We start from the raw sequence: 57,671 nt of genomic DNA, 5'->3' as shown, positions 1-57,671 counted from the left end.
CATGTTCGGAAGCCGCGCGAGCGGTTAGCTGGCGCGCCTATGATAGCGCATCGCTTTGCCCTCTCTGAATATCTGGCACGCGAGTTGCTGAGCCAGATATGGCTTGGTCGCTTATCGAATGACCCTCGTGAGCGCTAAGCCGGTTGACGGCGTGCGGGCGGCTAGCCACAGGCGCTCGCACGCTTTTCTGATGGCGCGATTGATGAGCAACACGCGCGCTTCATTGACCCGTCTGGCACGTGAGTTGCTGAGAGGATTACCGGTTTGGCTGTTTATCCTCACGCAAACGCAGACAGTCAAGCTTGCGTAGCAAACTTCGCGCGGGTGGTTCCTCCAGACGCCCGCGCGTCTTTTCCGTAGCCGCGGGCACCGCCGCGCCTCGGTAACGGTGATACGCTGTGGAGATTGGTTCTATGACCCGTGAAGAGGCGTTGAAGAACGCGATAGAGGCGCTCACACAATGGTCTCAGGGGAAGATCGCAACGAGCGTAGTACTTGCCGCTATTGCGAAGCTCGAAGTAACCAGGCCGCCACCTAGACGGCGTCCAAAACGCAAACCCTCTACATAGGTTAGACTTGAGATGCCAGCAGGGTGGATGGTTTCGGTCGGCGTCGTCAAAGACGGCAAGGTTAGATATATGACTTATGCCGTCGCAATGGCTGATCAGGCGGAAGCTGTGAAGGCTTCATTGGCGGCCAGTGCGGGTGAAGCAACGATCGTGAATTCCGAGCTCCGCGAAGCCGATTTGAAGGGTCTCGGCTTAAAGGCCGGCGAGCTTACGGCCGTACCCGATGATCGGAAAGAATCGCTTATGTCGCGCGCGTGGCGTCCTCTCTAACCGCGTGGCGCTGCGGTGACTTAGTCAGGGTGGCTGCGAGCAATGATAGATAGCGCGGATAACATCACCACGGACGTTGGACCGCCTTTGAGCGACCTTACTGGGATTTACATGACAGCGGTTCAATTGGCCGCGCACTTCAAGAATACGCCAGCGACGATCGCCCGTTGGGCGGAACAGCCCAACTTTCCAAGCTCGCGCACTTCCACCGGTGAGGCAATGTGGCTGGCGACAGACGTGCAGGAATGGAACCGCCAGCGCCAGCGCGCATACCGCGCCGCGTTGCGCACTAAGGAGAAGATCCGGGAGGAGGCGGTCAAAAAGGCTCTGCGGCGCCAGCGTCTAGCCGCCGCGTTCTCTCGACGATACCCGGCGCGGGACCAGCGATCGACTATTCCGCCGCTCGAAGTGCCTCTCTCGCGCAAGATGATCGTCCAAGCGGATGGCTCGCTTGCCCCTGCGCCAACTGAAGAGCGTGACCGGCGGACGAAGTCAAAAAATGACCGCTGATCATGGCAGACAGGGGCCCATAGTGCTGATTCCGCTCGATGTCGCCCACGATTCCGGAATGATCTCGCCCACCGTTCCGATTTGATGTCGCCCGCCATTCCGAGATGATCTCGCCCACCATTCCGGGATGATGTCGCCCGGGGTATCGCAAGGGCGAACCCGGGGTGACGAGGCCTCTTCTGGCTCCGATACGGTCCCGCCTTTCGGCTTTGCGAAGGGGGACCTGGATGCCGACGGAGAGGTTTGCGATGCGCCATGTGCGCGATGTGATCAGATTGAAGTCGGCCGGGATGCCGACCCGCGAGATTGCGCGGCGGGTGGGGACAGCCCCTTCGACGGTGCGGTTGACGATCCACCGGTTCGAGGCAGCGGGGCTGACCTGGCCATTGCCCGACGACATCACCGACGCTGCGCTGGAAGCCCGGCTGTTCGCCAGCGCGGGAGCCGGTCCCGGCACCCGGCGGGGCCATCGCCGGCAGGCCGAGCCGGACTGGGCGGCGGTACACCGCGAACTCCGGCGCAAGCATGTGACGCTGTCGATCCTGTGGGACGAGTACATCGCAGGCGAACCCGGCGGATATCGTTATTCGCGTTATGTTGCGGCCAGATTTATGTTGTGCAAGGAGCTATAATTGCGGGGAGCATGAACACTGCGGGCATTGTTCACGCAACATAATTCGACGTCTGGGTAGCGAACCATTTGTCCAATGGAGGCTCGCTATGGATCAGACGATTTATTCCATCCCCTTGACCGTGCCCCACCGTGATGACGCGCCATTCACCGACGAGCGGTACCGGTACCTTCGCCACTGTGCAGAAGCCGGCGCGACCGCAGGTTCTCTCAGAATCAAGCGGAACGAGCTGTTGCGGATTGCCGCATATCTCGGTCCAGATGCTTCGCAGGGCATCGATATCGAGGCGCTCCAACGGATCGCGACCGAGCGTCTGCGCCTGACGGGCGCTGTCACCGCAGCACGAAGAGTGGTCGACATCGGACGACCTTGGCTTCGATTTCTAGGTTGGTGGCGTGAACCAACCGTCGTGTTTCAGTGCCAGAGCCAACTCGACCAGTATGTGACATGGATGCGCAATGAGCGCGGGTTCACGCCATCGACGGTGGAGCAATGGGGCCGGATGGTCGGCAGATTCCTGCGCTGGTGCGACAAAACCAATCGGCAACTCAGGGCTCTTCAGCCTGAAGACGTCGACGCCTATTTCGTCGACCAGGCGACGGGACGATGGTCCCGCGTTTCGGTGGCCAACACGGCCTCGGCCTTGCGGGGATTTCTGCGCTACGCGGCAAAGCGGGGAATGTGTATGGACCGCTTAGCGGCCTCGATTTGCCGGCCTCGGCTCTATCGTCAGGAGTCGTTGCCGTATGCCCCAGATTGGTACGACGTGCAGCGCATGTTGGCCGACGCCGAGACTGCCCCCCCCCCCGGGACATCCGTGATCGTGCGATCCTGCTGTTGCTCGCGGTCTATGGGATGCGCAGCGGCGAAGTGGCGGCATTGCGCCTCGATCAGATCGACTGGCCCGGTGGGACGTACGGCTTTTCCGCCTGAAGCGCCGCCAGCCGCAGATCTACCCGCTGGTCCTCTCTGCGGCTGAGGCGCTCGCCCGCTACATCGACACGGCGCGGCCGCTATCATCGTGCCCAGAAGTGTTCCTCTGCATGCACGCGCCCCGTCGACCGTTGAAGGCAGGGAGCATCTATGATGTCGCTAACCGCAGATTTGTTGCACTTGGAATCGACGCTGCCCACCGCGGTGGCCATGCGTTGCGCCACGCCTGCGCCTCCCGGCTTCTTGCCGAAGGTCTGTCGATAAAGGAGATCGGGGACCATTTGGGACATCGCAGCGCGGCGTCAACCAGCATCTACGCCAAGGTGAACATACACGCACTTCGCGAGGTCGGAGCGTTCGACCTGGGAGGCCTCCAATGATGCTGACCCATGTTGTTGATGCCTATCTGGCCAAGCAACGGTCACTGGGGGCGCGTTTCGAGTCCGCTGAGGTTCTGCTCCGCAGGTTCTGCCGAGCGATGGGCAATCGAGATATCGGCGAAGTCACCCCAGAGGCGGTAGCCGAGTTCCTCCAAGGCAAAGGATCGCTCAGTGCCACCTGGATGATGCGATATAGGATTTTGAGCGGCCTTTATAGATTCGCCATCAGTCGCGGGTACGCGGCATCCTCCCCACTGCCGACAACGTTTCCAAAGCTACCGCCGCAACAAAGGCCCTATGTTTATTCCACGGAAGAACTGCGCCGTCTGTTGGACGCGACCTCGATTCTGAAGGTTGGACATCGCCCTCACGTGCCAGCTATGTACCGTACGCTCCTCTTGTTGCTGTACGGAAGCGGCATGCGCATTGGCGAGGCGCTTCGTTTGGTCTTGCAAGACGTGGATCTGACTGATCAGGTCATCACTGTCCGTGACACGAAGTTCTTCAAAACGCGCCTCGTGCCAATCGGACCAAAGCTCAACCAGGAACTGGTCGAGTACGTCGAGCGCCGTCGCCGGCTCCCTTTGCCGAGCGGACAAGAATCTCCATTATTCACTACGCGCGGCAGTCGACCCTGGCACTATGTGCGGGTCATCTCCTGGTTTCAGCATGTCCGCCGAGCCGCCGGAATCGGTTGCCCTGTCGGCGAGCCTCGACCTCCACGGCTGCACGATATTCGCCACACAGCCGCGGTGCACCGGGTGATCGCATGATATCGCTCCGGCCAGGAGGTGCAGCGACTACTTGCGCAACTCGCAACCTACCTTGGCCACATCGATATCCGTTCAACCCAGCGCTATTTGCAGATGACGCCGGATCTCCTCCAGGCGGCCAGCGAGCGCTTTGCTCTGTACGCGATGGAGGCCGACCATGAAGGATAAGAGCCTGCTTGGTCCGTGGATCCGGCGATTCTTGCTGGAACATCTGGTCGCCGAGCGCAATCTTTCCCGCAACACCCAAGCCAGCTACCGCGACACGCTGACATTGTTGCTGCCGTTTGCCAGCAAGCAGGGAGGCTGCGCCATCGATCGCATGACCGTCGAAGAGCTGACGCCGGAAGTCGTCCGCAAGTTCCTGGACCACCTGGAGCGCGATCGCCAGTGCAGCGAGGTTACCCGCAACCAACGGCTGGCGACCGTCCATTCACTGGCGCGCTTTATCGGGACGCGTTCGCCGGTCCACCTGGCCTGGTGTTCCGAGATGCGGGCAGTGCCGTTCAAGAAGACGGCCAAGACCGCGATCGGATATCTCGAAAAGGCCGAGATGGACGCGTTGCTAAACCAACCTGACAGACGCACGAGTCTTGGGGTGCGCGACCATGTTCTGCTGCTTTTCCTATACAACAGCGGTGCTCGCGCCGATGAGGCAGCGAAATTGACGGTCGGCAATCTCCAACTGGGTGCGTCCCCGTCGGTGCGACTTCACGGCAAGGGAAACAAGGTCAGAATCTGTCCATTGTGGTCAACGACGGCAACCTCGTTGACTCGTCTTGTGGCCGACCGGAGCAAAAGTGAAGCGGTCTTTCTCGGGCGGACGAACCAGCCTTTGACGCGCTTCGGAATACACCGCCTCGTGACGCAATATGCCGCTATGGCGGGCGAAACGGTGCCAACGTTGGCGACGAAGCGCGTGAGCCCACATACGGTTCGGCACACAACGGCCGTGCACCTGCTGCGCGCCGGCGTCGACATCAACACGATCCGTGCTTGGCTGGGCCACGTGTCATTAGACACCACGCACATCTATGCTGAAGTCGACCTGGAGATGAAAGCAGAGGCGTTAGCCAGGGTCGATATCAGCAGCCTGAGGCCGCCGCCTCGGCAATCTTCTCTCCCGTCGTTGATGGCATTCCTGAAGGCCCTGTAGGGCGAAAGGGTCACACTCTTATGTTGCGGAGCGAGCCGAGGAGGTCGGCGAAATCCTTGGCTCACTCCAGCAGCGACAACATAAATCTGGCCGCAACATAACACGTGTAACCATAGCCGTCGGGATGCGCCGTCGGGTATTCCTGCCACAGCAGCGTCAGCGTCACGCCCTTGCGCTTGAGCTCCTGCGCCACCCGTGGCCACTCAGGCTCGCTCAAGTCCTGCGGGGGGCGCCCGACCCGCCGGAACAAGGCTCGCTGCAAGGCCGCCTCGCTCTCGTAAATCGGCGGCAGCGGCCAGCTCAAACCCGCTTCACGCGCTCGCAGCAGGTAGGTGGCAACCGAACTCTTGCTGATCTGCAGCCGTTCCGAGATCTCCCGAACCGACAGGTCCTGCTCGTACGTCAGCCTCAGGATCGATCGTAGGTCCTTCACAGTGGTTCGTTTCGCTTGCTTCCGTCTCGGCATTGCCCCTCTCAAACTCAGCTTGAGAGAGAACATTGCCTGAACGGCGCTCCCGAAAACCAACCTCCCGCAACTGTCCGCGATTTAGCGGAATCCCTGTCCCGGAATTACTGAAATCGCTGTCCGCGAATTACCGAAATTGCTGTCCGGAAATTGCCGAAACACGCATCCTGCCGTCTTGCCGGTAAAGCCGATCAGATCCGGCTTCTCGCGCTTAAAGCTGAATTCCGTCGTGTCATGGAGGACGAGGATCGGTCCCTCCGTCGCCGATACGCGCCCGCGCGTCGCCTCGAAATGACCGCAAAGAATATCCGACTCGTCGACCCGTTCGTGAAGAACTGGCGCCGGCGCCCGGCTCGAGCGGTGTTTCGAGCCGGGACGGTCTCGAAGAAGGCTCGGATGATGACACGCAAGAGCTCTGCGAGCCAGCGCAGCAGGGGCCGAAGTTATAGCCGGCAGCGGCGAGAACAGCGTTGATGCGGTCGCCGAGGCGTCCCTTGAGATAATTGCGGTCCATGCGGTGCTCGGCCTTGACGTGGCCGATGACGGGCTCGACAGCCGCGCGACGCTTCATCTCGCGACGGATGGAAGCTGTGACGCGGTGGACCTGACCCGAGATCCAGACCCTGAACCGATGCGGGTGGTTGTGACCGCGATATCCTTTGTCGACGTGGATACCGCGAGCCTCCACCCCGGTGAGCTTCTCCATGTCGGCGATTACGGGACCGAGCGTGTGCCCATCGAAGGGATTGTCATGCAGGGCCTTGGCATGGAGCACGAACTGGCCGCCCTTCGGAGACGTCACAGGGGTGGCGATGCTGACCTTGCAGCCGAACTCGTAGGGCGTGCGGGCTTTACCCTTGCCGATGCACTCAACCTCCGGAGCATGTAACGCATAGACCTTCGGACCGCGCTGATGCTGATCCTGGCTGCGCACCTGCTGCGCTAAACCGAGCAACGGGCCGAAGCGAGCTTCCAGCACCGTATCGCCATCAATCTTGCGGCAGATGTCGCGGATGATCCGGCCAAGCCGTGTCCGCAGGAACTTGAGCTGCCGCCGGGCGCGTTTGAACTGGTGGGCGTGGGTATAGCGGCCGGTCATGATGGCGGCGCGCTTGGCCAGGCGCAGATAGCTCTGGCGTAGCGGCACACGGTTGCGCTTGGCGAGCCCGACCAGCTTGATGATTGCTCGATGCAGCAGCCGCGCGTCGGTCGGATGCGCAACCGCCTTGGGCTGCACCGTGGTATCGACGACCACCCGTTCCAGGTCCTTCGGGCCGAGGGCGCCTGTCTTGTGCGCCACCGACAGACTTTCCTGGATTAGCGCAACGAGCTGCTCCTCGCCGAGCCGCTGCCGCCAGCGCGTCATCGACGATCGATCGAACGGCAGACGGTGGCAGAAGCTCAATTCGCCGCAGAAGTATTGGTAATAGGGATTCTCGATCCAGCGAGCGCACAGCACCTCATCTGCCAGGTTGTGCATGTGCTTCAAAATGAACAGGCCAGCGACTAGCCGCGTCGGCAAGCCCGGCTGTCCCGACCCTGCTTGGCACACCGAACTGAAGCGCTCATTCAGGATGTTCCAGTCGATCAGCGCTGCCAACCGCACCAACGGATGACCCATGTCGATGATCTGATCAAGCGCCGGAAGCAACAGGTCTTTCTGGCGATCATCCCGCGGCTTGCTCATCGCATTCCCCAATGTCGACGACGCCGTCAGGGAATCGCGAATCGCCCAAAAGCAAAACCTAAACGCAAGAAAGCGAGGTCCAATACCCCGCTTTCCTGCAAAATCGAATACTACATCAAGACCAATTCTGCTTATTTTTCAGGTCAATCCGCATTCTTCACGGACGACTCATTCACATCGAACCTAACCTGATACTGCCACTGACAAGTCATGCAATTCTCGCCATCTGGTCGCACCCGATTTGTCTTTTACGACCGCAAGACGCTGCCGCTCCCTCAGAGCAGGTCCGGTACCCATTGTGTCAACGCTGACCGCAATGTCAGGCCGATCATTGTGTTACAGCTCCTCTTTTTCGCAAGGCGCTCGTTGAACGAACGAAGACTCGATCACCATTCGCGGCCGATCTCCTCTCTGCTGTCCCGGCCGACACCGCGAACTCGTTTTACCTTGACATTGATTACCTTGCTCGTCGCTCACACCTCGTAGCCTATAGGCGTGGCGGCGAAGTGGCGACATACATCTGCTTGCCGCATAAGGCGTTGCCGAATTGATCGTCGGGCTGACGTACGAGACAGCCGACCTAGTTCATGCGCAACCGCAGATCCATGTTGAGATAGCGATGGTCCTCGAGTCAGGTCTCGTAACGCTCGATGGTCAGCGCGCGCACCAGCCTTAAAAACTGCTCTCGGCATTGGGAAAGGTTCGTACCACATAGGTGCGTCGCCGGATCTCCTCATTGAGATGTTCCAGCATGTTGGTCGATTCATGTGCTTACAGTGCGCCAGCGGCAGCCTGAAGGAGGTCAAGGTCTCCTCGCCCCCAGCCGGTGAGCTTGGGAGTATTTGCCCCCCATTTGTCGAGCCAGGCGGCCAGGTCACGCCGGACCCCAGCGAAGTCACGCCAGTCGTACATCCAGCGCAGCTCGAGCAGGCAATCGTCGTCGACCCTTGCAGCACATAGTCGAGCGCGTTGTGCAGGAAGTGCACATAACAGCGCGGCCAGAACACATCGGCCAACACTTCGGCGATCGGGTTCTTCAGTCCGCATGCTCATCGAAGACGACGAACTCGACGCCATGCAGGCCGCGGGCTTACAGGCCTTCCAAAAACTCCTTCCAGCTCAATCGGCTCTCCCGGTTGGCGAGTTCGACCGCGAGCACCTGACACCGGTCCTCCCGGTCAGCCCCGATCGCGATCAGCACCGCTTGACTCGCGATGATGCCATCGTCCCTGACTCTGCCTCGGCGATCAGCGCGATCAACAACCCCCTTTCTCCGCACCCAGAGTCTCCGTCATCTCGGCTTCGAGAATTTACTGCACCGCACCCTGGATCAGCGGCTTCAGGACCCCCTTGTCCCGACCCCAACACGGTGCCGATCGACGTCGGACCCCTGCGCCGTTTCACAATTGACCGCCAGCTCGTACTTGGTCGGCGTCTGCACAGGCAGATCAGCCGGGTTCGCTCTGGCCCTTATCAGCGCAATCATGGGCCATGCAGGAGCGGCCCCGACTTCTGCGGCCTCTTCCAAAGCTCGGACGAAGTAATCGGGCGGTCCTGGCCGTCCCCGCCCTCAGTCAAATCGGCCGCCAAATGCCCGCGCTGCTCAGCTTTACATTTTTGGATCTGAAATGCGGGTCAGCATCTTAACGTGCGGGCCCGCCCGTTCGAAGATCGGCTCCCAAAAGGCGTAGGCTTTCTCGGCGAAACTCGCGCTCACGGTGAACTTCGTGACCGCCCCCCGATATGCGGCCTGTCGCCCGCAGCCCTGCCCCTCGACAAGGTGCCAGATGAATTGAGCGACCTGGCGCGTGTACGTGCTCGGACGACCTCGGTGGTTGGGTACGATCTCAAGCCGCATGGTCCCGGTGTCGCGCGTCTCCGGTTCGGTGATGTTGGCGAGCCAGATGAAGATTGATGGATCAATGCTCGCGGCATAGCCGTCGCGCTTGAGCTGCTGATTGATCATAGAGAATGCGCTGGCGGCTTCTCTGAAGCATTCGCTCAGGATGAAGTTCGCCTCATTCTCCAGCTTGCCGTTGCGAAGATCGTCCAGCAATCTGACCGCCTCGTCCGTGAGCCGCCGCATGTATCGTGGTGCCGGCTGCCCTGCGCTGTCGGCTGGTGGTTCCTTCTGCACAATCAATTCGACTGTATCCGCGCGGCACTCCGTTGCGGCTTTTTTAAGCACGGTCAAGAAATCGTTTTCAAGAACGGGACCGACTTTTGACGCCGCTTGACCTTCCACCCGGGTCTCGGCGAGGTCCTTTGCACGGTCCAGCGTAAGATCCAGTCCGGCTTTGATGTTTTCAGAAGCTCTGTCTTGATCGTCATCGGAAATCTCCACCATCATCTCGATGGTAGTGTCGGACTCCAGGAGTCCGTCCTTGCGCGGCGCCGCAAAGGGACACGGAGCCGTCGCTTGCCTTGCAAGGATTGTTTGATCAGACGTATTCGCGCCGGTGTGCTCTGATCGCGGATTGGAAGCAGCAGCCCCGCCGGACAACACAAATATGCCATCGTCAACAGCTCGGCTCGCGGCCGCGGTAAGCTCCACGAGCGAGCGTCGCGCGCAGCGCGTCTGCCTAGTACGCCGCTTTTTCGTTTCTTGCGTGCGGCTCATGAGCTGATGCCCCCTCGACAAGCTTCTTTAAGATCCAGCACCACAGCTCACGAACTTCCTCCGAGGCTCTTCCCTCTTGGGAAAACTCGGTCACGCCTAATCCTGTCCCAAGAGCATCCTGATGGTCATTGCGCTGTCCGATACAGGGAAGCGCAAGCACCCCCAGCGAATTGAGCGACGTTGCGGCTTCACTCACGCGGCAGCCCCGCGGTGGCGTCTGATTGAGCACGAAAGCAAATCGGCGGTTGAGCCTACGAATGGCAATCAGCGTAGGTATCGCAGCTTCGATGTCTGCCAGACTCGGACGCACCGGGATTAGGCAAAGATCGGCACTCGCGATGGCACGCATAGCCAGGGCATTGTTCGTGGCCGCGGTATCGATGACCGTTAGCCAGATCCCCTCAGCTTCAAGGCTGACGAGCGCCCCTTCTATTCCGGCGGGATCGGCGACCCGAACGATCCGCGGATACGGATGGTCCCGCCGCTCTCTCCATTTTGAGATCGTCCCTTGTGGATCCGCGTCGACAATCGCGACGCGGTCCCCGTTCGCCATCGCCGCGACTGCAATTCCGACCGCCAGCGTACTCTTGCCGCTTCCTCCTTTTTGGGTAACCAGAGCAAGGACATACATCGCCTGCGCGTCCCGGACAACAACGACATGAAACACACGAGGTGCGCGTAGCATTTCCTATCGTGAATCGCATCAATGGCGAGTGCGGAACTCACAACCAAATCAAGGCGCACCCACTAATTATCGTATCGCGCTATACGTCGCCAAACGTCGGCCGTTCCAAACATTGGGGCACGCGGACACCCTACGCCAAGCCCGAAGGTTTAAGGATGCCAGCCAGTCCGCTGCAAGGCAGGACTCCGGCTTGATCCGACCTTTACTGTTCGCCGCTTTCGCGACGACGCATCGAGTCATAACCTGACCTTTCTCGCTGCATGCCGTTTGTGAGGGAATGTGTTTGGCGGGCATATCGGAATCGTGAGTCCGCTGTTGCCATTTTTGGCGAATTCAGCGGGAGATCGTGAGAGATAATGTCTCCTTCGTAAGAGCCGCACGGATGCCCGGGCGAGAAGCTCTGCGTTTGAGCCAAGTCCCCGTAATTCACGCTCCCAAACGGCTCGCACTCCTGTGCGGAACGACCGAGCTGCGAAACCACGGTCGCCATCGCAATCGATGTATGACAGTGCGACGCACGCCTCGTTCTGCAGCATTCTCTTGGCTGTGCGCGGCACCAGGCATCCACAGCAACGAAGCCAATAGGATGGCTATTGAAGTGCCGGATCGATTAAGACGGGTCCCCGTCGAGATCATATTCCCTGGCAAGGACTTTCGCGAATAAGAAAACGGTCGCCGGTGCCATCTCGCGGCCCTCGCAGACAAATCCCGGATACCAGGTTAAGAAGGTGGGCGCAGCCGCAACGGATCGGGTGATCGCCACGGTCTTAACGTTGGCTCCAGTTCCGATGTTTGGCAATCTCCGCCATGAAGATTGCGCCTAGTTCGTCGGCCGTTTTCTCTTGCTCATGGCTTTCCTCACTGCGTACGGTCGCGTGCATTCGCGCGGCTGATCTCGCTCTCAGCAAGCGCTTCAGAAGAAGCCTCTATCAAAGAGCGATGAGCTTCGCCGACGTTTTGCAGCGCAATGTCTAGCGCATCATATGAGCCTTCGTCGCTATCGAGCACTTGCCTCGCCCGTTCGGCGAGGTCGATCGCTGCGCCGATAAAGTTCTTCAACCGAGTGTCGGCCATGATACTGCTCTCCTACTTGCAGTGGGTGGTCGGTCAGCAATTCCGCCGTTTGGCGTGTGGCGCTTTTGGCGTAACGCAGACCCGGCAGGGCGGGCGCAACCTAAAAATGCACGGACGGCGGAGGTAAGGCCGCCCGTGCCAGTTGCGGTACGAAGAGCTTGGCCGTCGAGAGGACAATCACAAGCGACCAAGCCATATCTGGCTCAGCAACCCACGTGCCAGACGATGAAAGAATGCGAGGGAGTAAAACGGTACACTTTCACACCGCGCCACCTAAGTGCTCGTGTAGCTTCCGGACACGCGCGTCATCAACCAGACACGCCTGAACGAGATGAGACATGCGACTAATGATGCCGAGGACGCAAGGTGATTGGATCAATCTCGCTATCGTGTAAAATGATCAGCCCGCCTGGCCTCAAGCCGAGACTTTGCAACATTTCAGGTCCAAGCGGGAAGTTGAGCATTGCGGCGTTGGCGCCGTTGTCTTCTATAGTCAGCTGCACGGCTCCGATCTGGTCAGCGACTGCAACCGCGTAGGTTACTGGCCGGTACTCTTCATCGTCCTCGCCGTCCATCTCGATGGCGACGGTCACTATCCAACTACGCATCTTGCTGCGCCTCGGGAAGCATCCCCATGAGCTATTGAGCCTCTGCAATTCCGCAGCCGGTGGACACGCGGCTGTGAATCGGGCCGGGTGGCGGAGTGTGGCATTCTGGGAACCCTCCCCCTCCACACCGCACGTTGGGCTAGGCTCACAACCCCAAGAAGAGCAGTCAATCGACGAGCCAGAAGAGGATCAACGTTATACCGCGGCCATCGATGCTGAGGCGCCTGCGATGCATGAGGAGTGGCGGGGGCTCGGCTCCAGCGGCTGCACGGGCGAAGCGCTCGCGCGCATGAGCCATCCGTACGGGCCGCCGCCGATATCTCGAAGTCAGCACCCGCTCTGGTCTCGATGACTACGAAAAGTACAATCAGGTAGGTTGTCGCTCCTGGATGCCGGCGTTTAAAGTTGCTCCGTGTTTCTGACATTCAAACGGAGGACTGTGTGAGCGAAGATCTTTACGGCGGAGCGCTTGAAGAGATTCCACCAGATCCCGCGATGCGAAGAACTACGTAGAATTCTTCGCGCTATTGAAGGAACAGCAAGAGATCGCCGAGCGCGGCACCCGCCAATCAGCCGCTGATTTTTGGGTACGGGACCAAAAAGTTCAATCGTACTCACTGCGCGTGAGCGCTCGTTCCTCCTGGAGCCTCACCTGCTGCCCGCCGGGCCGCAGGATCCAGACATCCCGCGCGCAAACCGATTAAACCACCTGATCAAGATTCTCAGCCATCGACGGGGCCTCAAAACGACGAACGGACTTAACGGCTGAGAACCGTCGGCCTAAAGTTGCAACCTGAGCCAGGCATCTAAGTCAGCTGGTGCGGAGACCCTGTTGCCATGAAGATGACCGATGGAGAGAAGCTGATCGTCCTTATGCTCGCGGATATCTCGAAGCGCCTGCAAGGCGAACCCGAGGTCGATCCCGATTTCGTCGCGCAGACGATCTACGCCGATCAATTGTGGGGCTTCGATTGGCACTTCAGCGGCATTCCCTTTGAGCGATCGGAGGAGCCCAATCCAGTCGTCAAGGAAACGGTTAGTATCCTGGAAATGTTCAGCTCGACCATGTACCAGTTTCAGCAGCTTGAAAACTCGGAGCGGCAGCGGGTGTGTGACGATGTTGGATTCGCCGCTCATGGGCTCGACATCTTCCCCGGCTTTGATGGCAACCATGACCCTCATTATGGAGTTGCGAACTACCTCGTCAAGGATCTGCATCGCTTCAAGGACGTTCCGGGCGCCACGAACAACTCGCATACGCAGACATCCCTCCCGCAATATTGCAAGATGCTGCTGGTCTATTTGCCGATGCGAACAAAGCTCGGCACGGGACGATTTTCGAAAGAGGATATCATTGCCATCTTCAAAGGTGGCTAAAGCGCGCGTCCAGGGCTGTGCTGGAGATCGTCGTGAGCCGGACCGGCCGCTGTCGGCTTGGCGCGATTCCCGAAGAATCGAAGGCCGCTTTCGAACTCAACTTGCCCTAGGACAATGAGTATTGCTCCAGCACCAAGCGGCAAACTTGGAGCGTCATTGGACGCATGTTGCCGTCCAAGAGGATGCGCACCCTTGTCCCGGTCGGACCAGGACCAACGATTACGCCGCGCCGCCTTTTCAACTTTGAATCGGCCGAATGCGCCACGAGCACGCCTCTTCGAACCGATCGGAGATTGTCTGCAAGAGCGTCATCGACCGCTTCACGGCCTACATCTCTGTGGAGTTGGTCCCCATTGATTGAGCTCTACGATTGCTTTTGCTTCTTCGAGCAACCTGGTTCGCCGAAGCTCCTTGAGCGCCGACATGAGCATCCGCAATCAGGCCACATCTACATGCGATCGCTGTCAAGCGTTCGGCACCGACGTTCTCCATCAGATGCCAACGATCAGCAACCTGTACCGCACGTGGCTGCGCTTTCGCCGTGGCTTCGCCATTTCCGCCACCACGATCAAAGGCGACAATCGCGATCGAAGAATAAGCAGACCACGCTTGGGCAGTCTCTGGCTTGCGATCCAGTATGATGCGGCCGAGCCGGTGTCGGCTAATGATGGCCCCACAAATTTCAGAGCCATGGGACATGTATGCCCTCGACCCACCAGTTCCGATAGCTAGAGCTGCGCCCCATAGAGGCTCATGATAGCGGCGACCTAACATAGATGAGTGGCCACTGCTTTTGGATGGCATTTGCCGCACTGTGTGCAACGACACGGTGCCCACACTTTCTCCTGACCGAGGTTTCCGAGTGGCTGCCAGTCCCACCTTCCCGTCCTTCAAACGACACGACAATAGGCGTCCAAGAATGCCTACCGCCCTGGAGCGTGCATCCGGCGGCGGTGAATAATAGCGTTGAGCGTGCGACGATGATGGACAAACTGAACGTGTTTGATGGAGGTTCGCCGTGTCGGCTCCAGACATTCGCCTCCGAAATAGAATCATCATTTAACGTTCGAGATTTCACCGCAGCCGCTCATTGGGCTATCGAACGGCTTGCTGACGTGCTGTCACGTGACGACGTCGAAGGCTTGCGTCTTCAAAGACCAGCAGATCTGATGGCCAGTGCCCGCAACCTCATGACGGCGGCTGATTTGGGGCGCTTCGATGTACGCCGCTTCGCCGACATCGTCGAGCTTTACCTGGAAACCGGCATCAAGGTGAACTCCCGCGGATATATGGGACGGCAGTTCAGTTCGGTGATGCCGGTCACCGCCGTCTTCGAAATGGTTGCCGCCATGGCACCGCAGCCAGCTTCCTATTACGAGGCGGGGCAGCTCGCCAACGTTGCCGACCGGCTTATCGAAGAGGTGTTCGGGCGTTTCATTGGGTGGGCACCGGGTAGTTTCGAAATGGTGACGACGTCCGGGGCCTCGCTTGCGAACATGACCGCTGCGCTCGTCGCCCGCAATCGTTACCTTTCGGGAAGCTGGAACGGCGGACTTGCGGCAGGCCGCTCGACCCGGCCTGCCATTGCCATTGGCCAGGACGCCCATTTCTCCGTCTCTCGCATTGCCGGCATCATTGGTATCGGCCAAAATCAAGTGATACGCCTGCCTCTGAACGACCGTCGGCAGATTTGCCCGGAACGGGCGGCAACGACTTTGGACGAGGCGGCGGCCCAGGGGCTGGATGTTTTCTGCCTGATCGCCTCGGCAGGAACGACCGCGATCGGTGCCAATGATCCGTTGCCTAACCTTGCGGCATTGGCGAAGCGGCGCGGCGCTTGGCTGCATGTCGATGCGGCTCACAACGGCGCTTTTCTGGTTTCCGACCGTCTGCGGCCTCGCCTTGCGGGACTGGAGCTTGCGGATTCTTTTTGCCTGGACGCCCATAAGGCTCTGTTCGTCCCGGCCCTTTGCACATTGCTATTCTACCGCGAGAAGGGTTTGGCGGAGACCGCGTTTCCCCAGAAGGACAGCTACGTGTTTGACCCGTTCGAAGATGAAATGACGGCCGTGCAGAGCGGCGTGAAGAACTTCGAATGTACGAAGCGCCCCGCGATCCTGAACCTTTGGCTGGCTTGGTCGCTGTATGGTCCCCGCGCCTTCGCGGATAAGTTGGAGCGCCTGGTAATGATGACTGGGGCGGCCCATCAATACTTGGCCGATCAGCCGGACTTCATCGTCCCGTATCGGCCAGAATCCAATATTCTCTGCTTCGTCCATCAGCCGCTTGGCTTGTGCGGCAATCGGCTGTCGAGCCTGCAACTGGAGTTGCGCAACCGCGTGCGGGCGGCTGGGCGTTACCTCTTGTCCAAGGTCGATATGGATGGACAGACGATGCTCCGCATGGTCCTCATGAATCATCGGATCGGCCTGTCCGACATCGCAGGCATGGTGGAAGAGATCCGACGCCATGCGCGCGAGATTCTTGCAAACAACGCTACACACGGCGAGCAGAACCGGCCTTTCCGGCTTGAGCCTCAGGAATAACGATGCGCCACTTCGCCCTTTCACCCCGTGACTGCGCTCACCACGTACTGCCGGAAACGATGTTGCATCCGGGCACCGTGGATGACGTGCTGGCTTTACCTTCTTTTCTAGCCTCGCTCCTGCACGCGCAGACTGTCATCGGCAGCCGGATTGACGAATTGTCTCATGACGTCCAGGCCGCCATCGCCGAGCGTCGGCTGTCGCAACTCGTCTCCATCGCCCGCATCAATCCGCTGTGGCGTCGGCGCATCGATAGTGCCGTCGGGACCGGTCCGGTGGACAATTACGAGCAGTTCAAGGCGCTGCCGCTTACCGACAAGGAAGCCTTTCAGCAAATGTTCACGGAAACGCGGCCAGGCATGGTCGTGCCCATCGACCGCTGCGGCTTCGAAATCGTGGCCAGCGGTGGTACCAGCTCCGGCAAGCCCTCGGAAACCGTCTATTCGCTCGACGAGCTGCAGGAGACTTACCGCTGGGCGGGGGATTTCATGGGCCGACACATTATGGCACGCCACCTTACTGGCAGCGGCGCGAAATGGGTGGCCACAACGTTAGCCGATTATCAGATGTGGAGCAGCGGCACCATGGTAGGTGGCGTGCTCCAGAAGATCCCAAGTGTCAACTACATCGGCGCCGGTCCGATGAGCCGGGAAGTCTTCCAGCGGATGATGTCCTATCCGGGGCCGAAGGCGATAATGGGGATTACGCAAAGCATTGCCCTAATGGCGAGCTTTGCCGACGGGCTATCTCGCGAGGCGCGGGACAACTTCCGGATCGCTCTTTATGGCAGTGGAGTGCTGACTCCCAAGGTGCGGGCGGATCTCAGGCAGGCCTATCCAAGCCTGATCGTACTCAGTTACTTCGCCGCCACCCAGGCGGAAACCATCGGCGTGCAGCTAGATCCGGAAAGCCCCGTCCTGACTGCGGTACCTGGTCTCCACTTGGTGGAAGTGGTCAGGCCGGACGGGCAATGGACGGAAATAGGCGAGGAAGGCGAACTGGTAGTCACGCGCCTGTTCGGTAATGCGACTCCCGTGCTGCGCTACAAAATAGGCGATCGAGTCATCCGCCGCCCTGACTTGCAGTCGCCAGGCCTGAATGCCATGCAATTTGAGTATGTCGGCCGCAGCGGCGATTTCATGCATATTGGTGACACGCAGTATTCGGCGCCGCAGGCCTTGGCGGCGATCACCGCCGAATTCCGCCAGCGGCAGGTTCTGGACATCGATAGCGTCGCTACCGACACGCAGTTCCAGATTGATCGCGCGAAGCGGCAGCTGCACTTAGTAATCGGCACTCCGGAAGCCGCATCCCTTCCGACGCAGGTCGCCATGCGACTGGGACCGGAAGGCTCCTCGCCCTTGATCATCGCCGGCTTGCTCCGATCGCTGTCCGTCTTCAACGCGCTGGAGGCGAACGAGGCGAGCCTGCGGAGTTCGGGCTACAGCTTTGCCATCCGGCTTGTAGATCCAAGGAACGCGGATTTGGTCCGCACGGCATTTGGCAAGGTGCCCCTCGTTGTAGACCGCATTTGATACTCGCAAACTAGCATCCGCCGCCGGCAGGAGAGAGATAATGACGCCGCTCAATATCCGGGTTTTCGTCGACGTTATCGCCCTCCTGCTTGGCAATGCGGTCGACGGCAACGTCTTCATGTTTGACGATGGTGTCTCTGGCGGAGAAAGCCTTGGCACCGCCAAGCTGGTCAGCTCGGTCTGGCCAGGACAACTGGTCCGCTGGAGTCTAACGCCGCTTGACGTCCAGACCATGGCTTGGCTGACCGGCGTTTCGTTTGATGGCGCTGCGCTACCGGCGACCGGCTGCCTACTCCCTTGGGCACTGCAATGGCAGGGATACGTACCTCCTTGGAGCGCTCCGGGCTCGCGCCATTCCTACCGAATGACGCTCGTCACGGGTGGCCTGAGTGGGCGCACGATCAGCATCGCCGGCCCCTCTCTTGTACTCTTGCCTCCATCGCTAGGAGGGGCCTTTCGGGCTCACCCCTCGCCGCCGCCTGTCGAGCGACCGCACAATCCGCTCCAATAGGAGGACTATAAAAATGCAGATCTCGATTGTCACCGTTATCGATATCGAGACGGCCCTGGCGGAGGGCACTCTCGACGGAAATGCCTATGTAATCGACAATACGGGCCCATTCGCCCAGCTGCCCCATGCCCGCGTAACGAATGTTCCCGGCGTCTATAATGCCGATGGTTCGCAGGCCATGGAGGCTGTCCTAAACTGGATCACGGTCGGTGTCGACCAGCTGCCACCGACGCTGCCACGCAGCTATCCCCACCGCTTCAACATTGCCAACGCCGCACGACGACTGCTGAGCCCCTCCGTCCGCACTCAGGAGAACATCTCCAAGATTCAGGAGCACATCTCCAAGATGCTGACTGACCCTCCGAAGCCCCTGCAGGTTCGCGACCGCGGTGCAGTTCGCACCTATGACGCACCAGTGCTGAACGCGGCCGGCAAGGTGCTGAAGCCTGATGATGCCACTACGGCGGCCAGCGTGCCTCCAGTTGTGGTGAGGATCCGCGGGGCTGCGGTGGAGGATGGTGTTCTGTATCCGGCCCTCTACGGTTCGCCCGATCCGTTGACGGATGGCTGGTACTGGAGCGCCACCGTCGATACGGCCAAGGTCGGTCGCCACGACTATACGATGGAGGTGGCGCTCTACCGCCCCGTTCAGGAGAACGGCAAGATCCTCTGGGAGCCGCGGCTCTTCACCCTGTCGTGCGGTATTCAGGTTAGTAACGTACCGAGCGTCAACGGCTTCACTAGCGGCTTCGTGCCCGGCCTGCTGCCCATACCGCCCTCCGGACCTACATGCATTGAGGGAGACGCGATATGACAAAAACGATCAACATTCTCCTGGTGGTAGATGTCGTCGCCGCATTGGAGGCAGATACACTCGCAGGCTCTCTCTACATGATCGATGACAACCGTCTCGGCGGCTCGCGCAACCAGGCGACCGCCGGGCTCGCGACCGCCGTCACACCGGGAGACGAGATCATCTGGACGTTGTTGCCGATCGAGTGCGAAAATCATGCCGCGATACGAGCGATCAAACTGCCGGCGGAAATCTGCGAGGTTCGACTCGAAACCTATCCCGAGTCCGATGTCAGCTACTGGGTTGGTACGGTGAAGCAGCCGGTCGGCGACCTAGCGTATGGGCTGACGTTGGAGCTTGGCAGCCGGATGCGGACGCTCGATACTGGTGCCGACGCGCGCCTCATCGAGGCCGCCCTTACCGCTAACCCCGGTGCCACCCGAACCAGGAGTTCATCGCGCCTCGTCGAGGCCGCCATTAACGCTTCCCCGGGCACCCGAACCAGGAGTTCATGATGATTGTCAGTCCGGCATCGCAGCGCCCCCCCAGCAGCCCAAGCTTGGCCTCCACACAGCTGAACATCGTCACACTCATCGACGTTGCAGGAACCCTGCGGGCCGGCGGCCTCAGCGGGAAGACTGGGCTGATGGACAATGGCGGCGAGAGTACCGGTAAAGGCACGAACAGCTTGCGGACGGTGTGCCGCCAGGGCCAAGCCCTGAACTGGCTAGTTTATTGTATTGACATGGAGAAGCGTCCGGACGGGAGCTGGCCTCTGTTCGCGCGTATCGTCAACATCGTTTTTGTGCTGCCCGATGGCACGCCAGAACTCCGCAAAATATGTAATGATCTCAAGATCTATGGCGGCCCGGACAAGATCCGTAGTCCGTGGACGCCCTCCTACTATTACTGGGCGGGCGCCGTCGATCTTGAGCTCGAGCCTGGGCTCTATCCCTATCGCCTTGTACTGGAGGTCGACACAGTCGATCGAAATCGCAAATTGTATTTCAACCTGGATGGACCTGCCTTGCAGGTCATTCCTCTGAGCGCCATCCATGCAGGGAGCCAGCATGGATAAGAAGCAGCGAAGTTGTACCCGGACAGACCTGTCCAATCAATCGCGGACGTTCCAATCGCGTGCTGCTCTGTCGCGCGCTTCTGGGCAGCGATCGGTAGCACCGATCAGAGCAAGATGGAACGGCGCTTGGGCCGGCAATTGCATGATCCCTCGACGCAGCTCCGAAAGGGTCCAAGAGTCCGTTAGCCTGCCGACTCAGTCGGAAAAGTGAAGGGGATTATATGGGTAACGATATCTGGTGGTCTACACGTCGTAGATCCCGCGCCTGCGCGGGTCATTGCTGATCGACTACTTTGTCCAACAATCTAAGGGAAATCTTATGAGCCAGCGCGCCGTCATCGTTGTCGACATCCAAAACGAATACTTCCCAGATGGCAAGCTGCCCCTGGTTGGTATCGTGCATGCGGCCGCCAACGCAGCTAGGGTGATTCAGGCCGCCCGCGCGCGTGGTGATGCGGTTATCCACGTTCAGCACGAAATGCAGGAAAGTCATCCCTCTATCTTCGCGCCGAACACCAGAGGGGTGGAGATCAATCCCATTGTCCAGCCACTAGAACGTGAGGCCTTGGTCGTCAAGCACTATCCCAACGCCTTCCGCGACACCGATCTGAAGCAGCGGCTCGATGCCGGGGGCGTTAAGGAGGTCGTGATCGTCGGAGCAATGAGCCACATGTGCATCGATGCGACCACCCGAGCAGCCGCCGATTACGGCTACAAGACCACGATCTTGCACGACGCTTGCGCCACCTGCGATCTTCCATTCGGTGGCATAATCGTGCCTGCCGTGCAGGTTCATGCGGCCTTTATGGCGGCCCTTGGCTTGGCCTACGGCACGGTCACGACGACCAGTGACTATCTAGCAGCCTGATGCCGTTGCGGCCTCGGCCAACACTAGTCACGTGAATCCTAAGGTTCGCCACATAAAGTCTGGTGGCCTCCAGGCAGAAGCCTTTTACAGAAGCTAAATCTGATCTGCGGACTTAGCTCATTTGGACGGCTTGGGATCTCGGTTGTACGTTCGATGAAGGTACGGATTCGGCCTCAAGCGACCTGACGGAGGCGTGAACGGCTCGCTGGATTTGCTGCCTCCCTCCGGCGACAACTTCGCCGGAGCGATACTAGAAAGCTCGACGGCGCGATAACGGAAGCTGTTACACTGATCGTGGCACGGCGGACGAGCGATATTCCCCGCTGCGGCGATCGCGTTCGCCCACTTGAGGAGATCGTGTTGCGTACCACCCCCAAACGCAAACCCGAGCGCGCACGCCGCTCCTGTGAGACGCATCTCGCCCGCGCCAAGTGGACTGCCCGCCGTCGCGCAGCCTCGCACGACGGATGCTTCAGCTTACTGCGCCTCTTCCGTGCGGCAAGCTGCGTGGAAAATATGTCGTGACCCGTGAAGAGGCTTTGGAGAACGCCACCAAGGCACACGCAGGCAATGGTGTGAGGGGAGATCGCAACCACTCCTAATTGGGCGATCGGTGCCTATGGATAGGCCGCCGCCTCGAAAACAGAAGTTATCTTCGAAGGGCCAGCACTCACAATCGCCTGAGGAGGCGCGCTGCGATGGACAGGCTCAAATTCATACCGGCTTTCCAAGCCGCTCTTCGGTCTGCCGACCCCGACAAGCTCGCCGTACTCCGGGAAACCATCCGCGAACGCGGAGGCCATGACGAGTTCGCGATGGCAACCACAGAACTCATACGCAAACATCCGCTTACGTTCTTTAGACTGATTAAGATCATTTTCGACGCAGGCATGAGGAGCATCGCGCATGAGCATCACTTCCGCCGTCGCTCAAAACCGCAGCGCTCGCATCGCGCGTGTGGCCATATCTGCCGTCAATGTGGCTAGTGGATGGCGGTCGCGCGTGAGGACGGACAGCCCGCAAGGCCCGTCGTTCGGGGCGGAATCGGAGACGAAGCGGTCAACCACGAACGGAACGCCAGCGCAATGGCCGGTGCCGTCAATCTTCGATCGCTTGATGTGCTCGGCCGAAGTACGCGTACAACGTCCACCGCAAGGGGCGGCGGCCCGCTCGGTCGCGTTCACGATGTAGCGCCCAAACCAGACGTCGGTAGAGCGCGAGATCACTACGTATCACCAAGCGGGCTGTGCGAAACGGCTCATGCACTGGGCGCGCCGGTTTTAGTGGCGACCATCGGAGCAGACGCCGTGGGCACCACCGGAGGACATTCACCACTTGAAATTCCTCTCAAGTCGCATCTCGCCGGCGCTCCAATGAGAGCCTGGCGTGTTAAGTAAGTCGCAGCCAAGCCATTCCAAGATTTCGCAACACGAAACCAGTTCTCCTTTCGAGCTGGCAATAGTTGTAGCTTCCTTTGCGCCTTGCGCGCAGCCGCAAACCTTCCGTCGCGTTCAGCCTGTTTCAGCGTCTTGATCAGCAGCTCCTCGGTTTGTTTCCATCCGTCGTTTGCAATTCGCCCCTCGGCAAAATACTCGAAGACGACTCGGAAGGTCAGAGCACGACCTGCGGCGGCCCGCGACTCCAACTTTGGTTCGGTCAGCCATCGTTGAAGAGTTTCGAGCTGGTCCGGCGTACCAAGCGTGAGAACGGCACGTTCCCCGAAGAGCAGGAATGTCGCGAATGCAGCGACCTCCAGTTGCGTATCCAAGTCCTGGCCATCCAGCCAACGGGCGATTGCTTCTAATGGAGACATAGTTTGGCTCTCCTGCCTTCAGTCCCGGTTCGAGCGTTGCGACCGGCACAAGGTGGTTTGTGAGAGCGATTCGGCCCAGAGAACGCCACGCTGGTCAACTACAAGAACTTGCGGGTTCAAATCCCTATAATTGTCGGACACAATCAAACTACAAATAACCGCAAAAGACCTGATGATGGCGCTATGACCACCTTGGTTATCGATCGTCAGTGAAAACGCTGTACCGACTTGGCTACATCGCATGCGTCGGTCGGTTTTGGGACCTAAAGTCTATCGGCCGATGAGCACGAAACGGATATGGCTACGACACACTTGGTATGTTTCCTTTAATCAATCGAGCCGGCCAAATCGATATCCCATTCGAGAAACCAGAACTTTTCCGGGCGAGGCTGACGCAAAACGATTTGCGGGCGAACTGCTGAATAGTCTTCCTGCAAGTTTGACTACGATGTTAGCTGGAACGATAAACCCGTATTATCCAAGACGCGTAATTGGATCGAGCGACATAGTACTTTGGATTCGTGGTCGCAACTGAGCCCCACATAGCTGAGCGGGACACGCCGCTGGGAACGGTCAGCGAAAGTGCTCATAGGACGCGCCAACACAATGTCGTCGTTGTCGGCGCGTAACGGCAGGTGCGATAGTAACGGCAGGTGCGATACTGGCCATTGATGTCTCGGACGTAGCCCGCGATCGTCCCATCAGTCGCGACGATCTTTGCTTCCACGGGCAGCAGATCTGAGGGTTCCGGAGAAGCACGAACGCCAGATCGTATTCCGGAGCCTGGGCCGGCGCGAGGAGTCTGCTCTCGAACTCGCGGTAGGCATGGCTGCAGCGGAACGGCTCGAAGCCAGTGAGTGAATCCGCGACGCCGGGGCGGGGCAAATTGCGCGACCTATCGCTCCATCTCGTCGCCCCGCAGGCGGTCGCCACGCGCGGCCAGGACCTCGGCGCGCAGGCTGTCGTCCCCCTCCACAGCGCGTTGGTTATCATCTCGACGACGCTTTACGCCAGCAATTGCGCCGCCTCGACGAATTCGGGATTCGCGGGCCAACGGAGTTCACCGATCGTTGGCCTTCTGCTTATTTCGATGTGCCGCCCGGTCGCCGCGGTCGGGATTCAGGCGCGCGAATACGGCGCTCGCAGGTAGGCGGTCGGCGTCCCGTAGCGCGGTCCCGTAGCGGATTTTCCGCCGTCGGCGTCCTGCTGCACGGCGAGGAGCGTCGCGACGCACTGGAACCTGAATGGAGGACGGCTTCAGCATCGCTGCCGTCTGCACCAGGCGATTGCGGAGAGAGCCGGACGCAATCGAGCTCCGCTGGATGTTGCCGCCGCACCGACGCCGAAGCGACCGGTCAGCATAATGACCGGTAGCCTTTCGCTTCCCTCCTCCTCGAAGATCACGACCGACGCTGGTCCCCACTTGGTCGTACCGTAATCCCCTCAGGAAGGTTCGTGCGTAGGCGTCGAGGGTATCGGGAATCTCCGGCATCTTCCTCGCCAAAGCCGGAGCCGGCCGAAAGCCCAGCCTGGAAGAGCTCCGGCTCCGCCCGCCGCGAGCTCGGCATACAGCGCGCTGCGCTCCCTGGCGGTATTCTCCGGATTCTCGAGACGAGGCGGATGCGGCGGCGCTTAATGGCCTCGCGCTCGCCGAAGCCGCGACCGACGTGCGAATGGTCGTGCAGCACCGGCGGCCTGCCGTAGTTCATCCACACGATTTCGGTCGCTGCGCCAACGTACGTCGTCGCGGCGATCTCGACCCCTCTCCATCCGGGCAAAGCCGCGTCGTAGAGCTGGGACGGGTAGCCTGAGAGCATGACTGCGCAGAGCAGAGGCCTAAAGGACGGCGAGAGCTCGACATGGTCGTGCTCGCGGTAGTCGAACCGGTAGGCCTTCGCTCGCCGCCTAGTGTTGGGGAGATAGGGCGGATCGCAGCCCACCCCCTCGCCGCCGACGACGTCGTATGTCTTCAGGAATTCGAGCGCGTCGCCATGCACGATCTCCGCTCGGATATCGAAATCGATCCGCCGCTCCGCTACCACGGAGGGGTCGATCTCCACGCCGATGCTGCGCTGCGCGGGCTGTTTGGCGCGGCGGATTGCGCCGCCGCCCAAGCGCGTCTCGATGTAGACCCGGTGCGGAGGCATCATGGAAATCAGACGTTGATAGATGCGGCCCATGCCGCCGGGATAGCGCATTCGCGAAGCATCGCTGTTTTCGAAGATGGCGTCGAGTGGCACCTTGGAAGTCAAGCCTATCCCGATGTGAGTGAGGCACTTGAGTTTTCGCAAGGCGAGACTCATTCGTGAATGCGATCCAATGAATCGAGAAAGCGGTCGTGGTCGCGTTTGTGCGTGATCCACCTGCAGTAGTAGCGCCCTAAGCAACTCGGCAACCAAGGTGCCAATGGTCGTTTGAAACATCGAGAACTTGCCATGTCGACTACCAGATCTCGTCGGTGATTTCTGTTGAAATTTAACGCTTGGTGACCACCGATCGTAAGGTAGCCAAGTTCGTGCGAACGAGGATGACTGTAAGCCTCACGCTATCCGTTCTGTCTGAGTTGGGCGGAACGCTGGGGGAGATACTCCACACGGGCAGCTCACCCGTCCTTAATGAGCCGGATCATGACCCGAGCTGGCTTTATTGAAGCGGCCTAGGAGATCACTATGATGACACGCTTGTTTGCGTTGCTGCTCCTTGCCATCGTATCGCTACCGGCGCACGCGCAGCTGCCAGTCCCTTCTACGTGGGTGAATCAAAGGGGCTCCGTTCTTTCGATACAGACGCTAGACGCATCAACAGGCGACTTCACGGGGACGTATGTGAACAACGCGGCGGGATTTTCGTGCCAGGGATATCCGTACCCTGCAGCCGGAAACGTCACGGCGAACAGAATAGATTTCTACGTCAATTGGACCTCACCCACAGCTCCGACCTGCAGAACAATGACGATCTGGCATGGCCGTGTAGCGGGTGACGAGATTCCAACTCGATGGACGATGTACTACGTGGGGGCGGACTGGAACTTTCACAAAATGACTGGCTGGGATTTCTTTACGAGGAGGTAGACCAAACCTGGTGGAAGTCGCGTTGTTGATCGCTCTTAACATCCTTGCTGGATACGTGATCGTATGAGCGTCTGCTTCAGCAATGATGCAGGTGATCTTGTTGCGAGGAGCGCACGAACGATGGGTTGGGCACGCTGGAGACAGACGCGAACTGCGGTATCACTGCTCGTAGGGCCACTTTAGAGAGTCGGCTGTGAACAAGCCAGTAAGCGATTGAGCGGGAGTCTGTTTTTTAGGATTTGACGGCGTTTGAGATTGCAGGGATTTGAGGCTTGAGCGCCGCAAACCTTGCAAATTCGTTTTGTGGATTCCTCTGCGCTGTGAACCGTGCTTCTGTGGTGCACCGGAGGAGCGATGCGGCCGAAGAAGCATAAGACGACGGGATCGAACGATCTGTTCCGGGCACGGCTGGACCAGATCATCAACATGAAGCACGAGCTCGTCCTGCTTGCCGGCAAGATCGACTGGGACTGGATCGACAGCGAGATCGCCCCGCTCTACAGCGAGAGCGGCAGGCCGGGGATCGAGACCCGCTTCATGATCGGGCTGCTGTTGCTCAAGCACATTTACGGGCTGTCCGATGAGGGGGTGTGCGAGCGCTGGGTGCACGATCCGTACTTCCAGTTCTTCACCGGCGAGGAGTTTTTCCAGCACGTTTTCCCGCACGAGCGCTCGGACCTGAGCCATTGGCGCAAGCGGCTCGGCGACAAGCTGGAGCGATTGTTGGCCGAGAGCCTTCGGGTGGCGCACGAGACCGGTGCGTTACGCAGCCAGGACCTCAAGCGGGTCACGGTCGACACCACAGTGCAACCGAAGGCCATCAGCTTCCCGACCGACGCCAAGCTGCTGCATGCAGCGATCCGGGGGCTGAACCGCCTGGCGAGGAAGCACGGGGTCAGGCTGCGGCAATCCTATTGTCGCGTGGCAAAAAGCGCGGCGATGATGGCGGGCCGTTACGCTTATGCCAAGCAGTTCAACCGGCATCAGCGGCAGCTGCGTATCCTGCGCAGCCGGCTGGGGCGGATTATCCGCGACATCCGCCGCAAGATCTAGGGCGAGGCGACGCTGGAGGAGGCGTTCGCCCTCCCGCTTGGCCGGGCCTCGCAGATCCGCTCGCAGCAGCAGCGCCAGCGCGGTTTCAAGCTTTATTCTTTCCATGCCCCGGAGGTTGAGTGCATCGGCAAGGGCAAGGCCGCCGCACCTTATGAGTTCGGCGTAAAGGCCTCCATCGTTGCCAACAATCGCCGCGCCCCCGGTGCCTGTTCGTGCTGCATGCCAGGTCGCTGCCCGACACTGCCCGACCGGCACGAGCAGCGGTGCATCCTTCAGGAGATCGCGACCAAAACGGCGCCGCTCGCCAATGGCTGCGCGCGCGTCAGCAGTACGGACAGCGCGACGGTCACACGTTGCGGGACGCTATGGACCGCACCGAGACACTCACCGGCTGTGCGATCGAGCGGACCTATGTCGACAAGGGCTACCGCGGCCACGACGCGCAAAATCCCCGCCGTGTCTTTATCTCCGGCCAGAAGCGCGGTGTCTTCGGCGCCATCAAGCGCGAGCTGCGCCGCCGTTCCGCCATCGAGCCCATCATCGGACACCTCAAGGCCGAAGGACACCTCGGCCGGTGCTACCTCAAAGGCCGCGCCGGCGACGCCGCCAACGTCGTCCTCTCAGCCGTCGGCCACAACTTCCGTCGCATCCTCGCCTGGTTCAGAGAACTTTTGCGCCTGTTGTTGGTCTCGCTCTGGCTCACGCTCAACTGTCCAGCTCAGCTCAATCCGGCTTCTTAACGGTCGACTAGAGAGCGTTGCCGCGAACTAGCGTGGCAAATCACGAGGCTGGAACGTCACAAAGGCGTTCAGTTGCTAGTCCAGGAGGTTATCATGGAACGACGCGCTACTAATCTAAGGATATCAGCTCTGATATGTCTCGCTGTTGCTGTCCCGATCAGCGATGCCTTTGCCCAACAGTTACAGCGCGTATCCTACAAAGCGGGCGCGGAAAATGCCAAATACACACAACAGCAGTTTCTCGACGTCGGCGACGTCGCGGGCCATCAGGTGCGATCATCTGAAATTGATCGCACTTTTCCGACTAACCCTCCCGTCGTCAATGGTTTGAAGATCAAGGAAACGTGGACGCGGGGCGTTTCCGACTACGTCGACAATAATGGTCCCGCCAGCATATACAATGTCTATGTGTTCGAGAACGGCGACAAGTTCTTCACCCGAGGAACTGTGCTCGCTCATAGCGCGGGGCCGGGAACGCTTAGCAGCACGACTGTCTCGTACATCACGGGCGGCACCGGAACGCTCGCTAATATTCGTGGAATTGCGCGAACAACCGGCCACGCCGACCCCAAAGCAGGGGTAAATGAGTCGCAAGTCGAGATCGAATATTCGATCGGCAAGTAGCTGCGGATCTCAACACTTAACGATCTCATCGCTTAGCACTCGTCGATGCACGGGTTGGAGACTTTCCAATTCAGCGGATCGCGGAATGTCGACTCAAGAGCACGAGCACCGGTCGCACCCACGGAGCGCCTTTCCGTGGCAGACGAGAGGATGCGCATGATTGGATAGCTCAGAAACACCTTTAACAGTGTCAGGCCCTCCGAGCGGGAGCGGGTTTCTGCCCTCGGGGCGCTCGGCCGACTCCGTTCACTCGCGGTCCCGCCGATCTGCCAGCGCGAACCCCACTCACATGCCAAATTCGACGCCGATCGAGGAATGGACAGCTCAACACCGTTCGGACAAGCCCCACAGACCAGCGTGGTGTTGAGCGTTGTGCCGTGACCTACTTCTACGGGTGTCCGACGTCACGAACTAGGCTTCTCGCCCGCCATAGTCAAAATGAACTATGCCGGCCAGTCGCGCGCAGCATCTCGGTCTGGGCGGTGGCGTAAAGTGTTTGCCAGGAATCTCTCAGCTCTGGGGTGAAAGAAGCGCCGAATTTTCGCTCAAAGCTCCACATCAACGCCTCGCCCATTGCGACAAAGTGCGATGGCTGAACGCCAAGTCTGGCGTGCTTGTGACCGGAAATCGCGATCAGCGATTGGAACATCGGTCTTTCGTCGAGCGAGGCGACCAGTGCCGTGATCATATCCAGCACCTTCATCCGCTGCTTCTCAGTATCGCCGCCGAACATTTGTCTTGCATCAGGAGCCAGTTCGACGAACCTGTTGTAGCACAGGTCAGCGAGGTCGCGGCGGATCGGCCACATCGCGTCAAATGATGTCCTGACAAGGTCAACCTGCTCCGGCGTCATTGGTCACACCAGCAGGCTCGTAAAGAATGGTCTTGTGATCTCTGCGGCTGAGGGCTCCCTCTCATCTGAAGTGACGACGGAGACAAACTGGTGTTTGCAGTTCCAGCAGCGCCAAAGATCTTGAGCTTCATTCGCGTTGACGAGCTCGTGCCACTCAAGGGTCACTAATCCAGAACCACAGCGAACGCATTCTTTGTGATGCACTGTTGAGCTTGGGAGCATGTGGAACCTCTTTTCTTACACACACGCGACGCGTCGGCAGAAGGACAAGCGTTGGTGGGGCCATCACTTGTGCGGCCTTGAGCAGCTGCGCTGGATCAGATGTCCATTCCAATGCTCGCGCCGGCAGCGAGAACTCGGCGAATGAGGGTCTTTTGCGCAAACGATACAGGGACCGGCAGCATGTTGGAAGCCGGTCAAAGAGGCGCGCCTAGGCGCGTCACAGTGTCTTGAGATATTCAAGTAACGCCTTTTTGTCCTGATCGCTCAGACTTGTCCCGTCCGTTCCTTTGCTTCAGCGCCTGCATCCAAGACAACGTAATCAAACGCGAGCCCTGATCGCGCGAATAGAAGTCAGCTCTCGCTGCCGCGGTCCAATCCACACCCTGGTCAAGATAGATGGGATTGGCGTCGGTGCCTTGAGCATCCGATTTTGTCGTGACGACAAACGTTAAGGCGATCAGAAAGAGAGTGCGGAGCATCGTGTGTCCTACCGCTTCCATTGTCGCAACAGCCCGAGGCAACTTTCGCCGAAATCCGCACCTTTTCCGGCAAACCTGGGCTTGCCTTTCGGCCTGCAGGCCATCGGATCATTGGTTATCAAAGGGCGCTATCCAACAAACTTCAACCTACCAAGTCTTGGGGGAAGCAACTGCATTCGGGAAAAGATCATCGCGTCGCCCTGGATTTGTCGGAGGCATACAGGCGTGCGGCATCGCAATTGCGGAGCCTCACTGGCACATTGGTTCCCAGAGATCTTCCCGATGTCGATCTGGAATGGCGCAGGATCGACCAAAACGCTCTTCAAGGCGCCGCTCACTGATCGACAATCTTCCGGTGAGAACGACGTGCAAACTAGGCCGGTGAAGCGCGCGAGCAATGACTGACGGGCTAAAGAAACATGAGGCGCGACCGCAAAGACCTGCTCAGCGAATTGAACAGGAATCGCGGCCGCAATCTCGCTGCCGAAGAGTTTGAAGCGGTCGCGAACCTCACGCTTGCCGAGGAGTTCGGGAGCGTCAAGCTGGCCCACAGCTTCGCGGTCGGTTCAAGGTATTTGACGGTGCGTGTCGAAAGGGCTCGACGAAAGGCAACTCGGCGGCACGGAGGGCTAAAAGGCGAAACAGTGACCGATATCCACGAAGAACGCGTATTCTGGAATGATACCTTTCACGCCGAGATATTTGACTTCCGCGGCCAGATTCATTTTGCCCGCTTTGATGGCTGCACCTTCGTGAAATGCACCATCGTGCTCGATAGCAGCGCCGAACAACTCGCCTTCACCGGCTGCACGTTCAAGGACTGCAACATCGATCATATCGACACAGACGAGGCTCGCGGAATTGTTGTCCGTGACAACTTTTTCGATCGCCCCATTGCGGAGCGTAAGGCTGATTTCGAACGACGCTTGGCTGAAGCGCTGAATCGGCGCCTAAAGTCCTAAACGCCGAACGCTTAGCCATGGAGCTTCACGCCACCAACGACATGCGGGGCGATCTCCGCGCCGGCTCCATCAATTACCGCACTCGACTCGGTTACCATTGTCCGGGTCGCCCCGGCATGGGCTGAGGCCGGAGTAACTTAGTCGCCCGCGACCCTAGACCTCGCGCCACAGCTCCCCTACTCATTGGGGAGTACCGGAGTCATACGGATGGCGAAGGCGCGCCCCTCATCCATACTTTGTCCAAGTCAGGATTTTGCATACACCCTCCTGGGGGCTAGAGCCAACGCCGTCCGCATGTATTTCAAGCGGGCGGCGTTGGGCTGTGGATCGACTGTAGCGCATGCGATTAACTGCGTGCGCCCTCTCAATGGTCGCCGATCTGATACGATCAGCGGCTATTTTTGGGCATCGTGCGCCGGTCATGCTGCTCACTGGGCGCAGGCGCAAGGGAACCATCCGCTTGGACGATCATCTTGTGCGAAAGAGGCGCGCCCGACAGCGGAACAGCCGATCGCTCGACCTGCGGCGGACATGTGCGAGCAAACGCGGCGATTAAGCGCTGGCGGTGACGAGCTCTCTCCACGGCCATCTCCACCGCCTTCTCTTGGGCTCGCAGCGCGGCGCGGTATGCGCGCTTACGCTGGCGGTTCCATTCTTGCACGTCTGTCGCACGCCATGCTACCTTACCGGTTGAATTGCTCGCGCATGGAAAGTCGGGCTGTTCCGCCCAACGGACGATCGTTGCAGGTGTAATCTTGAAGTACGCCGCCAATTGAACCGCCGTCATGTAAATACCGGGCGGGTCGATCGAAGGCGGTCCAACGTCCGGGGGTCATGTTTTCAGTGTTATCTGACATCGCTCGCAGCCACCCTGACCAAGTAATCAACGAACAAAGCGCGATTGTCGAGCTCGCCTTTCATCGGCTTGCCCTCTCATGAGCGATGCTCCTCATGCGCCGCGTCGCAGATGACTTTGATCAACCTTAAGAGTGTAAGCGGATGTTTGCGTACACGCTCTGTCTTCGTCTTCGCGAACTCGTCCGGGCCTCCTCGCTGGCGGACGATCTCCCGAAGTGCGGCTCAGGGTCGGCAGAGCGAATAGCTGCCTCGAAAGCCGGTATAAATTCAAGCCTTTCCATTGCAGCACATTCCTTATGAAGAGAGCTCCGGTTTTGAAGGCGGCCTTGGTGGCGGCCTGGTCGCCATAAGCTCCGCAATCGCGGCAAGTACGACGCTCGTATCTGCCTTTCCTTCGGACCATCCCTTCAGCGCCTCTATCGCGTTCTTTAAAGCCTCATCACGGGTCACGGAACAATCTCCACAGCCCCCCTGTGGCCGGCCGCGCGGCCTGCGACTCCGAAAGAACGCGCGGGCATTTGGAGACCGCCCGCGCGGAGTTTGCTACGTCAAGCTTGGTCCGTGTTGCGTGAAGATAAACAGCCAAGCCGATAAGCCTCTCAACAACTCGCATGCCACGGCACCATGCAGAAGTAGAGCCAAACGGCGCGGTATCGACAGAGCACAGTGAGGCCGACGCGACGGAAAAGCGTGCGGGCGACTGCTGACGACCGCCCGCACGCCGTCGCACCTCAAACAGACCTGGCCCTCACGAGGGTCAATCAATAAGCGACCAAGCCATAGACTGCTCAGCAACGCGCGTGCCAGACGACCGGAGTGTAAACGGCGCAACCCCGGTGCACTTCTCGTGCGACTTTCAGACATGCACGCAGTCAACCCGACACCGTTTGAACGAGACCAGACGTGGCTAATGACGCCGAGAGGGCGCGGGGATTGGATGATTGCCATCGTGTATCGCGATCAGTTCGCCGGGCTCCAAACCAAGCTTTTGCAACTGCTTCTTTTGAAGCGGACAGTTAAGCATTCCGGCCCTTGCGCCGCAGTCCGCTATGGTCATCCTCACCGCTTCAGCCGGGTCGGCGACGGCAACCGCGTATACTACGTGTCTGAATTCTTCGTCGTCGCCGTCTTCCTTGAAGACAGCAGCTGTCACTAACCAACCATCCATCTTCCTGCGCTCCGGGAACGCGAAGTCGGCGCTATCTTCACCTCATTGCATAAGCATTGCGACTACTATGATGCCGATGGAGACCAGGTCCATGAAAATCACGCAGCCTAGGTACGGTAGGTCGCCGCGCACTACACAGCTCCAGACACGAGGACGGAGCGTGCACTCCGGCGACACGACCAACCTGCACAATTCGGCGCGTTGCGTTCGGCAGCTTGACACGGCAATCCGAGTCCCAACAACTACTGGCTTGCATAGGTGCATGGCCCGCACGACAACGCCGCCCTAGCGAACTTGGGCTTCAGCAACTTTAGCGAATTCCAAAGCGGACCCTGGATATCTGCAGCGTTTGGATGCCGGTCTGCCTCTGACTTTGAGGTAATCCTCGACTTTAGGACCAAACCGCGGCTTCATCTGCAGCACGTAGCGAATGTCGAATAGTAACTGAGCAGAGACCTCACTGGCTAGTTCGCGCAATTGCCGCACGATGACGTCCAGGTCGAAACGGGTTTCCATCGGTTTCTCGATGACAGGAGGCTGCTTGCGGCCGCCAAGCGAATGATACCTCTCCAACGCCTTCCTCCGGAACGCAGAGGCGCGCTGAGCTTGGCGGAAACTCCCGGCCCTTCCAGGATCCATCCGCCGCGAAGGTACGACTTCCAGCGCAAGCCGGCCACGATCGTCGGAACCTTGATTTGCGTTACTCGCTGCTTCGCAGGATTACTGTCCCGGTCGCACGTCTGTAGAGCGTGGCAGGTTTGTCTTGGGCCCTAACCCCTGCAAACGCATTATCGTCTGCTTGGCCAATTCCCCGTGGAGCCTATAGATCCTCTGAGAGTCCGCAATGAGGGTTTCATGAGTCCGCTTCAGGAAATCGGTTTGAATCTCAAGAGTTTCATAAAACGATCGCGTGCCCGCCAACTTCTCGAAAAATGACTTGGTGTGTTCGAAGGATTTTTTGGCATAGTCAGCATAGGTTTTTGCGATTTCTTGATAGCTGACCGGCACTGTTTCCGCTGATACGATCCGGCCGATCGAGGAGGTGTCAGTCGAAGAGGTGTCAGTTGACGCGAACTGCGCGCCGATCTCCTTCGGCGTGTGCTGCAATTGATCTGGCGGCGGGCCCTCTTGTTGACCCGATTTCCGCCTCTGCTGTGCAGTTTCGTCGCTCTGTCGATCCGCGTTCGGGTTGCCCTTGCCGGACTTTCGTGGTGTCTCACTTTGGTCTGGACTCATTGCTAAATCACTCCGTGGTTTGATATCAATCAAGTTGCAAACCTCCGCCATGCTCACGCTGGCATCATGATTCCGATCGGCTCCTTGTGCGGCGATTTGCTACATTTTAGCGGACCTCTTCTACGCTGCCGCTCGGCCGGCTCCGAAAGCGGCGCGTCATAGTACGCCTGTCCTCATTGGACATCTCGCTCCCTCGCCCGCGCATTGCCGAAATCACTCGGTCGTCCCACAGCAATTATCAACCGGGGTTTGCTCCCACTGCGATCTGCGAGAAGTTCCTATCCCTGAGAGCACTGGGAGTAAGGTTGGCATCGGCCAGTTCTCTCCAAGACCTCCCGACTTCGATCCACCTGCTTTTTCGAGAGGGCAAGGTGTCAAGCATCCTCCTCCAGCAATGCCCCAGGTTTGGGGGACCAAGTGCGCTACTTTCGAGAGCTTCGAGATAATTCGTTCGACGGTCTGTCCGTTCTGCGCTCGCCAGATCGATTTGACTTTATGGATGAGGGGATTGTCGTTGGCGCGAACACCGTTGCTTGTGAGGGCCGAGTCAGCCACACAGACCAGCAAGAGGCCGAGACAGAACCACAGCACGCGTTTTCTTGCCATTTTTCATTCTTGTTTCATTCTTGCCATTTTTCACCTGCCGCCCCGATCCATCTGTTCTCTCTGTGAGGCACCAATGCTACGCGGATTACAAACACGCTGTTCCGCAGCATGGAAAGTTAGCAGCGACGTGACAAGACGCCCGTCGGTATCGGCCGAGCAGACGCCGTCCCTGGCTTATGTCACGCGCCACTAACCTCACTGGCCAGCCACGGCCTCAACTTGCGATGGTAGCCATGCCTGAGGGAGGGTGCCCTCGGCACGTCGAGGGTCTGCATTCTTCGTGCCAGGCAATAGTCGACAGTTCGTACCGTGTTTGTGTTGGCTTTGTCTGCTTTGCGACTTACTCAGGTTTCGGTCCTTGCACTCAGGCCTGGCCGCGACGGCGTCATGTTGACCTTGTCCTCTCCGCAATCATCGACCCGTGCAAGCGAATCTTTCGCTGCAGCTCAGACATGGATGAGATCCCTTTGGCGCCGTCATCGACACTGTTTCAGTCGGCGCCATTGCCGCAAGGCCGACGCGGTCGATCTGCCTACGTTGCTTCAACTATCGGCAAATAGTCGGCCGTCTTTAATCGCGGGCACAGTGTCAACCCTGATAGACAAACGCGATTCACTGCCGGGTTCATGGTTCTTTCCGCGATCGTCTCTGCAAGAGAGCAAGAGAGCCGCATAATGGCGTTCAAGAGGCGGGCATCTCGATGTGAAGAGCGCGGTGCGTAACGCCCGCAGGGGCGACTTCGAGATTGCCAACACCTTCGTCCCGGCAGGGACGCTTGTTCCGCCGAAGCCGGATCCGGGTTGGTTTAAGGCTGCTTCATGCGGCGCGCGTCTCTGCCTGGAACTCAGCGCCATCGGTCCAGACGGCATGGAGAATGACAGCCATTTTGTGAGCGACAGCAACTTTTGCCTTTTTGGCGCCGATGCGTTTGGTCAGCTTGCTGCCCAGCGCTTGAGCGCAGAACCTCGCCTGACAACGGTTAGCAGGACGTTTGCGGACTCGAGAGGCGCTTGCTCAAACGACGAGCAGCGTGGCCACAGCGAGCAATGGTGGCAAATGAAGAGGAGGCAACAATGGCATTTCTCTTATCGAGAGTATCGCAATGAGGCACCCTGCCCGGTTTTCAATTCAGAACGCTCTCCGCTTAGGCGCTTGTGTGGGGCGAATTAAGGAAATGTGACGGCTACGCTGGCGGTGGGAGAGCCATGCACTCACCGCGTAAGAGGTGCCGATGACAGCGAAAGCGGTCGACAGCAAAAAGAAGAATGACATCGCTTGAACACCTCAGTTTGTTGAAGGTTTGGTCTGGTTGCAGGCATGAACCGACATGCGCAACGCCGAATTACTAGCCTGAGGGCAGTCCATCTGTACAACGTGACGCAACGTCAGGTTCAAGCGTCCCGATTGAACGGCGTGGCCGTCGCCGCAGAGGAAACTTCGGACCAGATTGCACCTCACTACTGGACTGTATGCTGTACAAGGCAAGCTCGCAGCACCGACCGACGCCTGCACGTTGCCGAGCGAAACAAAATGCACCATCGAGCGAAAACTACGGCGATCTTGTCGGCTTTTCACCGGACCCGGGACAGATTTCACCGCACTACTACGGCTCTCGTGGGAGGGCGAGCGAAAACTGATTCGGGACATACAGTTCGGCGAGTTGAAATCTCGCCGTTGCTTTAAGTCTAGCCCGCATCCATCGGAGAAAATCAGGATACTTCGGCCCACTCCTCTGACTGGGTGACGTCCTGACGCACAAAGATGGCGGATCCGCCAAGTTGAGCGGCAAGAGCTTCGCCTTCCGTATGCAGAATATCAGTGATGACGATCTTGGCCCCCTCAGCAACATTTCGCCTGTTCAATTGCGGGATTCCGCGCTTGGAGAGCGCATTCTATCGATCCTTGATCGCGCTCGATGATTTCGGAACAGGTTATGCTACGCTTAGCCAGCTGCTTTCGTTTCGTCTTGATAAGATCAAGATTGACCGCAGCTTCGTGTCCCATCTCGGTGACCGTTCGGACAGCCGGGTGATCGTTCGTGCTATACTGGGCCTTGCTAAAGGATTTGGTTTGACGACCACGGCCGAGGGGGTCGAAGATGAAGGCCAGTTGGTCTATCTGGTGGCCAATGGTTGCACAGAAGGACAAGGTTACCTGTTCAGTGGTGCCGTTTCAGCCGCCGGCATCCCCGCGTTGCTCGATCGTGAAGCCGGCCGCGGAGCGGTTACTGAAGATGGACAAGAAGCCTACATGCGCCAGCCGACGCACTGAGTTCTTGAGGAGCTTATGCCACATGACGGTTTGCAAGCAAGTCATGCGCAATCTCCTCCAAAGACATCTCCAGCGTGCTCGGAAAGCGCTTGACTTGTGGTTACGGGATCACCCTCGCCCGCATAGCTAGCGGCCAGCCAGCCCGAGGCTCTGGGATCGCTGGATAATGAGGTTCGGCCCGGATACAACGCCGGCTTGCTCGAGAAAACACGATGTTCCGGACGCGCAACGCCGCGCTCGGAAGCTCCAAGACAGCTCAGAATATGACTGATGATGCCGAGTTCGGGATTGATCCTTTCGTCGTAACCCACGTGTTGACCGGCAACTATGCCGGCGCAGCTCGACAATTGCTAACGTCCGGGTCGAACTTGCTCAACGACAACACTTCTACCGTTCGCGTCTCGCCGACATCCTATTGCCGCATGGCGCGGATGTAACGCCGGCTTTGCTTGATCGGATGGTCGGCGAGACGCGGGGGGCAACGGCTGCGGCGTGCCGGCGCAACACTCGCGGCTTAGCCAGGCCGCAGTGAAGCTTGAAACATACTCATCCAACCGCCGCGAATTGGGGCGGATCTACGCTCCAACTGACGAGCAGAAAAGTACTATAAAAATGAGCGGAAGACCGCGATCCTCAGGGACGCTTCTCAGAACCGATGCTCGGCCGCGAAGCCTTGGAATGCAATGCCGGATTTAGGCCGATGCCGGATCCTCGCAAGAAAATGACGGCGACGAACTGATCGTTTGCCGGGCCGCTGCGCTACGGGCGGAGGAGAGTGCCGTCTCCGAGGAAAGGTGCGCTAAATCACAGTGCGCCGGCTAACTGCTCGCTCGACTACCGGAAATGCAATTGTCAACGACGCGGTTGAACGGAGATCAGCCCCACCGTTACTGGTAGCTAGAGCTGAGCCCCTTCGACGCTCATGCTGACGGACCATAAGGCGTCGATCGGGTAGCTTGCTATGGCGGAAAAAAAGGTCGTTTCTATAGATGAGCTTGACCAGTTCACCACCGACGATAACGGCCGGCTTTACTGGAAAGGCGAGAGGGTTCTGACCTCTACCGCCGACCTTGTTCCAAAGCTCGTGGTGGTTATCGCTGCGCTCACCAAGCTGCTCGAAGAGCTCCGAGGCTAACGTCGACCCGTCGGGAGGCTTGGCAAATGGACCCTGTTCGAGCAATCCAATGTCTCCGCACTTTCAATGCGGCGTCGGAGGCGGGTAGCGATCGATAGTGTGAAGGCTGCGCTTGAAGAGATAAAGGACATTGCCGATCTGGGGACACCTTGATCAGGCTCGGGAGAGTGCTACCTGTCATCCGCTTAACCCATCACGATCCGGACGATAAAGAGGCACCCGTAACAGGAATCAAATTTAGCCTTGAGTACGGACCGCGTCACCACAGGTGGTGGGCCTCTATAACAATCTCCTACTTTGATCCAGTTCAGCAAGGCACTGAGCTTTGTAGAATTGCAGAATTCTGCGAAGCTCTTCGACGAGGGTGTACTGGGCTATCACATGAACGGGGCACTCATGAAAAAGCCGCCGAGAGGCGGCTTGATCATCGTTAGGTCCGGGCGATGAGCGCGCGAGAGGCACGCCGCGCGAATTCGCTGAGCAGCTCGATCGGATCGGGCTGGTAGGAAGCGCTGCGGATTGCAAAACCTCGCTCATGGCGAGAGGGCTGCTTGACTGTCAACATAGCCGCTTTCCTTCGGTGTGCTTCTGATGCCGCGCTATTGCGGCTGAGAGCAGCTATTGACTGGCACTCCTTGAGTTCGGACTGCGGAACGCGCAGCTTCGACAGCGCATCCACGGATCTTTCGTCACCGTTGGGCAGCCTTGCTCTAGCTACCGGTATCGGTACCGGCGAATTGATAAGCCATTAATTTGAGTCATCTGAACGATGGCTTGACTCGCGTAAAACTAGCGGTTGCGGTTGTGTATTCCGCAGGTTTTTGAAACCTGATTCTCTCAACCTGAGATTCCTTGCCGCGGTTCGTTACCAGTATGCGCAGTTTTTGCAGAAAGAGAATGGTTCCGAATACGACAACGGTTTGCAAGCCGGTGATAAAGCTGCGCTTTCCAGGATTTACCATTGCGAGAGATGCGGAAAGAGCGCGACGGCAATCAAAGATCGCCCGCTACAACCGCAGAATCATCACCAACATACTGCCAGTCAAGGAACGGTTCGATGGCAATTGGCGGTGAAGTCTCACTGGATTGGAGGGCATTCAACGCCCGCCTATTCTCGCAACTAACCCGCGGATGGAGTCCGCCAGCGGCGATCCCCGCGGCCTTTCAGCGATTGAGGGCCCGTCGCTATGGCTTCTTCGACTGGCTCTTCGCCTGCTCTACGAGCCGGCGGATAGCCTCAGGGCGGCTGGGGAGGTCGGATTGCGCCCGGCGCCATCCATCGAGCTGACCAGCTAACGTTGGCTGACGCGCACCATTGCCGGTTCCGTAGCTGGCGCGCGCGGCTTTCCAAATTTCATGGTCATTAGTTGCTTTTGCCATGAAGTCGTGGTGCCGCGAAATCAAACCGAAGGAAAGTTCGTGCCGTCTCCTCGGCCTACCCAACAGCAACGATCTGGACCATGGCACTGGCTAACAAAACGACTACCCAGCCCCGGCGTAAGTTTCTCGCTGTTTCCGCTGCAGCTGGCGCAACAGCGGTTACGGGGGGCCTGCCGTTGCTGCAGTCCTTCCGGCCCGGGATTGCAAAACGGACTCGTCCGAGGCCTTGCTTTCGGACATCCGGTCCCAATACACATTTTTGAACTATCCCCCAGCAGCGTGCAGATGCACGACGGGCGGAATCGACGGCGATCAGATATCCGAAGTCCCGGATATCACCGCCTCTAAGATCCGTCACCCAACGCCCCTGATACCCTCCGACTGAAGCACAGGAGCTGACTGTTCAAGTCTCCGAACGCCTGCCGTTTGCGCCAGGGAGTGCCATACGCACGACGCAAAGCATACTTCCACGAGCATCCGGTTGTCCCGCCAGGTGGGGCCCTATCGGCCATCTATGATCGGAGACGCCTCCCAGGCAGCTTCACCAAACGATCCACCCAGGGCTTCTCAAACGAAACTTAATCTGATTTGCGGCCTCGCGTTAGAACGTGACCTAGACTGTCCGATTTCTGACATGCTGTCGGTCTGGTACGCTTCCTCGAGAAAATTGTCTTTACTGATCAAGCTCTCGCAGTTGGCACAAGCTTTGAAAAGAAGGATCGATCCGCAGCCGCTCGCGAAGCGACGGCTACAATATTGCTTCTTCGACTATGATCTTTTGCGCAATGACACGGGCTGTCACATGGAGTCAGTCTCAATAGCACGTCACAAACACTGCCCTCGATGTGGCTCTGCATTGGTCTACCTTGAGTGGCATGAACGCACGGGTGCGCGGGAGGTCCAAGATCTTTGGCGCTGCTGGAACTGTAGGAACGAATTTATCACCGTTGTCGCTTCCGACGAGACGGATCTTCCTGCCGCTGAGATCACGAAGCCATTCTTTACCAGCCTGTTAGTCTGATCAATGACGCCTGAGCCGCTAACACTCGCATCCGAGCGGCACCGGGCTTGGCAATCCAGAGCAGGCGCGAAGGGTCGCCTTGGGGAACACGATTCGCCCTCAGGCTGCACAGGATATGTTTGCTCGGAGTGGAAAATACCGCTTCGCGGCCTTCCCATCATAAATGCAGTCGGAATTTCCTTATGAGGCTGGCACGAGCAATCGTCGGTTTGGCCCTGTTGGCAGTGGGATTGTACGTTCTTATCGGTGAGCACTTTGCCGGGACATCGGCGGATGCTACGCTCAATGCTCGACTCTACATCGTTCGCGCTCCAATCGAAGGAAAGGTAACGCTTGCCGTAAGGAGCATCGGCGCGCGCATTAGCCCCGGCGAGCTCATAGCTGAAATCAACGACCAACGCTTCGATACCGCGAGGCTTCTTGAGCTCAATCGCGATCGCGCTAACCAGCAAATCGAGCTCAACCGCCTCGTTGGCCAGCGAGAGGCCTTGTCCGCATCCAGGTCTCGCTTCGATACTCAATCAACTGATTACCAGCGCGGCAGGGTTCGGCAGATTGAGGCCCGAATTGCCGAAACGAAAGCAGCTCAAGACGCTGCGGCCGCGCGCCTTCGTCAAGCGGACGCAGAATTCAGGCGGGCAAACGAACTAAGCACGCGTGGTGTACAGACGGCGGCAAATCTGGATCGCGCTCGCGCAACTTACGACGTCGCGCAGCAAGAACTGGAGAGTGCGCAGCAGCGAGTGAATTACCTAGAGACGGAACTTACATCCGCTCGCGACGGCGTCTTCATCGGGGAGTCCTATAACGACGCCCCCTCCTCGGCTCAACGTATCCGAGAGCTCGAGCAGCGGCTGGCCGAGCTGAATGTCGACAAGGAGCAGGTGAACGCTCGTATTGTCCAGCTCGACAGGCAAATCGATGCCGAGCGCCTTCGTGTCAATAGTTTGAGCTTCGCTACGCTTAATGCCAGCGTCGTTGGCCTGGTCTGGGACGTATTAGTAGACGATGGCCAATACGCGCGGCGCGGCCAGGATCTCGTCAAGATCGTCGATTGCAATACGCTGATTGTCACCGCCGGCGTCAGCGAATCTCTCTATGACAGTCTTTCGGTAGGAACGGCCGTCCAATTTCGGTTGTTTGGGGATGATCGTATTTTCAATGGAACCATAACCCGCCTTGGCGGATCCGGCGCAGCCTCGCTCTACACCAATCTTGCGGTGGGTCCAAGTGCACAACATCTCCAGCGCTTTGATGTTACCGTGACTGTTTCAGACCTCGCAGGAGAGCCGGATCTCAGCTGCGCGATTGGGCGTACTGGACGCGTTATCTTCACGGGCGGCCCAATCGCTCAATTCCGTCGGTTCATTACGCGGTACGGACTCTGATGCTTCTGCTGTCACCAATCGCTGCTGCCCTGGCAGGCGCTGCTTTCATAATTGGGCTCCGCCTTACCGTCTTTCCGTTGCTTAATCCGATGAAGTGGTATTGGCGCGCTCTTCTCCTGGGGACGGCTGCCTTGCTGTCTTGGCGTTATATGGCTTGGCGCTTTACGGAAACGCTGGCGCCGCTCGACCGGACCGCGGGCGCGTTGTTCAGTTGGGGATTCGCCATGCTCGAAGCTCTAACAGTGCTGTCCTCTACCATCGCGTTTTTCATACTGTCGCGGGTGAAAGAGCGGACGTCCGAAGCAGACCAGTACTCCGAATGGTGGTTGCCTGGAGAAGCGCCGCGCGTGGATGTTTTCATCACGACTTACAACGAGCCGTCGGAAGTACTCGAGCGGACGATCATTGGCGCGACGGAAATTCGCTATCCACGGCTTCGGACTTTTATTCTCGACGACGGCGCCAGGAATTGGGTGCGGCAACTTTGCGAGCTGCACGAAATCGGATACCTCGCACGCTCGGATAAGGAGCACGCTAAAGCGGGGAACATCAATCATGCACTTCGCGCGCGCGCTCAAGATCCGGCCCCGCCGGCCTTTGTTGCTGTACTTGACGCCGATTTCGTTCCCCATGCGGACTTCATCGAGCGGACGCTCGCCTTGTTTCACGAGCCAAGCGTCGCGCTGGTGCAAACCCCGCAGCACTTCTTCAATCCTGATCCGATCCAACATAACCTGGGAATAAGCACCGCATATCCGGATGAGCAACGTCATTTCTTTGACAACGTTGAGCCAGCGCGGGACGCTTGGGGCATTGCCATCTGCTGCGGAACCTCATCCGTAATGCGGGTCCAGGCCGTCGAGCAGATTGGCTGGATTCCGACACAAAGCGTAACCGAGGACTTCCTGCTCACGCTTAAGCTCGCGGAAAACGGCTGGCAAACCGTGTACCTTAACGAGCCGTTGACTGAAGGCCTAGCTCCCGAAGGATTGAAAGAATACATCACGCAGCGTGGACGATGGTGTCTTGGCCTGATGCAGATCGTCCGCAACTCCTACAGCCCCTTTGGCATGCACAGCCTTGGTCTGATGCATCGAATCGGCATCATTGATTCATTGCTCTACTGGCTCAGTACCTTTCCCTTCCGGCTTGCCAGTCTGATTCTCCCATTGTTGTACTGGTGGTGTGGCATCACCATCGTGAACGCGTCGTTGGTGGCAATTATCAAATATTACGTGCCCTATTACCTGATGGTTCTGGTGTCCCTGAACTGGCTTTCAAAAGGGTTGTTTATCCCGCTTCTCAACGATACGGCTCAACTGATCGCGGCCTGGCCCATCAGCCGAGCAGCTGCTCTCGGGTTGCTGACCGGGGGATCACATAAATTCTCGGTGACGGCCAAAGGCGGCGACCGCACCAAAGTCGTTGTTCAATGGACGTTGATGCGACCATTCCTGCTCCTGCTCGGACTGACGATCGGCGGCCTGATCGTGCCGCTGAACTCCGATTTCGTCTTCAATACGTCCGCGACGGCGGGTGACGGCACGGCTATCGTGATGTTCTGGACAGTCTACAACATTCTGGTGTTGCTCGTGGCAGTCGTAGTGTGCATCGAACGACCGCGATACGATCGACCTCAGCGCCAGATCCCAGAACCCATCACGTTGGTGATCCAAGGTGAGAAGCACCGCGGATGGCTTCTCAATCTGGGCCGAGGGGGCGCTCGAATCAGCGGTCCATCCGGACTTTCCGCTGGAGCAGCGGGAAAGCTCGACCTGCCCGGGATTAGCGGGGTAAACGCGCATGTTGCTGCGACAACGCGTGATGGCTATCGACTTAAGTTCTCTCCAACTCCCGAGCAAAGCGCGAAAATTATCAAGAAGCTTCACACCGAATCTGCCATGCCCGGGGCCGATCGAGGGAACATCTTGCAAATGATCCGTGAGTTGGCGCGAAGTCTAACGAGTTGAGGAGCGCGAGATGCCGAAAAGACCTAGCCTACTCTCCTTGGTGTTCTGTGGCGGCGCCTTGCTCATATTGATCCCAGCGCTGGTGACCGCAACGATCTACACGGCCTTACTACAGCAACGGGGAGAGCAGCTGCAATTCGACACGTTGAGGATTCGCGGTGAATTGAGCTCCGCGCTTTTGGCACGCCGGCTTTATGGGGTTTGGATGGATGTAGCTCGGTCCGCTGAGCTCATTGACCCAACAAACCTTAAAAATGCGCGAGACCACATAGACTTCTTGAGCCGCCTTGATCGGCGCTACACTTGGCTCGGCGTGGCGGATCTCGAAGGGACCATTCTCGTGGCTAAAGACGGTATGCTCGAAGGAACAAGCGTTGCACAGCAACCTTGGTTTAGGCGGGGCCTTGTCTCGCCGGCGGCTATCGATGTGCATGCCGCTCAACTGCTGGCCACCCAGTTGCCTGCATCTCGTGAGCCCTATCGCTTTATCGACTTGGCTGCGCCATTGCGCCACGCCGGCTCCGTTGCCGGGGTGATCGGCGCTCACCTTGATTGGAAATGGGTCGCAGAAGGCATGGACTCGTTACAGGTACCCGGCATTGACGTGCTGCTGCTTTCGGGTGATCGAACCGTCCTATTTGGTCCGCCGGATCTCATCAACAAGCCGCTTAACATGGGCTCCGCACTTGCGGCTGGTCGTGTCACGACTGCGTCTCTACGCGAACGTTGGCCTGACGGCAGGGACTATTTCACGGTGATCGTTCCGACGGTCGGCTTCGCAAACCTTCCAAGCTTCGGCTGGTCTCTTCTGGTCCGGCAGAGTGCCGACGGGGCGCTTGCGTCCATCCGCAATTTGATTCGATCATTCTGGATTAGTTTCGGTGCTTGCGCTATTGCCACACTAGTGCTGCTCTTAGGTGCGGCGCAGTGGCTGAGGACGCCCCTCCGCCGGCTCTCGAATACAGCGGAGGCCCTCGTGCACGATCCATCTGCACGCCCGCCATACCCGGAGACACGCTTTAAAGAAGCGGCGAGACTCAGTGACGCGCTAGCTCGCATTCAGTCGAAGCTGATGGGGCACTCTGGTCGCAATTGGATCCAAACATCGGGTGGAGACGACTGAACGACGATCAGAATTAGTCTTCACGGCGGACTCCAGGAAGGTCTTGCCTTCCTTTTCGCTCTTGCGGTCTTCCAGCGTCAGGATGTTCTGCTCGGCGGTGAGTATAGCCTCGTCGGGCGCAAAGTCGGCGAACGCGGCCGAGATCTGGAAGTGGTTCTCGTCGAGAGGTTCGATGTTATAGGGAGGATGGCGGTCCGCTGGATCTCGTCGAGAACCTCAAAACGTGATCGAATCCAATCGTCGACGTCCGGAGGGAGTCCAAATCATACCTCATATCCAAATCCTCCTCCTTCGAGCAACATGGTACGAGCTGGCTCCGGACAAGGTCCGGCGCCCGATGCAGGTCGCGGGACCCATTGTTCATCCCGGCCGCTATAGTGGCGGCGCCAAACGAATCTGGAAGACCGAGAACTTTTCAAAGCCCGGACCTGAAATTTGCGCGAGGAACGCGATAGTTGATGGATCCAGTCGGCGACCCCGGGCCGCGCCCGGAGGCGAGCCGCTGCCGATCCCTTCACAAACCTCGCTTTCGACGCGCGAGCGTTTCTTCAGAGCTTCGGCCTCGGCCAGGCTAGATGGCCGCAACCTGTCCCGCGTGCTCGCGCTCGGCCTGGACCAGCGCTGCCCGCGCCGTAGCCGTCGACTTGTCGCGCCGTCCGCGATTCCGTTGCGTGGGCTCCTCCCGAAAGGCGCTCAATCTTTCGGAGCCGCTGTTCCTTTCGGATTCGGCTATAGCCGTTCCTCCTCACGCCCGGTTTTTGGTTAGCGCCTCGCTTTCACCGACTTCACGGGAGGCCTTTCCGCCGCGGCCCGTTCTGGTCTGCCCCAAGTCGGAAGAGAAATCGGAGTGCCCGGCGAAGCAGCCGCTCGATCCCGCCGGACTTGAGGCGCGTGAGACGATGTCGGATGGTTGTCAGCGCTGACAAAAAGGCTGCTTGATCTTCAGCGAGCTCGTTCAGACATCGCGCGTAGACGCCGGCGCCGGCGTTCCGGCTGACCAGCCTCGATCGCCGGCGCCAGTTTCTTATCCACGAGATGTGGATCGAAACCAACATGGTTCCATTGCGCGAGCGCGCCGATCCAAAATCGGCTGACCATGCGTATCAGAACTTCACGTTGAAGGTGGCAATCAGTCCGTTCTGAGTGATGCCTGAACCGAACTGGCCCTGGTAGGCGATGCCAAGGATGCTGTTGCTCGAAAGCCGGAAGTCCAGACCGGATTCGACGAGCGCCACGTCCTTGCCAATGGACGCTGTTCTGGATCCAGAAATCGACGAACTCGCGGGCCTTGCTCACCGGTCTTTTCCCTCGCGCCGCTCACCCAATAGCGCAATATGGGTACGAGCAGGCTCCGGACACTGTCCGGCGCCCGACTCAGGTAGCGGGAATTGGGCATCATGGCCGCTTTAGTGGCGACGCCAAAAGAATTTGGAAGACCGAGAAGAGTTTCAAGGCCCGACCTGAATTTGCGCGAGGAAACGCGATAGCTAAAGTGGTCCGGCCGGCCTACTCCCGGGCGCGCCCCGAGGGCGACTCAAGCCGCTGCCGCTGCTTCCCAAACCTTGTCTTCGGCGCGCGAGCGTTTCTCCAGAGCTTCAAGCTCGGCGTGGCCTAGATGGCCGCCGCAACCCGTCCAGCGTGCTCGCGCTGGGGCTTGTCCAGCGCCGCCTAAGCCTTTCGCCCGCCTTCTCGCTTCGCTCGCGATCCCGTTGCCTGACAGCCTCCTCCCGCAGGTGCTCGGCCTCACGCCGCCGTCGCTCCTTTTCGAATTCGGTTGCGGCCTTTTGAACCGGTGCTCCTCCACAGCTTCAGCTAACGGCCTACAGAGGTGCAATGTTATCGAAAGCTGCTTCTGCCGGCTCAAGGATTTCCGGCGGACTGCAACCTGCTACGACAAACTTGCGAGACTCCTTGTATCCGCCGCGTACCTCGCCGCCATCGTCCCTATTAAATCAATTGATCCTGAACCTAGCTCAGGCATCTCTTTTCAAGGGTGCCTGCCGCTTCGAGTGCAAGGTACTCCAATCCCTGAGAGCGCTCGGTGAGTCGGCATAGTCGAGCTCTTTCCAAGACCTGCCGAGTTCGATCCACCTGCTTTTTTACCCCGGGTGTTGCTTAGCCCGTTCAACGGCTTTGCGACATCCCACTTTCGAAAAACCTGCTCTCCGCGAAATATAGCCTCAGAACCTCAGAGCGCGGCCATGGCCGCATGAGCTAAAATCCCACCTCGCGCATGTACTGCCGTAAGATCCACCACAGGCTTTCGGCCATCTGAATCGACGAGCCCCTACAAGAAGAGCCGCCACCATGCAAGCGATCTCCCATCGTACTTCTGCGCCCTGCCTCTCGAACCAATCCTGACTGACCGCGATAGCGTCAACGTGGCAGCCTACCGTCCGCGTCCTAGACGACCCGGCGGTCAGGGATCTGTATCGCCTCTGCTCGCGAATACTATCGCCGCAAAAATTGCCATACCGAAGTCTGGCAGGCTAAGAAACCCGCCGCTAGCTTGCTCACATTGTATGTCGTTGTGAAGTCAGTCCTCGCGGCCAAACCTACCAAAAGAGGTAAGTATCACACATTGGAGATAGTGTTACCCTCTGAAGGTTGATGGGAGCTGAGCCGCGAAACCAATCACAAGTTACAGTTCTTCAGAGAGGAGACGTACAATGGCAGCGAGTATAGCCGAAGACGAGAAACGCCGTACACAACAAGGGCCGCAAGTGGCCCAGGCGTCGGCCGCTGGGATAGGTGGCGCCGCCGAGAACGCCAAAGAGTCGACCGCAGCCACGCGCGGCTCATTTGTGTTTCCAGAATGGCAGAAGTCGATCGAAGCAACGACAAACTTCTTCGCGGCGGCTTTAAAAGACGGATTGAGATTGGCTGCATCCTCTTTGCACGATCAGGCCAATTTTCTAAAAGTCGTCGCCGAGGTCAAAAGTCCCTCCGAGTTGTTGAAAAGCTATCTGGACTTGGCAGAGCGATCCTGGTCGAGGTCGTTCAGTGAAGGGTCGAAGTTGTTGGATAATCTCAAGATACAACAACATCGGTGAGCAGTCGACTAGATCTATAATTGATGAAGTGACGAGCTTGGGGCGGTTCGCCTAATACTTCCCCAAGATCGTCTGATCGGCCAGCTCTGTTGGCAATGCCGGCTTCGGTAGAAGCGAAGCATTTGTCAAGCTGCCAGCGGTCAGCTCATTGCCGCCGTTTGCTGAAAACGAACACGAGGGTAAGGGCAGCAAGGCCGGCCAGGCATTAATGGCCGCACTTTGCATAGGGCCACGATCGCAGCAGCGTACGCATACGACGAAGACCGCCTGATTGACGCATGCGCGCGGGCACAGTGAGCTCTATGATCGGTTGGGTGATGGTCAGGCGGCCTGCTGACCGGCAGGCTTATCGGCCTGGCGCAGGAGCTTCCATTCCCAGGGCAGCAGTTCGTGTAGGCGCGACGCGGGAAGATCGGCGATCCGGGCGAGGACCTCGGCGAGCCAGGCCTTGGGATCGATGTCGTTGAGGCGACAGGTCGTGATCATCGTCAGCATGATGGCGGCACGGTCGGCGCCACGCTGGCTACCAGCGAAGGTCCAGTTGCGCCTTCCCAAGGCGATGCCTCTCAATGCGCGCTCAGCGCAATTGTTGGTCAAGCAGATCCTGCCATCGTCGAGGAAGCGGCCGAAGTCGTCCCAGCGCCTGAGCATGTAATTCATAGGCTTCAGGACCTCGGAGGAGCGCGACAGGGTTTCGCGCTCGCGCAACAACCAGGCGTGCATGTCCTCGAGAAGCGGCTTGCTCTTTTCCTGGCGCACGGCGCGCCGCTCGTCGGCGTCGCGGCCGTTGATGGCGCGCTCGATCTCGAACAACGCATCGAGGTGTCTGACCGCCTCCAGCGCGATCGGAGAGACTGGTTTGCCCTTCTTGCCTTCCCGGGCATTTTTCTCGATGTCAGCCAGCTCGAAGAAGCCCCGCCGCGCATGGGCAAAGCAAAACGCCGGCGTGATCGGCAGCACCTTCTTCTGCGGGTCGAACAGCGGCTCGAAGCCGTTGTAGCAATCGGCTTGCAGGATACCGGCGAAGGCGGCCAGATGCTTCTGGGGATGCTCGCCTCGTCGGTCGCTCGAGGCGTAATAGACCGCCGCCGGCGGCGCAGGCCCGGCGAAGGGCCGGTCATCCCGCACATAAGTCCAGATCCGCCCGGTCGTGCACTTGCCCTTCGCCAGGATACGGATGGTGGTGTCATCGCCATGAAGTCGCTCGGCCGCGAGCACATGGCGTTCGATCAAGTGGAAGAGCGGCATGACGGCGAAGGTCCCGTGGCCGACCTGGTCGGCCAGCGTCGACAGCGGCAGGTCGATCCCCTCGGCCTTGAAGCGCGCACTCTGGCGGTTGAGTGGGATATGCATGCCGAACTTGTCGAACAGGATCGTCGCCAGCAATTGTGGGCCGATGAAGCCGCGCGGCGTCGCGTGGAACGGCGCGGGCGGCTGGCTGATCTTCTCGCAATCGCGGCAGGTGAACTTCTCGCGTACCGTCTCGATCAGCTTGAAGCGGCGCGGGATCTCCTCCAGCGTCCCGGTCACATCCTCACCGATCTTCGCCAGCCGCGATCCACCGCAGCAGGCACAGGTCGTTGGAGTCTCAATGACGATGCGCTCGCGTTCGATGTCGTCCGGCCATGGCTTGCGCACCGGCCGCTTGCGCATGAAGGGGCGGACATTCTGCGTCTTCGCCGCTGCGGCCTGCGCGGCAAGCTCATCCTCGCTCGCTGTGGTGACGAGTTCTTCGAGCTCCAACTCCAGCTGCTCGAGCAGCCGTGCCGAGCGCTCGGAGCGCTGCCCGTACAGTTCGCGTTTGAGCTTCTCGATCCGCAGCTCGAGATGCGCGATCAGCGCCTCGTTGTCCGACAGCTCCGCCTGCGCACTGGCAGCCACCGCCTCGGCTCGCAGCCGCGCCTCACGCTCGGCCTGCAGCGCCGCCAGGGCACTCGCAAGGTCCGATGGAAGATCGTCCGGCTTCGATATCATGAAGCCATTGAATCAGATCAAGCAGCAGATTCAAACCGTAAAAGCGGCTATCCGACCCGCGTCGGCCGATAGGTTTCTTGAGGTAGGGTCGAGGACTGGCGCGCCGCACATCCAAGAGCCTTGGATGTGTACGTTTCCAGCCCCCGCCTCATCGCACGCAGCATGCGGATTTCCCGCACTACGCGCCCCCATTCGCTTCGCATCAAGGTTTATGGGACCTATCACGCTGGGCAGCTTTCGTCAGCCGTGTTTTACCCGGTAGTCGTTGAACAGCTTCAGGGTATCGTACAGCCATGATTTACTCCACTGCTCCCAGCCGAAGCCCTTTCGTTGCCGTGCCCGCGCCAGATGGCGCCTGACCTTCTTCTCCACCCAATCTCTGATGTAGCTGAAACACCTGCCAGAGTGTCCAGCCGAAAAGTAGTTCACCCAGCCCCGGAGCTTCGGATTGATCAGGTTGATGACCCTGCCAATCGGTTGCGATCGGTGCCGACGAAATACTTCCTTCAGATCCCGCAGTAGCGCCGTTCGCTTCTTCAGCTTGGGCGTGTAGTGCGGCCGCATCGCTCCCCGCAAGCTGCGGATGTAGCGAAAGTCAAAACCCAGAAGGCCGAAGCTCTTGCCTCGCCCTAGATCGACTATGCGGCTCTTCTCATCATTGATTTCAACCTGCAGCTTGTCGAACTCCTCTCGAAGTCGCTTGGTCACAGCACCAATCAGCCAGTCATGACGTTTGTGGGCGTCGATCAAGATCACCAGTCGAGTCGCCCGGAGGAGTTTCACCCCCAGGCGCTCACAGATCCGGACGTGAACGTCTCCGCTCATCCGGCTCTTACCGTCCAGCCGCCGTCTTGTGCAGCATCGGCCAATGGGCCAACAGCGTGGGGGTGCGGCAAGCAATGTCCCGTACCCAGTGCTCTGCCCGTCTTCGATGTCGCCGCAGACGTTTGTATTTCGACATCGCCCATCGCGCGAGACATCGGTCGAGATGGCGTAGTGTCGGGTAAAGCGCCGACTTGTAGTACCGACCATAGTAGTTCATCCAGCCTCGAATGATCGGGTTGAACATCCTCGCCAGGTCGTCGATCCTCTTATCCACCCGGCAGCGTAGTTGCCAGGCACGGATTTCCTGTCGGATTGCCTTCGTCGCGGCATTGCTGACACCGGGGCTGAAGTTGACGAAGTGCTTTCCCCAACGGTTCTTCGACCGACGGGCACGGAACGTGTAGCCCAAAAAGTCGAATTTCTGTTCAGGATAATCACCTCGCCGGTCGTCATCCTTACAATAGACTATCTTCGTCTTGTCCGGATGAAGCTCCAGTCCGCATTCGGCAAAGCGCTTCGCAAGCGCCTCCTTCAGTTCTTGTGCCTGCCGCTCACTGTCGCAATGGCAGAGAATATCAACGGCATAACGCTCGAACGGGATGCTCGGATGATTTCTTCGCATCCACATGTCGAACGCATAGTGGAGAAAGAGATTCGCCATCAGCGGTGATACCACCGAGCCCTGCGGCGTGCCCTTCTCTCGGGGTTCAGGGGTGCCGTCTTCCAGTTGAACGGGAGCTTTAAGCCACCGTTCAATGTACAACAACACCCAAGCGCAGTCCGTGTGCTTCCGAATCGCCTTGAGCAAAAGCTCATGCGATATCGAGTCAAAATAGGCCCGAATGTCGAGATCGAGCACGAAGGGATGCCGCCAGCATCGCTGGCGAGCAACCCCAACGGCATCGAGCGCCGATTTTCCGGGTCGATATCCGAACGAGTCTGGATGAAAGTGTTTCTCCAAATCCGGCTCCAGATATCCTTTGACGACCGCCTGAGCAACGCGATCCGACACCGTAGGAATTCCTAGCGGCCTCTTCCCGCCGTCGCGCTTGTCGATCTGCACACGCTTGACCGGCGGTGGAAAGTAGCTACCCGAAGACATTCGATTCCAGAGCTTGTACAGATTGCTCTGCAAGTCTGCCTCGAACACCTCGATCGACTGCTCGTCCACACCGGCTGCGCCCCGATTTGCTTTGACCCGTTTGTACGCCTCCCAAACCCAGCGCTTGGGGATGTCATACGGCTTTGCTTGACCCAAAAGAGTCCTCCCGTTTCCGGTTGTTCTTCCAATCAAGCGGGACAGTGCCGTGCCTTCGCTCCGCCACCATTACAGTGCCTTCGTCACTACTACACACGGCTCCGTCCCTGCATCGCGCATTGGTACTCAGACTCTTGTGGGGCTTCCACTTGAACCATTCCCTTGGCATCGCGATACAGGTTCCCACGTTCCGCACAGAAGCCTGAACCGAGGTCACGCCACCTCGCCTGCCGGACGCCGCCTGAGCCGTAAACAGGTATCGCTCAGACTGATCCCAAGATAACGACTACCCCTTGGTTTTGACGTCTTCCCTACGCTTTCGACAGTTCATCGGTGGTTCGCTTGCGCTCGTCTCCTCGATCCTTACCTGACAGAGTCTTGCTCTGCCTTTTCCGGTCTCGCTCACCACCTCGACCATTGGGCCGAAGCAGCAGCCGGTGGTTTGAACCCTGATCCTGCAACCCGAGTTCGAGGGGCCGACCCCCATCTTCTGTGCAGCAAGGCTGCTCAAAGGTGCTCTACATCACACCTCCTCCGCGCCGTCGTGGCGCACGATCGTCCGCGAAACGCGCGTATTCGACATTGATGTACTTGCCGCTCCGTGTGACTTCTCGCGCTCGCTCCAGCATCTTGTCAACCTCGTTGAGGTAAAGATTACTGAGCAAGGGCGAAAGCACACCGCCTTGCGGAACTCCCTTCTTGCCAGCGGCTTTCAGCATAACTTTTAGGAGATGCATGACGTCCGCGTCGTTGATCCGCTGCGCCACCTTCGCCAATAGCCGGTCATGCCGGACGTTGTCGAAATAGGCTCGCAAATCAAAATCGAGAACGCGTGTCTTCCTTTGAGCTATTGCATCTGTCACTCGCTTGATCGCATCATGCGCTGTCCGCTTAGGCCGATACCCAAACGATCCCGGTTGGAAATCCGCCTCGAAGACAGGTTCGAGTATGAGCTTGAGCGCACCTTGAACCACCCGATCACGGACCGCCGGAATCGAGAGGATGCGAACTTTATTCCCATCCTTCGGTATTTCCTGTTTCCGTGCCGGAAGTGGCCGATAGGTATGCCCGGTCAGTTCGTCCCGCAACTGCTCAAGCAGAGCGTCTACGCCTAGCGCTTCAATGGCCTCGAAGGTCACCCCGTCTATTCCCGGAGCGCCGTCGTTTTCTTTGGCCATCTCATACGCCGCGCGTAGCGTTTCCACTTTGCAGACGTGAACGTATAGACCCCAGAAACGCCAGGACGGTTCAGCCTTCGCCTTGACGTATAGTCTCCTCCTCAGGTCCTGCAAATCAATGGACGCCTTTGTCATCTCGTCCTTGCCTTCCTTACGTTAGAGACGTCACAAATGGCAGGGCCCCTTCGCTCCACGGGGGTTACTCCGCTTCACAGCTACTGCGGACCCGGCCGCCACCCTCTCGTCTTCGGCCGCTTTCCCGGTGTCGCCGGTTATACAGCCTACCTTGCTCCGACAATTTCTCGCCGGGGACGAGGAGGGCTTCTCCAGTTGCTCAGCATGTCCTTGTCATCGTGCTGTCGCTTCCACCCCGCCGAAGTGAACAGCCGCATCGGTCAGATTTCGGCTGTCTATGCTGCCTTCGCCTTGAAACCGCGGGCTCGGCCTTCGGGTTGCTGACTTTTTCGAGGCCACAACGCGTTCTCTCTCGATACGGCCCGATGACTCGTGATCTCCCTTTCCGGAGACCTTGTCGATAGGCTTCAAAAATTCGGTTTCCCTCCTCTCTGCTATCCAAACTACAGGGCTCTGACTTTTACCCTGGTGGGATTGCCTCCCACTGGACACGCCAGCCTTTGCTGGACACACGGTTACGCCAATCGATCCCGGACAGCAGATAGCTCAACTGCGCCGGCGAGATCGTTACCGATTCACCGGCAACTGATGGCCAGATGAACTTTCCTCTCTCGAGTCTTTTTGTGAACAAGCAGGCTCCCTGGCCATCGTGCCAGATCGCCTTCACAAGATCGCTGCGGCGACCGCGGAAGACGAACAGATGACCGCTGAGCGGGTCTTTGTGCAGCACCTCCTGCACCTGGAGTGCCAGCGACGGAAAGCCTCTGCGCATATCCGTGTAGCCTGTCGCGAGCCACACTCGCACATTCCCCGGTATCGCAATCATCGGCGTCCAAGCACATCGAGGACCCGCGCCAGCGCCTCCGGATCGACGTGCGCATCCACCCGGATGCACCGTCGGTTGCCGAGATCGATCTCTATCAATCCAGTACGCGCGGCTGCCACGGAGCGAACTCGGCCATCAACCGTAGGCAAAAGCTTCGGAGTTTCCTCAGCCGAGGCCGCTACGGCGGCAATCTGCACCGGCGCAAAAGATGGTACAACTTGTTCCGATGTCCGTGCTTGTCGACGCCAGGTAAACACCAGGCTGGCCGCTACTCCGTTGCGACGCGCAACCTCAGTCACCTTCGCGCCCGGCGCCAACGTCTCCTCGACAATCCGTGCCTTGTCGTCCTGCGACCAACGCCGCCGCCGCTCCAGCCCGCCCAAAACCTCGACCCGCATCGCCTGATGACCTTAAAGCTAGACTTAAGGCCACACGCTTCGCGAATTACCACCCGTCACGCAAGACGGCCCCCGTCGGATGCGTACGCAGCAGCGAACCGCATCGCTTAAGTGCCGGGCTGTACCGCGGCTGCAAGCGCACCTTGAAAGAACGCGGGAAGCCGCGAGCTAAAAGGCCGGTGGCGGCGAGATTCTATGGCAGGAGCGGGTCGATTTCTGTACTAGGCCAGCCGTTAGGGACACGCTGAGGCGCTGTGGCGATTATGCGAATGATCGATGTCGTTTATATTCGCCGTCAGCAGCAGTGTTTGCAATGGTCGCCGCTATTCGTCGCGGGTTCGCTCATGGTTCAAGCTTTGCGTTGCTGGACTCGCCGCCTGGCGCGCGCGTCGGCGCGGCGCTTAACCCTCCGGGGCAGAGCGTAGGGAGAGAACGAAGGGTCTTCTTCAGCGACCGTGCGATCAATCCATAGCGACCGCACGATGGGGCGATCAGATGACATTTATTGAGCAGCTTTGCCGGACTCTGTAGCGCCGATATTCTTCAGCATCAGCTTGCGCAAGAACACCGGTTCCGAGATTTGGACTTCCTTGCCATCGCGCAGCCTGCGAATTCCTGCGAGCAGCTTGCGGATATCATAGGTCGAATTGAAGACCTCCGGCACGCAACGTTCGACGTTGAGGAGCGTGTATACGGCCTCCATCGCCGTGCGAACGGAGTATTCCGTCGTGAAGACGCAATCGCGCTCCGTCGACTCCGCGAACTGGCCGATGAAGGCAAAGTTGACGGCACCGTTCGGTACAACATTCGGACGATCACCCGCCGTTCGCGGCATGAAGAGAGAGGTGACGTAGGGCATCATGACCGGCACTGTCTTTGCGGCCGTTACGGAGAGTCCCGGTATGTCCTCGGCCGGCACGCCGAGGTGATAAAGCCATTCCTGCGTGATTTCCTCGCCCGTGCAATGTTGCATTGGCTTGTTCACGTAATCGCCGCGCCTATCAACAAAGAGCGAATAGAGCCAGACGACGATCTGATTGCTCGGCTGATGCTTGAAATGCGGCTGGCGGTTTACGGTCCAACTGAGCAGCCAGCTCGAGTCTTTAGCCGTGACGATCCCTCCCGTGACGACCTTGCCGCTGAACGGGTCGCGTTTAGCGATCTTGCGGATATAGGCGGGAATGCGCGCGTCTAAAGTCGTGATGGTCGCTGATTCCCATTTGGTTGCAGGGATATCGCCGGCGAAGACGTCCGGGCGGCCGAAGGCCGCGTCCTTCGCAGCTATGCGTCGCCACAGATCCCAAGCAGGCGCCGGTCCTTGGTCGAGCCTGGCGGGCGTGTGATGGTCTCCCTTGTCCGAGTTTTCGGTGAGCGAGCCGATCGTCATGAATAAAAGATCGTCGGCGCCGAGGCCGATACCGCCCGCGACGCCATCCTCCAGCCAGTGAATGGCCGTGGCCTGTTTGCATCCGGTCTTGATGTCGAAATCGACATTGGTGACTTCGACGCCGTAACGGAAGCTAACGTCCTGCTCCAACAGCCATTTGCACAGCGGTAGAACCAGCGAATCATACTGATTATACCTAGTAAACTTCAGCGCGCTGAAATCCGGCAGGCCGCCAATATGGTGAACAAATCGATGCAGATAGAGCTTCATCTCGAGAGCAGAATGCCATTCCTGAAAAGCGAACATCGTTCGCCAATAGAGCCAGAAATTGCTATTCAAGAAATCACTTCCGAACACTTCGTCGATGCGCTTGTTTTCCGTCTCCTCACGGGAGGCAAGAAAGACTGAAATCAATTCCTTGAGCGCCCGTTCGCTCAGCCTGAAAAGGCCGTCCGTGCGCGCATCCTGTCCCTGGTCCACAGTCGCCCGCTGTAACGAGTAGTTCGGATCATCCTTGTTCAACCAGTAGAATTCGTCGAGGACGCTGGCACCTTCTATTTCGAGCGAAGGGATCGAACGGTATAAATCCCATAGACATTCGAAATGGTCCTCCATTTCGCGGCCGCCCCGGACCACGAATCCCCTTTCCAGGTCTTGGCCACCGTCGAGCGCCCCACCCGGTATCTTGAGCCGTTCCAAAATGGTGATCCGATCACCGCGCATATGGCCGTCGCGGATCAGGAAGGCTGCGCTGGAAAGCGCTGCCAGACCTGCACCGACGAACCACGCCGTCTTTTTGTCCACACCGTCAGGTTTGCGGGGGCGAGCAAATGCTTCGTAATTTCCGCTACCATGATACATGGAACACTCCGTCCGGGTGCATTTGACGATCAGTTTGGCTCATCAGAAGATGTTCTCGGGCCCTGGGCATATGCGCGGGACGCCGACCGTGAGGCCGCCATCGATGACGATCTCGGAACCAGTGAGGTAGCTGGACTCATCGCTGAGTAGGAACAAGACTGCCTGCGACACCTCCTGCGGCTCGGCCGGCCGGCCGAGCGGAATGGGGAAAAGAGAGGACTCGAACCTCTCGGTCATCGGGGTGGCGACGAAGCCGGGATGGATCGAGTTGACTCGGACCCCAAAGGCCGCGGCTTCCAGCGCAGCGGACTTGGTTATCCCCCGCACGCCGAACTTGGAAGCGACGTAGGCATGCAGACCGGCACTGCCTCGCAGCCCCTCGACCGACGAGATGTTGACAATCGAACCTCCGCCGGCGCGCCTGATGGCCGGCAACGCCGCCCGCATTCCGAGGAATACACCGGTCAGATTGACGGCGAGGGTCTTATTCCATTGATCGAGCGGGAACTGCTCGAGGGGGGCCATGTTGGTAATCCCCGCATTGTTGACCAGCCCGTGCAGCAGGCCGAACCGCCGTTCGGCGCTTGCCACCGCCTCGGCCCACTCCTCTGACTGGGTGACGTCCTGACGGACAAAGATGGCGGATCCGCCAAGTTGAGCGGCAAGAGCTTCGCCTTCCGTATGCAGAATATCAGTGATGACGACCTTGGCCCCCTCAGCCACCAATAGGCGCGC

The 57,671-nt window shown here is 58.8% G+C and carries 50 protein-coding genes and 6 pseudogenes (1 of these 56 cut by a window edge); 31 read left to right on the top strand and 25 right to left on the bottom strand.

The annotated features are described in order from the left end of the window. The first annotated feature begins 596 nt into the window (after window positions 1-596). The 7 genes and pseudogenes from ACVIYL_RS22775 to ACVIYL_RS22745 all read left to right on the top strand — a co-directional run bounded on the left by ACVIYL_RS22775 (window position 597) and on the right by ACVIYL_RS22745 (window position 5,220). Complete coding sequence (locus tag ACVIYL_RS22775; protein WP_456779853.1) at window positions 597-839, top strand: hypothetical protein; 243 nt, start codon at window positions 597-599, stop codon at window positions 837-839. Window positions 840-950: 111 nt separating this feature from the next. Then, window positions 951-1,349: a hypothetical protein gene (locus tag ACVIYL_RS22770; protein ID WP_456779852.1), complete on the top strand. Its 399-nt coding sequence runs from the start codon at window positions 951-953 to the stop codon at window positions 1,347-1,349. Between the two features lie 248 nt (window positions 1,350-1,597). After that, window positions 1,598-1,945, top strand: a pseudogene (locus ACVIYL_RS22765) (helix-turn-helix domain-containing protein); the annotation flags it as partial. 124 nt (window positions 1,946-2,069) lie between these two features. Next, a complete protein-coding gene (locus tag ACVIYL_RS22760) occupies window positions 2,070-2,960 on the top strand; it encodes a site-specific integrase (RefSeq protein ID WP_456779851.1) in 891 nt (296 codons plus the stop codon). Next, the gene (locus tag ACVIYL_RS22755; protein ID WP_456781869.1) at window positions 2,860-3,294 is read left to right on the top strand and encodes a tyrosine-type recombinase/integrase; all 435 of its coding nucleotides are present in this window, start codon (window positions 2,860-2,862) and stop codon (window positions 3,292-3,294) included. Before ACVIYL_RS22760 ends, ACVIYL_RS22755 begins: the two co-directional genes overlap by 101 nt. Beyond that, window positions 3,291-4,067: a tyrosine-type recombinase/integrase gene (locus ACVIYL_RS22750; RefSeq protein WP_456779850.1), complete on the top strand. Its 777-nt coding sequence runs from the start codon at window positions 3,291-3,293 to the stop codon at window positions 4,065-4,067. The genes ACVIYL_RS22755 and ACVIYL_RS22750 overlap by 4 nt, the downstream gene beginning before the upstream one ends. A gap of 157 nt (window positions 4,068-4,224) precedes the next feature. Beyond that, the gene (locus ACVIYL_RS22745) at window positions 4,225-5,220 is read left to right on the top strand and encodes a tyrosine-type recombinase/integrase (protein WP_456779849.1); all 996 of its coding nucleotides are present in this window, start codon (window positions 4,225-4,227) and stop codon (window positions 5,218-5,220) included. Between the two features lie 97 nt (window positions 5,221-5,317). Here ACVIYL_RS22745 and ACVIYL_RS22740 read toward each other — a convergent pair. The 7 genes and pseudogenes from ACVIYL_RS22740 to ACVIYL_RS22710 all read right to left on the bottom strand — a co-directional run. Further along, window positions 5,318-5,686 (bottom strand): annotated as a pseudogene (locus ACVIYL_RS22740) (sigma factor-like helix-turn-helix DNA-binding protein); the annotation flags it as partial. A gap of 374 nt (window positions 5,687-6,060) precedes the next feature. Continuing rightward, a pseudogene (locus ACVIYL_RS22735) lies at window positions 6,061-7,373 on the bottom strand (IS5 family transposase); the annotation flags it as partial. Window positions 7,374-8,007: 634 nt separating this feature from the next. Continuing rightward, window positions 8,008-8,619 (bottom strand): annotated as a pseudogene (locus ACVIYL_RS22730) (transposase); the annotation flags it as partial. A 363-nt stretch (window positions 8,620-8,982) separates the two neighbouring features. Continuing rightward, on the bottom strand, window positions 8,983-9,993 hold the full coding sequence (locus ACVIYL_RS22725) for a hypothetical protein (protein ID WP_456779848.1): 1,011 nt from the start codon (window positions 9,991-9,993) through the stop codon (window positions 8,983-8,985). Further along, a complete protein-coding gene (locus ACVIYL_RS22720) occupies window positions 9,956-10,624 on the bottom strand; it encodes a nucleotide-binding protein (RefSeq protein ID WP_456779847.1) in 669 nt (222 codons plus the stop codon). Before ACVIYL_RS22720 ends, ACVIYL_RS22725 begins: the two co-directional genes overlap by 38 nt. Window positions 10,625-11,536: 912 nt before the next feature. Then, complete coding sequence (locus ACVIYL_RS22715) at window positions 11,537-11,752, bottom strand: hypothetical protein (RefSeq protein WP_456779846.1); 216 nt, start codon at window positions 11,750-11,752, stop codon at window positions 11,537-11,539. Window positions 11,753-12,096: 344 nt separating this feature from the next. Continuing rightward, a complete protein-coding gene (locus ACVIYL_RS22710; RefSeq protein WP_456779845.1) occupies window positions 12,097-12,345 on the bottom strand; it encodes a hypothetical protein in 249 nt (82 codons plus the stop codon). 852 nt (window positions 12,346-13,197) lie between these two features. Between ACVIYL_RS22710 and ACVIYL_RS22705 the strand changes: the two genes are divergently transcribed. Next, complete coding sequence (locus tag ACVIYL_RS22705; RefSeq protein WP_456779844.1) at window positions 13,198-13,737, top strand: YfbU family protein; 540 nt, start codon at window positions 13,198-13,200, stop codon at window positions 13,735-13,737. A 327-nt stretch (window positions 13,738-14,064) separates the two neighbouring features. Here ACVIYL_RS22705 and ACVIYL_RS22700 read toward each other — a convergent pair whose 3' ends face one another. Further along, on the bottom strand, window positions 14,065-14,436 hold the full coding sequence (locus tag ACVIYL_RS22700) for a hypothetical protein (protein ID WP_456779843.1): 372 nt from the start codon (window positions 14,434-14,436) through the stop codon (window positions 14,065-14,067). Between the two features lie 281 nt (window positions 14,437-14,717). On the opposite strand from ACVIYL_RS22700, the gene ACVIYL_RS22695 reads away from it, so the two are divergent. The 7 genes from ACVIYL_RS22695 (at window position 14,718) to ACVIYL_RS22665 (ending at window position 21,068) form a co-directional block, all read left to right on the top strand. After that, window positions 14,718-16,283, top strand: a complete 1,566-nt coding sequence (locus ACVIYL_RS22695) for a pyridoxal phosphate-dependent decarboxylase family protein (protein WP_456779842.1) — start codon at window positions 14,718-14,720, stop codon at window positions 16,281-16,283. Window positions 16,284-16,285: 2 nt separating this feature from the next. Further along, complete coding sequence (locus ACVIYL_RS22690) at window positions 16,286-17,818, top strand: hypothetical protein (protein ID WP_456779841.1); 1,533 nt, start codon at window positions 16,286-16,288, stop codon at window positions 17,816-17,818. A 40-nt stretch (window positions 17,819-17,858) separates the two neighbouring features. After that, entirely contained in the window at window positions 17,859-18,329 is a 471-nt protein-coding gene (locus ACVIYL_RS22685) for a hypothetical protein (protein ID WP_456779840.1), read from the top strand. Between the two features lie 13 nt (window positions 18,330-18,342). After that, window positions 18,343-19,143, top strand: a complete 801-nt coding sequence (locus tag ACVIYL_RS22680; protein WP_456779839.1) for a hypothetical protein — start codon at window positions 18,343-18,345, stop codon at window positions 19,141-19,143. Beyond that, window positions 19,140-19,637, top strand: coding sequence for a hypothetical protein (locus tag ACVIYL_RS22675; RefSeq protein WP_456779838.1), 498 nt, complete (start codon window positions 19,140-19,142; stop codon window positions 19,635-19,637). Before ACVIYL_RS22680 ends, ACVIYL_RS22675 begins: the two co-directional genes overlap by 4 nt. Beyond that, entirely contained in the window at window positions 19,637-20,200 is a 564-nt protein-coding gene (locus ACVIYL_RS22670; RefSeq protein WP_456779837.1) for a hypothetical protein, read from the top strand. The genes ACVIYL_RS22675 and ACVIYL_RS22670 overlap by 1 nt, the downstream gene beginning before the upstream one ends. A gap of 319 nt (window positions 20,201-20,519) precedes the next feature. After that, window positions 20,520-21,068: a cysteine hydrolase family protein gene (locus tag ACVIYL_RS22665; RefSeq protein ID WP_456779836.1), complete on the top strand. Its 549-nt coding sequence runs from the start codon at window positions 20,520-20,522 to the stop codon at window positions 21,066-21,068. 617 nt (window positions 21,069-21,685) lie between these two features. On the opposite strand, the gene ACVIYL_RS22660 is transcribed toward ACVIYL_RS22665, so the two are convergent. Both ACVIYL_RS22660 and ACVIYL_RS22655 read right to left on the bottom strand, forming a co-directional pair. Next, on the bottom strand, window positions 21,686-21,976 hold the full coding sequence (locus ACVIYL_RS22660) for a hypothetical protein (RefSeq protein WP_456779835.1): 291 nt from the start codon (window positions 21,974-21,976) through the stop codon (window positions 21,686-21,688). Between the two features lie 350 nt (window positions 21,977-22,326). Then, complete coding sequence (locus ACVIYL_RS22655) at window positions 22,327-22,881, bottom strand: hypothetical protein (protein ID WP_456779834.1); 555 nt, start codon at window positions 22,879-22,881, stop codon at window positions 22,327-22,329. 886 nt (window positions 22,882-23,767) lie between these two features. Between ACVIYL_RS22655 and ACVIYL_RS22650 the strand changes: the two genes are divergently transcribed. Further along, entirely contained in the window at window positions 23,768-24,031 is a 264-nt protein-coding gene (locus ACVIYL_RS22650; protein ID WP_456779833.1) for a hypothetical protein, read from the top strand. A gap of 250 nt (window positions 24,032-24,281) precedes the next feature. Here the strand turns inward: ACVIYL_RS22650 and ACVIYL_RS22645 are convergent, their stop codons facing one another. Then, window positions 24,282-25,133, bottom strand: a complete 852-nt coding sequence (locus ACVIYL_RS22645; RefSeq protein ID WP_456779832.1) for a hypothetical protein — start codon at window positions 25,131-25,133, stop codon at window positions 24,282-24,284. A 417-nt stretch (window positions 25,134-25,550) separates the two neighbouring features. Here ACVIYL_RS22645 and ACVIYL_RS22640 point away from each other — a divergent pair, with 417 nt between their 5' ends. The 3 genes and pseudogenes from ACVIYL_RS22640 (at window position 25,551) to ACVIYL_RS22630 (ending at window position 28,369) form a co-directional block, all read left to right on the top strand. Next, a complete protein-coding gene (locus ACVIYL_RS22640; protein ID WP_456779831.1) occupies window positions 25,551-25,952 on the top strand; it encodes an avidin/streptavidin family protein in 402 nt (133 codons plus the stop codon). Window positions 25,953-26,306: 354 nt separating this feature from the next. Then, a pseudogene (locus ACVIYL_RS22635) lies at window positions 26,307-27,745 on the top strand (IS5 family transposase). Window positions 27,746-27,838: 93 nt separating this feature from the next. Further along, window positions 27,839-28,369 carry a hypothetical protein gene (locus ACVIYL_RS22630; protein ID WP_456779830.1) on the top strand — a complete coding sequence of 177 codons (531 nt, stop codon included), beginning with the start codon at window positions 27,839-27,841 and terminating at the stop codon, window positions 28,367-28,369. A gap of 433 nt (window positions 28,370-28,802) precedes the next feature. On the opposite strand, the gene ACVIYL_RS22625 is transcribed toward ACVIYL_RS22630, so the two are convergent. Both ACVIYL_RS22625 and ACVIYL_RS22620 read right to left on the bottom strand, forming a co-directional pair. Next, entirely contained in the window at window positions 28,803-29,222 is a 420-nt protein-coding gene (locus tag ACVIYL_RS22625) for a globin domain-containing protein (protein WP_456779829.1), read from the bottom strand. Between the two features lie 458 nt (window positions 29,223-29,680). Next, window positions 29,681-29,923 (bottom strand): hypothetical protein, encoded by a 243-nt coding sequence (locus ACVIYL_RS22620; RefSeq protein ID WP_456779828.1) that lies wholly within the window; start codon window positions 29,921-29,923, stop codon window positions 29,681-29,683. Window positions 29,924-29,926: 3 nt separating this feature from the next. Here ACVIYL_RS22620 and ACVIYL_RS22615 point away from each other — a divergent pair, with 3 nt between their 5' ends. From ACVIYL_RS22615 to ACVIYL_RS22605, 3 genes are all read left to right on the top strand, one after another. Then, window positions 29,927-30,328, top strand: a complete 402-nt coding sequence (locus ACVIYL_RS22615; RefSeq protein ID WP_456779827.1) for a hypothetical protein — start codon at window positions 29,927-29,929, stop codon at window positions 30,326-30,328. A gap of 14 nt (window positions 30,329-30,342) precedes the next feature. After that, a complete protein-coding gene (locus ACVIYL_RS22610; protein WP_456779826.1) occupies window positions 30,343-30,885 on the top strand; it encodes a hypothetical protein in 543 nt (180 codons plus the stop codon). A gap of 1,795 nt (window positions 30,886-32,680) precedes the next feature. Beyond that, window positions 32,681-32,899: a hypothetical protein gene (locus ACVIYL_RS22605; RefSeq protein WP_456779825.1), complete on the top strand. Its 219-nt coding sequence runs from the start codon at window positions 32,681-32,683 to the stop codon at window positions 32,897-32,899. Window positions 32,900-33,196: 297 nt separating this feature from the next. Here ACVIYL_RS22605 and ACVIYL_RS22600 read toward each other — a convergent pair whose 3' ends face one another. After that, entirely contained in the window at window positions 33,197-33,427 is a 231-nt protein-coding gene (locus ACVIYL_RS22600) for a hypothetical protein (RefSeq protein ID WP_456779824.1), read from the bottom strand. Window positions 33,428-33,631: 204 nt separating this feature from the next. Then, window positions 33,632-34,180 (bottom strand): phasin family protein, encoded by a 549-nt coding sequence (locus ACVIYL_RS22595; RefSeq protein WP_456779823.1) that lies wholly within the window; start codon window positions 34,178-34,180, stop codon window positions 33,632-33,634. Between the two features lie 2,394 nt (window positions 34,181-36,574). On the opposite strand from ACVIYL_RS22595, the gene ACVIYL_RS22590 reads away from it, so the two are divergent. The 3 genes from ACVIYL_RS22590 to ACVIYL_RS22580 all read left to right on the top strand — a co-directional run bounded on the left by ACVIYL_RS22590 (window position 36,575) and on the right by ACVIYL_RS22580 (window position 38,159). Next, window positions 36,575-37,024, top strand: a complete 450-nt coding sequence (locus tag ACVIYL_RS22590; protein WP_456779822.1) for an EAL domain-containing protein — start codon at window positions 36,575-36,577, stop codon at window positions 37,022-37,024. 212 nt (window positions 37,025-37,236) lie between these two features. Continuing rightward, a complete protein-coding gene (locus tag ACVIYL_RS22585; protein ID WP_456779821.1) occupies window positions 37,237-37,461 on the top strand; it encodes a hypothetical protein in 225 nt (74 codons plus the stop codon). Between the two features lie 524 nt (window positions 37,462-37,985). Then, window positions 37,986-38,159 carry a hypothetical protein gene (locus ACVIYL_RS22580; protein WP_456779820.1) on the top strand — a complete coding sequence of 58 codons (174 nt, stop codon included), beginning with the start codon at window positions 37,986-37,988 and terminating at the stop codon, window positions 38,157-38,159. Window positions 38,160-38,589: 430 nt separating this feature from the next. On the opposite strand, the gene ACVIYL_RS22575 is transcribed toward ACVIYL_RS22580, so the two are convergent. Next, window positions 38,590-38,838 carry a hypothetical protein gene (locus tag ACVIYL_RS22575; protein ID WP_456779819.1) on the bottom strand — a complete coding sequence of 83 codons (249 nt, stop codon included), beginning with the start codon at window positions 38,836-38,838 and terminating at the stop codon, window positions 38,590-38,592. A gap of 781 nt (window positions 38,839-39,619) precedes the next feature. On the opposite strand from ACVIYL_RS22575, the gene ACVIYL_RS22570 reads away from it, so the two are divergent. The 4 genes from ACVIYL_RS22570 to ACVIYL_RS22555 all read left to right on the top strand — a co-directional run bounded on the left by ACVIYL_RS22570 (window position 39,620) and on the right by ACVIYL_RS22555 (window position 45,041). After that, complete coding sequence (locus tag ACVIYL_RS22570; RefSeq protein ID WP_456779818.1) at window positions 39,620-39,802, top strand: twin-arginine translocation signal domain-containing protein; 183 nt, start codon at window positions 39,620-39,622, stop codon at window positions 39,800-39,802. Window positions 39,803-40,790: 988 nt separating this feature from the next. Further along, entirely contained in the window at window positions 40,791-41,948 is a 1,158-nt protein-coding gene (locus ACVIYL_RS22565) for an HlyD family secretion protein (RefSeq protein WP_456779817.1), read from the top strand. Between the two features lie 131 nt (window positions 41,949-42,079). Next, window positions 42,080-43,918, top strand: coding sequence for a glycosyltransferase (locus ACVIYL_RS22560; protein ID WP_456779816.1), 1,839 nt, complete (start codon window positions 42,080-42,082; stop codon window positions 43,916-43,918). Between the two features lie 10 nt (window positions 43,919-43,928). Beyond that, window positions 43,929-45,041 (top strand): hypothetical protein, encoded by a 1,113-nt coding sequence (locus ACVIYL_RS22555; protein WP_456779815.1) that lies wholly within the window; start codon window positions 43,929-43,931, stop codon window positions 45,039-45,041. Between the two features lie 1,103 nt (window positions 45,042-46,144). On the opposite strand, the gene ACVIYL_RS22550 is transcribed toward ACVIYL_RS22555, so the two are convergent. Continuing rightward, window positions 46,145-46,276: a hypothetical protein gene (locus tag ACVIYL_RS22550; protein ID WP_456779814.1), complete on the bottom strand. Its 132-nt coding sequence runs from the start codon at window positions 46,274-46,276 to the stop codon at window positions 46,145-46,147. 597 nt (window positions 46,277-46,873) lie between these two features. Here ACVIYL_RS22550 and ACVIYL_RS22545 point away from each other — a divergent pair. Both ACVIYL_RS22545 and ACVIYL_RS22540 read left to right on the top strand, forming a co-directional pair. Further along, a pseudogene (locus tag ACVIYL_RS22545) lies at window positions 46,874-46,984 on the top strand (IS5/IS1182 family transposase); the annotation flags it as partial. Window positions 46,985-47,710: 726 nt separating this feature from the next. Beyond that, window positions 47,711-48,094, top strand: a complete 384-nt coding sequence (locus ACVIYL_RS22540; protein ID WP_456779813.1) for a hypothetical protein — start codon at window positions 47,711-47,713, stop codon at window positions 48,092-48,094. Window positions 48,095-48,415: 321 nt separating this feature from the next. Here ACVIYL_RS22540 and tnpC read toward each other — a convergent pair whose 3' ends face one another. The 8 genes from tnpC to ACVIYL_RS22500 form a co-directional block, all read right to left on the bottom strand. After that, the gene (tnpC, locus tag ACVIYL_RS22535) at window positions 48,416-50,068 is read right to left on the bottom strand and encodes an IS66 family transposase (RefSeq protein WP_456779812.1); all 1,653 of its coding nucleotides are present in this window, start codon (window positions 50,066-50,068) and stop codon (window positions 48,416-48,418) included. 240 nt (window positions 50,069-50,308) lie between these two features. Further along, window positions 50,309-50,824: a group II intron maturase-specific domain-containing protein gene (locus ACVIYL_RS22530; RefSeq protein WP_456779811.1), complete on the bottom strand. Its 516-nt coding sequence runs from the start codon at window positions 50,822-50,824 to the stop codon at window positions 50,309-50,311. A 76-nt stretch (window positions 50,825-50,900) separates the two neighbouring features. Beyond that, window positions 50,901-52,151 (bottom strand): group II intron reverse transcriptase/maturase, encoded by a 1,251-nt coding sequence (ltrA, locus tag ACVIYL_RS22525; protein ID WP_456779810.1) that lies wholly within the window; start codon window positions 52,149-52,151, stop codon window positions 50,901-50,903. A gap of 518 nt (window positions 52,152-52,669) precedes the next feature. Further along, window positions 52,670-53,464 (bottom strand): reverse transcriptase domain-containing protein, encoded by a 795-nt coding sequence (locus ACVIYL_RS22520; protein ID WP_456779809.1) that lies wholly within the window; start codon window positions 53,462-53,464, stop codon window positions 52,670-52,672. A gap of 460 nt (window positions 53,465-53,924) precedes the next feature. Then, window positions 53,925-54,263, bottom strand: a complete 339-nt coding sequence (gene tnpB, locus ACVIYL_RS22515; protein ID WP_446471738.1) for an IS66 family insertion sequence element accessory protein TnpB — start codon at window positions 54,261-54,263, stop codon at window positions 53,925-53,927. A 23-nt stretch (window positions 54,264-54,286) separates the two neighbouring features. Next, entirely contained in the window at window positions 54,287-54,688 is a 402-nt protein-coding gene (gene tnpA, locus ACVIYL_RS22510) for an IS66-like element accessory protein TnpA (protein WP_456779808.1), read from the bottom strand. Window positions 54,689-55,190: 502 nt separating this feature from the next. Then, window positions 55,191-56,936 (bottom strand): oleate hydratase, encoded by a 1,746-nt coding sequence (locus ACVIYL_RS22505; protein ID WP_456779807.1) that lies wholly within the window; start codon window positions 56,934-56,936, stop codon window positions 55,191-55,193. A 42-nt stretch (window positions 56,937-56,978) separates the two neighbouring features. After that, window positions 56,979-57,671 carry the 3' portion of a glucose 1-dehydrogenase gene (locus ACVIYL_RS22500; RefSeq protein ID WP_456779806.1) on the bottom strand. 66 nt of this gene lie beyond the right edge of the window, so the window shows 693 of its 759 coding nt (coding positions 67-759); the start codon falls outside the window, past its right edge; its stop codon occupies window positions 56,979-56,981.

The organism is Bradyrhizobium sp. USDA 3315 (assembly GCF_054056795.1).
Note: the sequence above shows the minus strand (reverse complement) of the source record. Positions and strands in the feature narration are given on the sequence as shown.

What these genes read in the sequence shown, in the direction of transcription:
- ACVIYL_RS22775 (WP_456779853.1), top strand. Translation starts at nt 597, where the DNA reads ATGGTTTCGGTCGGCGTCGTCAAAGACGGCAAGGTTAGATATATGACT.
- ACVIYL_RS22770 (WP_456779852.1), top strand. Translation starts at nt 951, where the DNA reads ATGACAGCGGTTCAATTGGCCGCGCACTTCAAGAATACGCCAGCGACG.
- ACVIYL_RS22760 (WP_456779851.1), top strand. Translation starts at nt 2,070, where the DNA reads ATGGATCAGACGATTTATTCCATCCCCTTGACCGTGCCCCACCGTGAT.
- ACVIYL_RS22750 (WP_456779850.1), top strand. Translation starts at nt 3,291, where the DNA reads ATGATGCTGACCCATGTTGTTGATGCCTATCTGGCCAAGCAACGGTCA.
- ACVIYL_RS22745 (WP_456779849.1), top strand. Translation starts at nt 4,225, where the DNA reads ATGAAGGATAAGAGCCTGCTTGGTCCGTGGATCCGGCGATTCTTGCTG.
- ACVIYL_RS22725 (WP_456779848.1), bottom strand. Translation starts at nt 9,993, where the DNA reads ATGAGCCGCACGCAAGAAACGAAAAAGCGGCGTACTAGGCAGACGCGC.
- ACVIYL_RS22720 (WP_456779847.1), bottom strand. Translation starts at nt 10,624, where the DNA reads ATGTATGTCCTTGCTCTGGTTACCCAAAAAGGAGGAAGCGGCAAGAGT.
- ACVIYL_RS22715 (WP_456779846.1), bottom strand. Translation starts at nt 11,752, where the DNA reads ATGGCCGACACTCGGTTGAAGAACTTTATCGGCGCAGCGATCGACCTC.
- ACVIYL_RS22705 (WP_456779844.1), top strand. Translation starts at nt 13,198, where the DNA reads ATGAAGATGACCGATGGAGAGAAGCTGATCGTCCTTATGCTCGCGGAT.
- ACVIYL_RS22700 (WP_456779843.1), bottom strand. Translation starts at nt 14,436, where the DNA reads ATGTCCCATGGCTCTGAAATTTGTGGGGCCATCATTAGCCGACACCGG.
- ACVIYL_RS22695 (WP_456779842.1), top strand. Translation starts at nt 14,718, where the DNA reads ATGATGGACAAACTGAACGTGTTTGATGGAGGTTCGCCGTGTCGGCTC.
- ACVIYL_RS22690 (WP_456779841.1), top strand. Translation starts at nt 16,286, where the DNA reads ATGCGCCACTTCGCCCTTTCACCCCGTGACTGCGCTCACCACGTACTG.
- ACVIYL_RS22685 (WP_456779840.1), top strand. Translation starts at nt 17,859, where the DNA reads ATGACGCCGCTCAATATCCGGGTTTTCGTCGACGTTATCGCCCTCCTG.
- ACVIYL_RS22680 (WP_456779839.1), top strand. Translation starts at nt 18,343, where the DNA reads ATGCAGATCTCGATTGTCACCGTTATCGATATCGAGACGGCCCTGGCG.
- ACVIYL_RS22675 (WP_456779838.1), top strand. Translation starts at nt 19,140, where the DNA reads ATGACAAAAACGATCAACATTCTCCTGGTGGTAGATGTCGTCGCCGCA.
- ACVIYL_RS22670 (WP_456779837.1), top strand. Translation starts at nt 19,637, where the DNA reads ATGATTGTCAGTCCGGCATCGCAGCGCCCCCCCAGCAGCCCAAGCTTG.
- ACVIYL_RS22665 (WP_456779836.1), top strand. Translation starts at nt 20,520, where the DNA reads ATGAGCCAGCGCGCCGTCATCGTTGTCGACATCCAAAACGAATACTTC.
- ACVIYL_RS22660 (WP_456779835.1), bottom strand. Translation starts at nt 21,976, where the DNA reads ATGCGCGATGCTCCTCATGCCTGCGTCGAAAATGATCTTAATCAGTCT.
- ACVIYL_RS22655 (WP_456779834.1), bottom strand. Translation starts at nt 22,881, where the DNA reads ATGTCTCCATTAGAAGCAATCGCCCGTTGGCTGGATGGCCAGGACTTG.
- ACVIYL_RS22640 (WP_456779831.1), top strand. Translation starts at nt 25,551, where the DNA reads ATGATGACACGCTTGTTTGCGTTGCTGCTCCTTGCCATCGTATCGCTA.
- ACVIYL_RS22630 (WP_456779830.1), top strand. Translation starts at nt 27,839, where the DNA reads ATGGAACGACGCGCTACTAATCTAAGGATATCAGCTCTGATATGTCTC.
- ACVIYL_RS22625 (WP_456779829.1), bottom strand. Translation starts at nt 29,222, where the DNA reads ATGACGCCGGAGCAGGTTGACCTTGTCAGGACATCATTTGACGCGATG.
- ACVIYL_RS22620 (WP_456779828.1), bottom strand. Translation starts at nt 29,923, where the DNA reads ATGCTCCGCACTCTCTTTCTGATCGCCTTAACGTTTGTCGTCACGACA.
- ACVIYL_RS22610 (WP_456779826.1), top strand. Translation starts at nt 30,343, where the DNA reads ATGAGGCGCGACCGCAAAGACCTGCTCAGCGAATTGAACAGGAATCGC.
- ACVIYL_RS22605 (WP_456779825.1), top strand. Translation starts at nt 32,681, where the DNA reads ATGATTGCCATCGTGTATCGCGATCAGTTCGCCGGGCTCCAAACCAAG.
- ACVIYL_RS22600 (WP_456779824.1), bottom strand. Translation starts at nt 33,427, where the DNA reads ATGGAAACCCGTTTCGACCTGGACGTCATCGTGCGGCAATTGCGCGAA.
- ACVIYL_RS22590 (WP_456779822.1), top strand. Translation starts at nt 36,575, where the DNA reads ATGACGATCTTGGCCCCCTCAGCAACATTTCGCCTGTTCAATTGCGGG.
- ACVIYL_RS22585 (WP_456779821.1), top strand. Translation starts at nt 37,237, where the DNA reads ATGTTCCGGACGCGCAACGCCGCGCTCGGAAGCTCCAAGACAGCTCAG.
- ACVIYL_RS22580 (WP_456779820.1), top strand. Translation starts at nt 37,986, where the DNA reads ATGGCGGAAAAAAAGGTCGTTTCTATAGATGAGCTTGACCAGTTCACC.
- ACVIYL_RS22570 (WP_456779818.1), top strand. Translation starts at nt 39,620, where the DNA reads ATGGCACTGGCTAACAAAACGACTACCCAGCCCCGGCGTAAGTTTCTC.
- ACVIYL_RS22555 (WP_456779815.1), top strand. Translation starts at nt 43,929, where the DNA reads ATGCCGAAAAGACCTAGCCTACTCTCCTTGGTGTTCTGTGGCGGCGCC.
- ACVIYL_RS22540 (WP_456779813.1), top strand. Translation starts at nt 47,711, where the DNA reads ATGGCAGCGAGTATAGCCGAAGACGAGAAACGCCGTACACAACAAGGG.
- tnpC (WP_456779812.1), bottom strand. Translation starts at nt 50,068, where the DNA reads ATGATATCGAAGCCGGACGATCTTCCATCGGACCTTGCGAGTGCCCTG.
- ACVIYL_RS22520 (WP_456779809.1), bottom strand. Translation starts at nt 53,464, where the DNA reads ATGACAAAGGCGTCCATTGATTTGCAGGACCTGAGGAGGAGACTATAC.
- tnpA (WP_456779808.1), bottom strand. Translation starts at nt 54,688, where the DNA reads ATGCGGGTCGAGGTTTTGGGCGGGCTGGAGCGGCGGCGGCGTTGGTCG.
- ACVIYL_RS22505 (WP_456779807.1), bottom strand. Translation starts at nt 56,936, where the DNA reads ATGTATCATGGTAGCGGAAATTACGAAGCATTTGCTCGCCCCCGCAAA.